This window comes from Desulfosarcina variabilis str. Montpellier (genome assembly GCF_048565275.1).
Lineage (GTDB): Bacteria > Desulfobacterota > Desulfobacteria > Desulfobacterales > Desulfosarcinaceae > Desulfosarcina > Desulfosarcina variabilis.
Window position 1 is genome coordinate 3,981,005 of the sequence record NZ_CP159846.1, and the last position, 57,671, is coordinate 4,038,675.

Below are 57,671 nucleotides of genomic sequence, written 5' to 3' on the forward strand. Positions count from 1 at the left end.
GCCAGGTTCGCGATGAATTCCAGTCCGAGCAAAAAATTCGTCAATACGCTCGGGAAATCGGTGCCGATGAAGATGATGCGGCTGAGGCGTTTTACGAGGTTCCGGCCATGTCGCGGGATCGGTTTGAACAGATCGCCAAGGCGCTTTTCACCATTGCCAATCAGTTGTCCACGATTGCCTATCAGAATGTGCAGCAGGCGCGTTTTATCAGTGATCGCCAGCGGGCCGAGGCGGAAAAGGAAGGCCTGGAAAAGCAAATGCATCAGGCTCAAAAACTTGAGTCCATCGGCCGTCTGGCCGGCGGTGTGGCCCATGACCTGAACAATATGCTCTCACCCATCATCGGATATGGCGAGTTGTTGATGGAAGACCTCAAGGACGACTTGCAAAAACACGAACGCCTGCAACAGATTGTGCAGGCCGGCTACCGCGCCCGCGACCTGGTCGGGCATTTGCTGGCATTCAGCCGCAGGCAGACGCTTGCCTATGCAAGGCTGAATCTCAACCAGGCCCTCGAGCGGTTTGAAAAGCTGTTGCGACGAACCATTCGCGAAGATATCGAACTGATCATCACTCCTGCAGATAATATTCAAACCATCAACGGCGATGTGGGACAGATCGAGCAGGTGATCATGAATCTGTGTGTCAATGCCCAGGACGCCATGCCCGATGGGGGCAAGCTGACCATCGAGACCGCCAACGTTGAGCTGGATGGAAGCTACCGGACCGAGCATCCCAGTGTCCAGGAAGGGCGCTATGTCATGCTGGCGGTCAGTGACACGGGGGTGGGGATGGACGCCGATACGCAGAGCCAGATTTTCGAGCCTTTTTTTTCAACCAAAGGAGAGCAGGGGACCGGCCTCGGCCTGGCCACGGTGTACGGGATTGTCAAGCAGCATGGTGGAAATATCTGGGTGTACAGCGAACCGGGAGAGGGGACGACATTCAAGGTTTATCTACCGGTGGCCCAGGGGCTTCCGGATGAGAAAATTGTCCGCCAAAAACCGATCCGTGATCTGAAAGGAACGGAAACGATTCTGCTGGCTGAGGACAATACGTTGGTGCGGGAGCTTGCAGGCGATATTCTCAGACGCCAGGGGTATCATCTGATGGTGGCCAAAAATGGATCGGAAGCCCTTGAGATGCTCAACGCTCATCACGGACCACTTGATCTTTTGCTTACCGATGTGGTCATGCCCGATATCAACGGTAAAGAACTGTTTACCCGCCTTTGCGACCAATTTCCGGATTTGCGGGTGCTTTACATGTCCGGGTACACGAACGATGTGATCGCTCACAAAGGCGTTTTGGATGAAGGCATCCATTTTATTCAAAAACCATTCACTGTTCACGGATTGGCTGACAAAGTGCGTGAAGTATTGACTTGGAACAAAATTGAAAATTGATGGTTTTAAAATGAGAAAGACGATTATATTACCCGGCATGGGCGCCGATTCCGGCATGTATCCCCAAACGCTTTACCACCACCTGTCCGGGGTGGATTTCGTGGATTGGCCCCCCTACCAGGGAGAGACAACCCTCACGGCAGTTGCCCGGCGGATGATCGACGAATACGGTATTACTTCCGGTTGGGGTGTCGGTGGCGCTTCGCTGGGCGGAATGGTCGCTGTTGAGATTGCCAGGCTGTTGAATATCGACCGGGTGATTCTGATTGGCAGCACAACCCATCGCAGCGCCATTCATCCGGCCCTGATGCGGCTGAGCGGCTTTGCCCATCTGGCGCATGTCGCCCAGCTGCAGTGGCTTGCCGGCAAGATCAACCGCAACGGCGACAACCTGTTTCTTTCCATGTTTGAAAAAGCGGACGGTGATTTTATGAAGGCCATGGGCCAGGCGATTTTCCATTGGCGCGGGATGGATGGACATCGCTGCCGTGTCCACCATATCCACGGCGCAAGGGACAGGGTCATTCTTCCCCCTTCCCGGGGGGCGACCATCATTCCCGATGCCGGTCACCTTTTGCCCATGACGCATGCCGGTGTTGTGGCCCGATTTATTGCGGCGCACACTGCGGCATTGTAATTAAGCACCATGCCGCAAGGCGATCTTTTTAAACATCATAACCAGGCCTTCATTCAGTGTATAGATGGATTCAATGTCAAGATTATCATCAGATGCGGAATCAAAATAGATGTGAAGACTGGACTCCAGACCATCTTCCGGTTCCCAGTAGCAAACCATGATCGGCAGAAGCGGCAACGGATATAAAACAATTGAAACATCTGAATCAATGTGACTGACAATTTGTTTGCCATCGAAAATTTCCAGCATGTCTTTAAAAAGATCCGTATAGGAATCGGCAACCCGTGTTAATGGCTTTTCACAACATTGTTGAAAATGCGCATATCGGGAAGGCCCACCATTCAACTCCCGGAATGTGATCCAATTCCCGCTGGGAGATTTTCCCGAGCCGTTCAAAATATAGTTCAATACCGGCACGGCCATGTATGCATTGATATGAATTTCAGATGATATATTGCCCTTGGTATCAACACTGAAATCCTTACCCAAAATTTTTATGGTCAGTTTATTGTTTGAAAACTGGGCTCCCAGTCGCTTCGCCGCTTCGGAAAGATCAATCAAGGATATCTTTTGTTTTAGTCGTTCAATGGCTTCTGCTTTATATTCGTCAATGGTATTGGGCTTTTCAATTTCCCCCCCATACCGGTCAACGACCGCTTTATCCAAATAAGGACACGCATGGATCGGTTTTTTCTCCTTAAACACGGCCACTGCAAATGCAAGGCAGGTTTTTTCATTACATTCTCTACAGTTAGAACCGTTCAACAGTTTATAGATTTCCATGGGATTATTGATATGTGACATTGAAAAAAAGTCCTTGGTTTAGATTTCAGCAAATTGAATCAATGCGGCACAGTAACAATTCTCAAACCCCATTTCAACAGTCACGTCTTTCGGGGCCAGGCAGACGCCGCAGCTTAAGAGCCTGTTTGGTAAATCCGTCTAAGGCCCGCTAACGGCGTTGGCAATCCGATCGTCCACATGGGCGTGCATACGGGCCTGCCCCCGATCGGTTTGTACATAGACTCACCTGGCCGTCGGTGATTTGGATATACCTCCTTAAACACAACGTCATTGTTGACAATCTTGCCTGAGATCGGATTGGTGGTATTGATCAAGCCCAGTTGAGCCAAAGGATAGCCCTTGCCTGATGGGTTTTGAAGTGGCATATATGACAATTGTCAAGGTGAATAACGTCAAACTGGCCGGCTTTGTGTGCCCGATGGTTGGAGGATGCGCATCCCTCATGAATGTGGTTTATTTTTGTGCCGCCGCATTGCTTGGCGGAATTCGCACGCCTTGATTTTGAATGTGTGTGAGAATTTTGTTGACGTCTATTTGCTTGTGTATCGTTGAGACAAGGCCCAGGTTGTTGATTGTACGGAGACTGAAGGATGACGCATTGGTTGCTGCCAGTATTGGGGCTGGTTTTGATGTTCATGGGAAGGCGGCTGTTTTGGTTGTTTGTCGGTGTGGCTGGTTTTGCCGCCGGGCTGCAGGCCGCCCCCATGCTTTTTGGTCCGCAGCCCTTTTGGGGGTTATGGGTTGTGGGCTCCATCTGCGGGGTCATCGGTGCGCTGCTGTCCCTTATTTTTCAGAAAATGTCCATTGTTGTGGGTGGATTTCTGGCCGGGGTCACGCTTGCCCTGCATGTATTGCCCGTGGCCACCGCCAATGCAGTGATGCTGATCAGCTTTGCCTTCGGGATTGGCGGGGCGGTGGCCTTGTATATGTTTTTTGACTGGGTTCTGATTTTTTTTTCGGCGATGATCGGTGCCAGCCTGATCGTCGACAGTATCAGTGGGTATTTACCCTGGACCGTCCTTTCCTATGTGCTGCTGGTGGCATTTGGTGTGGCCGTTCAGGTCCGGTGGATGCAGGCGCGCCGTGCAATGACGCGTTGACCAACCATTTCCAGTGCCACCTTCAAACAAATGCCCACCAGCAATGCAGCAAATTAGGATATCTATACCCGCTATCAGAGGGGTTCCTTTATCGTGACAACGCGACAATAGAAAATTCAATACCTTACGAATTTTACGGCGTCGGCGCAGGTACTTGACGGCCCGGGTTGTGACGTAATCGTGACGTCATAGCTTTGCCCTGCGGTGAATGCGAAGGTATCAATCACATTCCACATGCCGCCTCCCGTTTGCTGGTTAATACTTGTGGTGGTTACACCTTGGTCATGCTGGATGGTAACGGGAACACTATTACTCCTGGATGACCATTCGGTCCACCACATAGAAAGTTGGTAAGACCCGGATGTGGATGGTGTAAATGTCCATGTATAGGTGGTTCCGTCTCTGCTATACAATGAAACCGCGTTTGGATCGGCCGGGTCCCAGGGATTCGAGCCGCCGGAAGTGCTCCATGTCCCAGTGAATGTGGTTTCCGGATCACCGTTATCGATAATGATGGTCTCTTCGGTAACACTGATGGTGAAATGCTGGTCATCAGAACCGTGGATATTGCTTGCCCGGACGGTTACAGCAAAACTTTCCCCTGTCTGCTGCGAATCGGGTACCCAACTTATTTCACCGGAAACTTCATTGATTGTCATGCCGTCCGGTGCGGATATGAGACTGAAAACAGGGGCGGGCTTACCAAGCGCCGCCACAGAATAGGCATACTCAACGCCCGTTGCAAGGGTTTCAACCGGTGTGGTGAAAATAAAGGGTGTAAATTCAGAACATTCCGGCACCAGTGCAGGCAGTTCATCCATCCACGGCCCAGCCATTTTTACATATCCCTGATTGTTTGGATGCAACTGATCAGCCATTTCAGTGTCGTAGTTCAGTACACTTTCCTGATCTACGATGATAATCTTATCGCCTGCGGCAATTCTTGATTGGACCATGGCTTGTACATTGTTGTTAAAAATCGTGGTGTCCGCATGAAATGGCTGACGATTGATAATCCTTGCCAAAATAACGGCAACGGCATTCCCGGAATTGGTTTCGTATCGATCTATTTCATTCAGGATTTCCTCCACAGCAGAGGGGTCCGTTGTGAAGTTGTTGGTTCCGATATGCAAAAGAACGACCTCAGGTGGTGTGGCCATCAGCCAATTGTACACATTATCAGCCACAGAATTGGCGGATATGCCGCCGATACCTTGGTGGTCTATATCATAGGCTGGCACCACTAAAAGGCCGTCAGATCGGTTACCGACAAAATCAATATTGAATCCGTCCGCCACCAGTGCTTGATGCAGTGGAGACCGGTAACCGGTCATCAGATCTGGGTTCAGTGCTTCACCATAACCGAGGGTAATCGAATCTCCCAGCGGCATGATGGCCACAGGTCGATCACAATCCCTGACGGTAATCAGTGCCGTGTCACTATCCGACCAGACGCCTTGATCATCCTGAACGCTAAAAAAAATGGTATGAATACCCTCCTGCAGACCGGTGGTCCTGAATGACTCTTGGTCGCTGATTGTACCATCGAGATCCGATTCCCATTTGTACGCCGTTATACTGCCCTCATTATCGATTCCGGTCCCCATGAAGGTCATCGCTGTTCCCGGTACAGCCGCCGGTGGCGTAATCGCATCGATGGTCGCAACAGGCGGCAGGTTGATGGCATCACCAGTGTAGACAAATTTTACTGCATCGGCGCAGGTGCTCGAGGGGGCAGGTTGAGAGGTAATGGTTACGGCATACGTGTCACCAGCGGAAAAAGGATATTCACCCAGTTCATTCCACATGGCGGAGCCAACCTGCTGATTGACGAAAACGGTATCTGTGCCACCGGAATGGTCTATGGTCACTGGAATGTTCTCACTGCGCGAAGACCAGGTTGTCCACCACATGGAGACTTGAAACGTACCAGTAACAACGGGTGTGAATTGGTATGTGTATGTTGATCCGTCTCGGCTATAAAGGGAAACTGCATTTGAATCGGCTGGATCCCATGGGGCCGTGCCTCCTGAGACGCGCCAGGTCCCTGTGTAGGATGTTTCCGGATCACCATTGTCAATGACCCATTCGGTTGTGGATTCTTGTACAATTAATTGTTGGCTGGCAGCCGCCGATGTTAGGCCTTCATTGTCGTAAACGATGAGCGAAATGGTGTGGGTTCCCAAGGATAACGGCATCGTCGTCGTAAAGCTCGCGAGATCACTCAGGTGGCCATCGATGTCAGATTCCCAGCTGAATCCTGCAATGGATCCATCTGGATCGTCTCCATGACCGGTGAAGGTTACAAGGTCACTCGCCAGGGCGGGATTCGGCGCAACCGAGTCGATGACGGCAACGGGGGCCAGGTTTCCCTGACTGTCAGCATAGCTTATTTTTACCGCATCGGCACAGGTACTGGATGGTCTGGGTTGGGACGTGATGGTGATGGAATAGGGTGTGCCGGCAATGAAGGCGTAGGTGCCCAACAAGTTCCATGCGCCGCCATTGACCTGTTGGTTAATGGAAACGGTGTCAGTTCCGTCCGCATGGCGAATGGTGACCGGTATGGAATCGCTACGCGATGAATAATTGGTCCACCACATCGAGATGTCATGATCGCCTGAATCGGTTGGTGTAAATGTCCAGGTGTAGGTGGCGCCGTCCCGGCTGTAGAGGGAGACCGCGCTTGAATCGTCGGGGTCCCAAGCATCCACCCCCCCGGAGACACGCCAGGTTCCGGTATAAGACGTTTCAGCATCACCATTATCGATGATGATGTCGGCAAATGCGTATGAAATTTGAAAACAGAATACCAGGATTAAAAATGGAAAAGGGGTAGAAAGTCTTTTTATGTATTTTTGCATTGGATACTCTCCTGAAAATTGGAACGTCCAGATCGGTTGGTGCGGCAAATAATATACTATAGCAGGCCAAACATCAATCTATTGTCGTCGATTGATATTTGCTGCTACCGGATCATTTTGGGTGTTATCATCAATCTGTAACAATAACCTTTATTTTACTAATTGCTATGTAAATAAAGTCCGGAGTCGTTCATGAGCGCCTCTCAGCCTCAAGCCCGCTTTTTATTTATGTCAATCTATTGGAGTTGAACGATTTTGTTCCAACCATTTCTACGGTATGTCAACGTCACTCGGAACAAATTTGACAGCGACGCCAACTATGTGCTCAAAATGAATTATCCAGAAAAACAAAGCCACGAGGCCCCTAATGAACAAATTCCAGGCCATGGCACATATAATGGCGATCCTATGTGAAGACGGCAGTTTCCGAAAAGGAAGCCATAGATACAAGCTTGCCCGTAAGCTTATCACCGCAAAGATCAATACAATGGGGCCGGACGCTGCTTATGCTCAGGCCAAATGGGCTAAATATCAGCTTATAGTGGAGATTGAAGAATTGGAAAAGGCAGAAAAGGCTGGTAAAATCCTAATTAATTTCATTTAGTTGGGTTCTGAATTAGTAGCTTCCGGAAAGTAATTTGCGGGTTTGGTTCTAACTTCGCCCACCTCAAATTGAGGGACGATTAAAAAGGGCTGGTCCCATTTTGCCTCTCGTTCCCACGCAGAGCGCATCCCCGTCAACCTAAGCGGTAAGATCGTAGGTCGGGTCGAGCGCAGCGATACCCGACAACCGATAAATCTGTTGGGTTTCGTACCTCAACCCAATTTACAATGCTGACAAGGGACAACGCAATCCCAAGTCGCGGTCGTTGTCGTGGTCAGCGAAGCGGTTGTCGTAATCGTAATCGAGAAAAGGAAATGACGATTACGACGACGACAACGATAACGACCACGAAGATATTACGCCAAGGGTTTTCCATCTCACTCCCATGCTGAAGTGTGGGAGCACGTTCCGCTATTCACTTGAACTTGATATGGGTTCCCAAGCGGAGCTTGGGAACCCGTTAAGTTGATGGGTATGCGCAGAGCATGGGGATGAGGGGTAACGAATCGAAACTATAATCAATCTCTAACGTGGCAATCTTTTAAGATAGTTTCACCAACCGGCAGGCCACACCGCGCATGGTGATGTAACCGGAGACCGGGTCTAAGAGTTCCGCATCCAGAAGGACGTTGCAGTTGGCATCGGCCCAGCCATGGGGGACGGAAACCACGCCGGGCAGAATGTCCGGGGTAACCTTGGCGCGCATCTTGATGCTGCCGCGTGGGGTTTCGATACCGATCATTTCACCATTGAAAATATTGTACTTGTCGGCGGTGGCCGTGTTGATTTCCGCCTCGGGTTCGGGGCGGATCACCCGCAGGGTGGTATCGCGCATCTGGGCATCGATGTATTCGACGGTGCGGGCGCCGGTGTTGAGCACTTCCGGGTATTCCTTGACGATTTCCGGATTGCTGACCTTGCTCTGTTCGGGCTCGACATGCACAGGGATGGGATCGGCGCCCAGCTCGGCCATGCGGTCCGAGTAGAGCTCGACCTTTTTGCTGGCCGTGAAGAATCCTTTTTTCTCGTGGAGGCCGTAGGTCTTTTTGCCGAAGTAGAGGCCTTCGGGATTGTCTTTCAACTGCTGCATGGTGATGCCGGAGGTGGAGAAGAAATGCTCGGCCACTTCCTCGTCCGAGTTCCACGGGAAGTATTCGCCGTATCCCATCTTGCGGGCCAACTCGCTCCAGATCCACCAGATCGACTTGCTTTCATACAGCGGCTCGATCACGGCTTTGCGCAGCATGATCCAAGGCTCGCAATAGGAAATGCCGTAGGGGAATCCACCGATACCGGTCTCTTCAAAGCAGGTGCAGGCGGGCAGAACGTAGTCGGCCATATTGGCGGTTTCGGTCATCATGGGATCCATGACCACGATCAGGTCCTGGTTCTTCATGGCGGCGTTGAAGCGTTTGGTATCGGCAAAGGTCACGGCCGGGTTGCCGCCCGAGCAGATGAAGGCCTTGATCGGGTAGGGGTTGCCCGTGATCATGGTATCGCACATCAAAGATGAGGACCCGTAAGGGGGCGGATTTTTGCCGAACTGATGGAATACGGGAAATTCATCATAACCCAGGGCATTGCCTTCGATGTTATCGGGCAGGCGCATGTCGGCCAGGCGAACCATGGGGCAGGTGACCCAACCGCCAGGACGTTCGACATTGCCGGTGATGGCTTGCAGGATCGAGTAAAGCCGGTGGTTCTGCAGACCATTGGTTCCCTGGTTCATGCCGCCCACGCCTTCGACGATGCAGCCGGCTTTGGCATTGGCGAACATGCGGGAGATCATGCGGATTTCCGCAGCGCCCACACCGGTGACCTTGGCGGCCCATTCGGGTGTGCATGCGGTGACGGATTCGGCCAGTTTGTCAAACCCATGGCAGTATTTTTCGACAAACTCTTTGTCATACAGCCCTTCCTTGATGATCACGTGGATCATGGCCTGGCCGATGGCAGCGTCCGTGCCCGGGCGCGGCTGCAGGAAAATACCGTTATTGGAGATGGGAATACGACGCACATCGATGGTGATCAGGGATGCGCCGGCTTTGACGGCATCACGAATGATGCGGCCCATGGGAAAGTAACTTTCATCCGGGTTGCGGCCCCAGAGGATGATACAATCGGCGTTGGCCGGTTCTTCAACCGGATAGCGGCCAAAGGTGATCTGGCGGGCCAGGATGCGGGAGCGGAAGCAGTTGCCTTCAGCGTTGAAGAAGTTGGGGCTGCCGTAGGCACCGCGGAAGCGCTGGTTGAAAGCGGCCATTTCAAAGTGTTCCACACCGACGGAACCGGTATAGGTAGCCAGGGTTTTGGCGCCGTATTTGTCCTTGAGTTCCAGCAGCTTGTCGCCGATTTCCTGCAAGGCCTGATCCCAGGAGACAGCCTGGAATTTGCCGTCGACCTTTTTCAGCGGGGTCTTGACGCGGTTGGCGGAATAGACGTACTCGGGTACCCGGGCGCCCTTGGGACAAATGGCGCCTTTGTTGAGCCAATGATCTTCAATGCCCTCCACTTTGACCAGCTTGCCGTCTTCAACATATGCATTGATACCGCAACAGTTGATACATAGGCCACAATCGGTTTGAATGACTTCCATCGCTTTGTCCTCCAAAAAAATGTTAGATGTCGTTATCTGTGGTCGTGAGATTTATCCCAGGACCCGTAATAATTAGATGGTGCAGAAAAAGCCCCAATTGATGTGCCGATTACGTCAATCTTTCAGTTTCTTGGTCAGTTCTTTTTTACCCATCATTTACACGCTTTCTATCGCACACATCAGCGACTTCAGGTCCGGGTATCCCAGGATAGGCTCCCTGCATTTGGCGTCGGTTAACAGATTGGCATTGGCTTTTCCAGACCAACCATGGGGGACAAACACGATGCCGTCGGCGATGCAGTCCGCCACACGGGCTTTCATGAACACGGCTCCCCGATCCGTGGAAACGCGGACATCATCTCCCTGTCTGATCCCGAAGGCATTGGCGGTTTTGTGGCTCAGTTCCGCCAGGGGATGCGGGTCCTTTTCATTTAGCGCATCAATATTGCGGTGCTGGGAATGGGTGTAATAATAGCTACGGTTGCCGGTCCCCAGGATCAGGGGATATTTTTTGGCATCTTTGTATCGTCGTGACAGGGGGCTCTTGGCCGGCTCCAGGTATGTGGGCAGGGGATCAAATCCTGCCTGGGCCATGGCATCACTGTAAATTTCAATCTTGTTGGACGGCGTTTTAAACGTGCCGTCCGGGATCGTGTAGGACTTTTGCTGGTAATAATCCCCTTCGGGTTTCTCATTTAACAGGTAATCAAAGGAAAACCCGGTTCGGCCCAGTTCAAAGGAAACCAGTTCCGCTTCCGATGCCCAGGGAAAGTACTCTTCCAGTCCTAATCGTTTGGCCAGCTCCGTGAACAGTTTCCATTCAGACCAGCTTTCCTCGTAAGGTTCAATGCACTTTTTGCGCAGCATCAGATAGGGAATACAGTGGCACACATTATAATTATACGCCACACCATATTTTTCCAGGTGGGAGCAGGCCGGCAGAACATAATGGGCTTCTTTTGCCGTATCGGTCATGAACATATCATGGACCACCAGAAGATCCAGTTTTCTGAAAGCCTTTCTGAACGCATTGCTGTCCGGCATTGACACCAGGGGGTTGCCGCCCACCACGATAAAGCTTTTCAACAGATCCGGGATATTTTCAGGAACCATGGTCACAACGCCGTAAGGGCTTTTCCGGCCCCACAAGGTGATGAACAGCGGGTATTGATCCGTGCCCAACGGATCACCGTCTCCAGACAAGCCCACATTGCCTAAATAAGGTCTGGGACTGATCACCCAGCCGCCGGGCACATTGATATTCCCGGTAATGGCCTGGAGAATGGAAAATGCCCGGCTGTTCTGGGTGCCGTTGGCCGTCTGATCCTGGGTGCAGGTTCCCTGGTAGATGGCGGCACCCTTTGTGGCGGCAAACAGTCGTGCCAGTTTTCGAATCTCGTCTTCGGGCACCCAGGTGATCTTCTGGGCCCATTGTGGTGTGAAAGGCTCGATATGGGCAGCCAGCTTTTCAAAGCCTTGGGTGTATTTGTCGATAAAGGCCTGGTCATACAGTTTTTCTTTGATGATCACATGGATCAGCGCCAGGGCCAGGGCGCCGTCGGATCCGGGGCGAATGGGAAGATACATGTCTGCATTTTTGGACATGGGGATCTTTTTGGGATCGATGACCACCACTTTGGCGCCTTTTTTCAGATTTTTTTCAATGGCCATTTTTAGCGGCAGATCCGATGCATCCGGGTTGTGTCCCCAGAGGATATACAGATTGGAATCCAGCTCTTCAGTGGGGTATTTGCCGAATGTGATCTGGCGGGTTCGGATGCGCATCCGGTAACATACACTTTCCACGGAAAAGAAGTTGGGCGATCCGAAAGCAGTTTTGAAGCGCTGGGTCAAGCCGGCAATCTCCATGTTTTCCACGCCGATTGAGCCGGAAAACATGCCCAGCATCTGAGGGCCGAATTCTTCTTTCAAGTCTGAAAGTTTTTTGGAAATCTCATCCAGGGCGGTTTCCCATGAAATGCGCTCAAATTTTCCATTCACTTTTTTCATGGGATATTTGATGCGCTGGGGGTGATAAATGCTGTCCAGAAGGCGCTCGCCCTTTGGACACAGTTCCCCCTTATTGATCGGGTGTGATGCCAGCCCTTTTACGGCAACTGCTTTTCCATCTTCTACGGCGACCTTGATGCCGCAACTATGGTAACACAGCGTACAGTCCGTCAGGATTTCCTTTTTTGCTTTCATTTGGACTTCCTCCTTGCAAAGTGTTTTAACTTTAACCGGCAGGTCAGTGCCTTTTGTTAAACCCCTCATAGCAAATGGAATGCCAAACGGGTTGAAAAATAAATATATATAAATATTTCAAATAGATAATAATAATCACGATTGTGCTTTTAAAAATGCCCGAATAAATAATTATCGTTTTGATAGCTAAAAGTGCTATCGAAACGATAATTATTTATTTTTCCACTTGTATTTAACCCGCTAAACCGACGACTCAAATAGATATAAATATCTAAAAATATATAATAAATTCGAAAATCAGGAGCAAAATGACGCATCTTGGATTGATATCAATTTGATAACATTGACGTTCAGGTGATGCCAAGCTGCTTTAAAAGTCTTGAAAAGTTTGACCGGGGCATTCCCAGCATTGCGGCCGCATGGGATTTTTTGCCGGAACTCTCTGAGAGGGCCTGTCTGACAAGGCTCTTCTTAAAATTAAAAACTGCTTCTTTCAAAGGCCTGACAGGCACGTTGCGCGTCGTATCCGCAGACATCTCCCGCGGCAGGTCGGAAATGGTGATATTACCTGAACCCGATATAATCATCAGGCGTTCAATGATATTCTCAAGCTCTCTTATATTTCCGGGCCAAGCATATTTCAGAAAAATCCCGATGACATCCTTATCGATATGGGCTTTTCCTCTTTTTAGATGGCTGTATTTTTGGATAAAAAACTCAACCAATCTGGGAATGTCCTCCAACCTGTCCCGTAAGGGAGGCATCGTAATCGGAAATACATTAAGTCGATAGAACAGATCAGAACGGAATGTTCCCTGTTCTATCTTTTTTTTCAAATCCTTGTTCGTTGCGGCAATGACCCTGACATCGATTTTTGTGGATGTAGGCGATCCGAGAGGCTGAATTTCACTCTCCTGAAGCACTCTGAGAAGTTTGGCCTGTGTTTTGAGGGAAATATCTCCGATTTCGTCTAAAAAAATGGTGCCCCCCTGTGCAAGCTGGAACATACCGGTCCGCCTTTCATGGGCACCGGTAAACGCACCTTTTTCATGACCAAATAGCTCACTTTCCAGCAACTCTTCAGGAATGGCGGCACAATTAACCTTGATCAGAGGCTTTAGCTTGCGACTGCCCATCTCATGGATCGTATTGGCGATCAATTCTTTTCCGGTGCCGGTTTCACCATAGATAATGACACTTGTGTCTGTAAAAGAAACGCTTTGCACAAGCTCCATGACTGTATTCATGGCAGGGCTTTTGCCGATCACAAATTTATTTTCCTGCTCTGCCTTCATTTTTTCCCTAAGGGAGATATTCTCCTGTTCAAGCTTTCGGGACAAATTTTCCATTTGGTTCTTTTGATCAAGGATCTCCTGAAACGCCAGGGCATTCTTAAGGGCCATGGAGACCTGCAAGCCAAACGCGGAAAAAAAACTTTTCTGCTCTTTTCCGAAAGCATGGTCTTCTAAAAGGAAGACCACAAGAATGCCAAGGAGTTTTTCTTTTGACCGCAACGGTACAATTAATTTAGAAAGCTTGTCATTTAGTAGAAAAGCCTCCGTTTCTTCGAGTACCGTTTTTTGGAATTCCTTTTCCAGCAATGGGAATTCTGTTTGCATATATTCATCATCCAGCCCGATATGAAATGCCCGCCCAAACCTGTCGTCCTCCCACAGATGAACCGCACAGATCGGATAGCCCAACCCCTTAACCAGGGAAAGGGTAAGCTCGAGTACCTCATTCACACCCATATTTTTATTCAGACTGCCAGAGATCTCGAAAAGGGTGGTCAGCTCTTTCATCTTTAGCTGTAACTGCTCATTGGTTTGGGCCAGTTCCAGCGTTCTTTCAGATATTTTCTTTTCAAGCAAAAAGGTAAATCGTTCCTTTTCCTCAAAAAGAGCGGCATTTTCAATGGCAAGACTGATATGGCCGGCAAATAGTTCAAGGGTCTGGATTTCTTCAGGCATAATTGGTTTCTGGCTGTAAACTTTATCCGCGGTCAACACACCCAGGACGCCCGAACGGCCGATCAATGGAACCGCACAATACTCCTTTGAATCGGTGAACTTCAATCGTTTGCGGCTTACCCTTTTATCTGTCCATGCATCGCTCACATAAATCGATCGGCCGGACTGGACGGACAATACTTCAACTGCCGTTTCGTCCATATCAAAGCCCTTCAAGTTTTTAACAATAAAGCCTTTATCCTTTTTGATACGATCAAGGGAAGCAACGCAACGGAGAAAATTATCTTCCAGAAGATAGATCAGCCCCCTTTCGAAGTTGACGCCGATGACGGCAAGTTCCACCATAATCTGGAAAAGCCGTTCCATTTTCATGGTGGAATGGATTTTCTTATTCATTTCGGCAAGACTGCTTAGCACCCTAAACTGTCTTTCAACGACTTCGGTATGATCCTTTTTATCTTTGTTCAAATCTTTTGTCATTCCTTTCATTTTTACACTTGACTGAAGACCATACGAAATTAGTGTTTAAGTAATATCCTGTTCCGATAAAATATTACAACGTTAATTTTTAAACAGAGAGGTTACACATGAAGCGATTTTACTTGCTCTGTATGCTAATCGTTTTAGCATCTTTAACCGTTGGGTGTTCAAACCATAAAAAATACCACAGCACCGACATGCCGGATCCCCACTCGTTTAACGCTCATTTTGGCAATATCGATACAGATGGTGATGACCTTGTGAACTGGAACGAATTTGCAGCCCACTTTCAAAACGCAGAAAAAAAAGTATTCGACGCCATCGATTTAAATCAAGACGGAAACATTGACCATGATGAATGGCATGAGTTTAAAACCGCACATGGATTAAAACATCATGATTAAAGCTGGTTAGACCTGTATTTATTCTTCCTAAAACCCTGAGATGGATCGTCACTGGGGATCGTGCATAACGGTCTGAATCGAACTTTTTTGGCCCCAAAAACATAGATTTAAGGCCGAAAAACGGCCCTGTTTTTAACCTAAATCAGAACCAATTAAGCATCCGGCGACACTATGCTGATTTAGGCTGCTAAAATAGTGGGAAATGCGAAATTGCAGTGGGAGGGCTATTACACTCTGAATAAGATGAAGGCGGTTGCGAAATACAGAACCTATCGCAGTAATTAACCGATAATTTGATGAAAATACATAGAAAACTGAATTAGCAAAAGGCCCAATTGCCATTTGCTATAGGACTTTTTCAATGAAGGAAGATGATCTAAAATTAGTGGCATGCTATAAAAACTAAAGATGAAAGGGACACAGTCATTTTAGCTGTGCCCTTTCTTTATCTTGCCATCAACCACATTTTCCATACCACGTCCACTTTCCTTGCTCTATTTTATAATTATTTCAGTTTAAAATAGCGAGGAACCAAAAAAAGGGACTCCCTCAAACTTTTGAAGGAACCCCTTCATAAATTAAATAACGAGGCGTTAAACCTTTGTGACGTTGGCTGCTGCCGGCCCCTTGGGGCCCTGCTCAATGTCAAAGGTAACCCGGTCACCTTCGGAAAGAGATCTGAATCCGGTAGCATTGATTGCCGAATGATGAACGAAAACATCAGGCCCATCTTCTTGCTCGATAAAACCAAAACCCTTGCTGTCATTAAACCACTTCACGATACCACTTGCCATACTAAAGTTCTCCTTAAAAATAATAGAAAAATGTTTCAAACTCAAGGTTTTATATTAGCAATTAGACAAACCCTTGATCTGAAACAAGGCCACCAAAACCGGAAGCCCCTTTGCAATCATTCCATAATATAACAAGATAAAATGATAGCAAGTTATTTTTTTGAACTTTCTTCACTTCAGATCTAATTTTAGAACCCATCTCCCTTCAACGCTTTTCCATTTTGTTGGAATATTCTTCCTGAAGTGTTTTGAAAACGTTTTCAATATTAATCTCTGTTCTGTTGAGCCATTTTAATGCCGATCTTGCATCGCGGAAGACACTGATATTATACGTATTTTTATTAATTTTTGCCACAGTGTCATGCATTCGGCTAATGCCATAATGAATATCCGAAGGGGCAATAATGGCAATTTTATTATTCAGATTGCTGGTTTTTCTTTCTGGTTCGCTCATGATGCCAACTTCATTCTGAGTATAGGTAGTTTTCAATTGGGAATTATCAATGATTACATCGAGCCTTTTGGAATAAAGCGGATTGGCCCGCAGATTCCGGCTGAATTCTAAAACCTCTTGCACAGGCGTGTCACCCCAATTGCAAATTGCAATCAAATTATATTTTGGGAAAATGCAATAATTTATCATATTGAAGCCTTAGATGATTATTAAAAGCCTTGTCTTTTAAGTTCATTTAAGTAATCTTCAATCATTGTTATTCCTCTTAAATCCTTGATGCTATTGATTTTGCTTGGTTTACTTCCTTTGAGGACGGCAAGGGATGGGGTAGTAATTAATACCGGTAAATCTGAATAATACACGAAAGCTTTTCGATCTTCAGTTTCGCCAAATTCCAAAGTCATATCAATTTGGCTGGTCTTCAAGTACAACATGATCCGAGATAACGGGAGAACCATGATTTCTGCCGTGTGTCCCATTTCTTTGATCATGGCCCTGATATAGTCTACACCCGGCCCATCGGGCTCGTTTGTTATTGAATTATGGAAAACAATAGGGCTATGAATGTGAACTCCAACTTTAATTTCATCGGCGGTTGCAGGACCATAAAAAAAGGTGAGATCAGCAATCCCAACGGATTTCAAATTTATGAGGAAAAACTTCGAAATACAAAATCAATTCAACACAATCTGTAATTCGAAGAAATTTGAAACGCCCAGTTTAGGTAAAATATAAAAGAGAAAGAAATAAATTCTAATGAGTGCTAAATATGATGTAGTGATAGTCGGTGCCGGTCCAGCTGGGTCAACTGCAGCTTATGTATTATCAAATTTAGGTGCGAATGTAGCCATAATAGATAAATATAAATTCCCTAGGCCAAAATTGTGCGGTGGACTTATTACTGGGAGATGTAAAAAAGTATATGATTCAATATTTGATGAGAAATGGGATGAAGTTATTGAGGTAACGTCAAGAGGTGCATCTTTCTATTATAACGATAAATTTGTAAATTCAATTGAAGATTGTCCCCCTATTTATTTTACATCAAGGAACACATTTGACAACTTTCTTATACGGTCAGCTGAAAGAAAGGGGGCAAGGTTATTTGAAAATATGGAAGTTGTTTCTATTAATGAAAAAGAAGTCATTTTAAAAAATGGAAATATAATAAAGTCAAATTTTGTCATTGGCGCTGATGGGGTGATGAGTTCAATATCACGATCAATATTTAATAAAAAGATCTATAAAAAAGATCTTGCATTTGGTATAGAGGCTCAATTTTCAAAAAAATATTTTGACAGAAAAGTTGAATCTCCGGAAATTTATTTTGGAGTAATCAATTGGGGTTATGGTTGGGTGTTTCCAAAAAAAGAAAGCGTCACAATAGGTGTTGGTGGGTTGCTGAAAGCTAATAAAAATATTAAAAGTTTATTTAAAAATTTTTTATTTATGCTAACAAAGAAAAACAATATTGAAGCCAATATAAAAGGACACTATCTTCCTTTCGGAAAATATAAAAAAAGACCCGGTTTTGGAAGAACACTATTGGTTGGTGATGCTGCCGGTTTAGTTGATCCAATAACAGGGGAAGGAATTGCATTTGCAAGGCTCAGCGGAAAGCTTGCAGCTGATTCTATTATAGAATCAATTTCTTCAGAATGTTCTGATGATGTCTTGGAAATATATAAAAAGAAATATTATCAAATTGCCAAAGGATTGGATACTGCGAACTTTTTAAAGAATTTCATTTTTTCAAAATTAGCACAGAAATACTTCATTAATGTAATTAGTAAGAGCAAAAGTACTATAGAAAAGCATATGGATCTTATGGCTGATGAAATTGACTACAATAATTATTCTAAGTTCCTCATTAATAAAGCCTTTGGTCATACAATTGGACACCTAATCAAATTTAAATAAAGACATCATTATAATTTGAAACTTGGTTTTAAACCATAAGTTCCATGATACTTTTTCCAGATGATTCTTTAAACCGCTCTTTTCGGCCCCAAAAACATCAAAAATCATCTCCAAAATAGTGGGATGTCCATTGACCTGCAAAACCAGTCGCAGAAAAACTGGCCCCCGTGATGGATACCGGCCACATTTACATGGTCATGGAGGTGTGTACCGGGATGGCCCTTTCTCTCACCTCGCGATTCAGTAACGCAGAATTGGATCGCAGGGAAGTGCGGCACAAGAAAATGAAAAGGATAGAGAGAAACGTGTAATCTGATTGAATGGCTTCATCCATCGGTGCCGCCCTTCAATTGTCCTCTTGATCTTTTGCGCCAAATTTTATTGGATAGAGCTATCCTCTTTTTTGGATCCTTCAGTTGTAAAATGAGCGCTCAGGCTCCAGGCTTTAAATTAATTGTCAGTCTAATATTTTTGGAAGGAATCAGCTGTGAATCAGGAAAATAATAACCAGACCGATAACCCGCTGCTGGTCGAAACCGGATTTCCGCAGTTTGACCGGGTTAAGCCGGAACACGTGATCCCGGCCATTCAAGAAATCTTAAAGCGTGTCAACGAACAGGTCGACCAGCTGGAAGCGCACCTGGTGCCCACCTGGACCGGATTGCTGGGGCCTTTGGAACAGCTGGATATACCTTTCGAATACAGCTGGGGGGTGGTTTCGCACTTGATGGGTGTGAAAAATTCGGACGAATTTCGCAAAGCCCACGAGGCTGTGCTGGCCGATGTGGTTCAGTTCGGCCTGCGGGTCCGCCAGAGTCCTGCGATCTACAAGGGGCTTTTAGCCATCCGTGATGGAGATGGCTGGCAGGACCTTGATGAAGCCCAGCAGCGGATTATCGAACAAAAAATCCGGGCCGCCAACCATGCCGGTGTTGGATTGAGAGGAGAGGCCAAGGAACAATTCAATGCCATCGTCAAAGAACTATCCCAACTGAAAACGGACTTTTCCAACCATGTTCTCGATGCCACCAAGGCTTTTGACTTCATCATCAGCGATCCTGAAGCCACCGAGGGCTGGCCCAAAACCCTGAGACAGATTGCAGCGCAATCCTGGAATACAGTGAACAAAGAATCGCCGACCGCCACCCCCAACAGTGGCCCCTGGCGCATTACGCTCGATTATCCCAGTTTCGTCCCTTTTATGGAACATCACCGGAACCGAACGCACCGGGAGCAGGTATACCGCGCCCACATTCTGCGCGCCTCGAGCGGTGAGCTGGACAATTCCGGTTTGATTCGCCGAATCCTATTGTTGCGTAGAAAACAGGCGCAATTGCTCGGTTATGAAAATTACGCGGGACTCAGTCTGGATTCAAAAATGGCGCCGGACGTGGCGGCCGTTGACAAAATGTTCTCGGAGCTGGTGCAGGCCGCCCGGCAGCCGTCCAGGAAAGAACTGGATGAACTGCGGCAACTGGCCCGGACCTCAGGCCAGGCCGAGCCATTGGCCCACTGGGATGTTCCGTTCTGGGCTGAACGGCTTCGGGAAAAGCGGTTCGGATTCACCGATGAGCAATTGCGCCCCTATTTTCCGTTGCCCCGCGTGATTGAAGGGCTGTTTGCATTGTGCACCCGATTGTTCGGTGTCACATTCGAAAAGGCTGACGCAGTGGCACCGGTTTGGCACAAGGACGTGCAATTTCATCGTGTCAAAAACGAAAGCGATGAAACCGTTGCCTGGTTTTACCTCGATCCATACTCTCGGCCGGAGGAAAAGCGCGGTGGCGCATGGATGGATGACTGTCTTGCCCGCTGCATCATCAATGGCAAGTTGCGGCATCCGGTGGTGCATTTGTGCTGCAACGGCACGCCACCGGCAAATGGCCGTCCGTCGCTGATGAGTTTCAATGAGGTAACAACGCTTTTTCACGAGTTCGGACACGGGCTGCAGGGCATGCTGACAACGGTCGACTACAGGGATGCCGCCGGCATCAACGGTATTGAATGGGACGCGGTGGAAATTGCCAGCCAATTCATGGAAAATTGGTGCTACCACAAACCGACCCTCATCGGCATGACAAAGCACTTCGAGACCGGTGAATCTTTGCCGGACGATCTGTTTGAAAAGCTCTGCGCCGCCCGCACATTCCGCGCCGGCTCAATGTTCATCCGGCAACTAGAATTCGGCATGACCGACATGATGCTCCATACTGATTACGATCCAGACGCAAAGACAACCGCGTTTGATGTGCACCAACAGATCGCCCGGGATTTGAATCCGCTGCCGCCACTGCCCGAATCGCGATTTCTCTGCTCATTCAACCACATTTTCGCCGGTAGCTATGCCGCGGGATACTACAGCTACAAATGGGCAGAAGTGCTCAGCGCTGACGCCTTTGCCGCCTTTGAAGAAGCCGGGTTGGAAGACGAGGCCGCCATCGCCTCACTGGGGCGCCGTTACCGGGATACGATTCTGGCCTGTGGCGGCGGTTGTGACCCGATGAAGGTCTTTCATGATTTTCGTGGCCGCGAACCACGCACAGATGCGTTGCTGCGGCACAACGGGCTGAAAAGCGCTTTCGCTGTAACCAGGGATTAAAGGAAATCAATCATGCTCAAAACCAAAGACGCAACCCTATTGATTGTCGATATTCAGGGCAAGCTGGCAAACCTGATGCACGAGAAAGAGTTTCTGTTCGAGAACGTCCAAAAACTTGTCAAAGGGTTTCAGGCATTAGGCCTTCCGATCCTATGGGCAGAGCAGAATCCCCAGGGCCTCGGACCGACAGTACCTGTTATAGCTGGGCTGTTGTCCAACATTCAACCGATCAGCAAAATGAGCTTCAGTTGCTGCGAGAATGCCCGTTTTATGCAAGCATTGAAATCATCGAACCGAAAGCAGGTGTTGATCACCGGTATTGAGACACACATCTGCGTCTATCAAACCGCCGTGAATCTGGTGGACCTGGGGTATACGGTTGAGGTCGCAGTGGACGCCGTGTCCTCCAGAACCATTATCAACAAGGAAATCGGCTTGCAGAAAATGAAAGACCATGGGGTCGGATTGACCAGTGTCGAAACCGCTTTGTTTGAACTGCTCAAGGTGGCGGAAGGTGAAACATTCAAGCAGATTCTTGGGATTGTAAAGTAGAAAGGTTATGAAAAGTCGCAAATGAATCCGCGACGCCGTGGTATTGACGAGCACCCCCTATCGCCGATTGATTACCATGTATTTTTGCGTTATATTTAGGAATATTAATCGGGCTCGGAATGTGACCAGGATGCCGATGCCCTACATCGAGGAAAAATCAAAGCTTGGTAAGACCCAAAAAAAGCTTTAAAAAGGTGAAACAATGAATACAGCCGCGTTTACTAAACATGAAATTTACAACAAGCTTGCTGGATTGTCAGAAAAAGAGCTGGCCTCAATTGCCGATTTCGTCGATTTTATGCGGCATCAAAAAAAGCTTAAGCCCCAAAAGGTGCTCAAACTGCAGGGCATCTTAAAGGGTTGTGATATCGATTTTTCCGATCTGAAGCGGTTTAAGACACAAACATGGCAACATGTCGACCAAGAGTTCGCCGATGAGTAGCTACGTGACCGATACCCAAGCGCTTGTAAAATTTATGATGGGTAAAAAAGTGATCAACGATGCCGCCCATCAAGCGTATTTGTCGGCCGATAAAGGAGATACAACTATCATCATACCAGCCATTGTTCTAATGGAAGTTCTCTATTTATTTGAGAAAAACCGTATTCAAGTCGGCCTTTTACAGACTGAAGACTTGATGGAGAGCAAAAATTATCAATTCGAACCGCTCAACTTCGAGATCCTCAAAACGGCATCGGAAATAGACGATATCCCCGAGTTACACGACCGATTGATTGCCGCCACCGCAAAGTATTTAGGCCTGCCCATAATCACTAACGATCCGGTAATCAGCAGATCAAGGTTCGTTCAAGTCTTAGAATGAAAAGAATACCGCCCAAAAGAGCTGTCCGAGCAAGGACGCATAAGGGGAATTTGTCCCTCGGTTTGAAAGGAGCCTATAAACACACTGGATTAAAAATGATGACCTGCCCAGAAGAGCTCATCCATGATCCATCCGTCACATCGTATTCTTGAAAATGCTTTCCCGGTTTGGAGGGATGTCAAAGCGGAAAAGTGAAATCCGCCTGCCGGCTACCGACCGGGGTTGGGTTTTATGCCAAATCAGGGCCCCGGCTGGCACTAAAAAGGGCAAGGTAAAAAAAGCTGACTTCGACTGCCTCAAAGGATCAAATCCAGGGGGGGGCATAAGGGGCTTTTGCTCCTGTCGCCCTGAAAAAGGAAAGGGCAGTTAATGAAAATAAATCCGCCACCGCCGTCCGTATTCTCAAGTTCAGATTTTTTGAGACAATAATGACCGATCGTCTTACCATGCTTACCCATTTTCATGTGTACCAAAAATTGAATCGCCCAGTTTACTTAAAGAAAATTACCATCAGCCCTAAGAGGAATGCCATGAATGAATTATCCAAATCTGTTCCTAACCCTGCCGAAACTCAGGAACTTACAATCCAAGTTCCATGCCGATTAGCCGAACGGGTTGAGAGATATGCGAATGAAAATGGAAATACGGTAACCGGTGTGGTTATTGAGGCATTGGATACATTTCTTAGAGGAAAAAAACTGGATTTATCTGGATGGTGATGTATCCCACCTTCAGAGCGTTTTCAGTCGACTAAACAGCAAATTCTTCGAAATCCATTCCGTCAATTATTCGGCAACAGCTGTGGAAGTTTTCTGGGTAGAACTACTGAATGCCAAGGTCATTTGTGATTTCAAAGGCATTTCGTCGTATATGTTGTATTTCAGGATAGTGCTGGCAACACTCAGGCAATGGACTCTGGTTTTTTATATCCGGCGGTACTGATAAGGTCATCGATGAGGCACTACAATTGAGCAATATAACGATTGAGGCGTGGAAAGCAGAACTGCCAGAAAGTGAGAAAATTTTTGTCTCGGCGGGCGTTAAAAAGATTCATCCGGTAATGGATCGAACAGTTAATCACCTATTGGAAATAGACCTGATTCAGTATGTCCGTGTAACACCATCCGACATTCAAGCCTCCAGTGCCATTGCCATCAAGGGAAAAGCGAAAATCCCCATTTCAACACCGTACCATCCAACCGCAATCGGTGTGCATCTGATACTAAAACCTACTGAAAAGTCAGTTTTATTCTACGAGATAACTTCTTCAACGAATGGATATGGAGAAAAAATGGTTAAAGCAGTAATTGATTCCATTCCTGAAGATTGGGATGCATTGGTAATAATGGATTACAGCGACGGGTTCTGGGGCAAGATGATTGAAAGACATGATAGAATTTCGATTATCTGATTCTTATGATCATGGCCGCCACAGAAGTACAAAGGCACCGCAATATTGGGGATTGTCGTGCTCATGGTCAATAGATGTTTGGATCAGTGTGGTGGATGTCAAATCGTGCCGCGCTATCGACCGGGATCGAATGTTGCGTATAGTGTGTACCCGAGACCGGCGCCGAAAGGGCAGGGCAAAAAGCATGGCATGACTGCGTAAGGGGACAAAGCCGTTGGCGCTTGCCTAAATATTTATTCGCGCCTGCCGCCCTGGAAAAGGAAACGGCGGTTAATGAAAAAAAAAGTCCTCAACCGCCATCCATATTCTCAAATTCAGATCTTTTATCTGATGATGATTTCTTAAATCGCTATTTTCGACCCCAAAACATCGATTTAATCTTACATTCCGCACCCATTACGCATAGGTTTTAAACAATTTATTACTCAGCAAAAACAACACCATATCAAATATAACGTATTGTATTTACATGAAATAAAAATATCTAGACATTTCAAATAGTTGCTGCTACACTACCCGAACCTTTACCATCGCGCTCAAAAAGGAGGGGCAGATGCCACCGTTCGATACCGAAAATATGACCATCACCGATGCCAGGCATTTGCCCATCGTCAAAGCACGCGAGATGGCCGAGATCGGCCGAGATCGGGTCGGACCAAGCAGGATGCCTAATTGGTGCGGGTTTAGGTTAAAAATAGGGTCGTTTTTTTGTCTTAAATTGATGTTTTTGGAGCCAAAAAGAGCGTTTTAAGGAATCATCTATTAAAAAAGTGAGATGGGGACGCCTTTTCCATTTAAATATAAAGAATAGCGCGCCAAAATTCAGGGTGTTATACACTAACAATCACTACAGAATTTCTTCAGTAGTAAAAAAAGGAAAGTTTTTACGCGCAGAAAAAAGGACCATAGAACGGTCTTAAATTCCTCCCATTTGTTTGATCTGAATTACATCTACTTCGTTTTCAAAAAATCGCTCGGATCAATGCCGGCTTGTCGTAATATCGCCCGCAGTGTACCTTCGGGCATATCACCGGGGTGGTTGGGGATGGTTGTATACCGGTCGGTTTGCTCGCAATACCAAACCTCATGGCTTCCGGCCGCCTGACGATCGAAGGCAAAGCCTAATGCCTTGGACGTTTGGTGATTTGTCGGTAAGAAAAACCAGAAAGGCGCCCCATATCATGCGTTCACAATTAATGGATAATCAAATGAATCGGAAATCGTGGTAAGTTTGATTTTGGCGGCACGCTCTGCTCGTGCCTCGATCAGCTTGCGAGCCACATCGCGGGCGATCTCCAAGGCTTCGGTTGCCGTTCGTCCCTGGGCCACAAGCCCCTGCAAATCATCTGATGTTGCCAGATACAAACCCTCAGGGAGTTTCTCGATATGAATATTGATAATTTTTTCCATGTCCCCTTGCCCATAATAATTGAATAAGTATTCCTTTTGCAGAAGATGTGGCTAATCTAACGCAAAATCAATCGGTAATCAATCAGTGGAGATAAAGTTGCCATGGATGCTTTAAAAACAAAAAAGGGTTACAAGCCAAGCTTTGTAACCCTTTTAAATTATTGGCGCGCCCGGCAGGATTCGAACCTGCGGCCTACGGATTCGAAGTCCGGCGCTCTATCCAGCTGAGCTACGGGCGCGTAGGCAAAAAAGGAATAAAGGCCATTGCAAAGTAGCGTGGTGCAATGGCCTTTTTAGTTTTATGGGGTGAGTGATGGGACTTGAACCCACGGCCCTCAGGGCCACAACCTGATGCTCTACCAACTGAGCTACACCCACCATAAGAAGCAACAATACCTAACAAATTGGCTCGTGCTTTTCAACCATTAATTTTGAAGTCCTGGAAAAAATCGAAGATTTTAATCTGGTATCCTTCCAAGATAATCAGAAAACAATTGTTTTCAATCTGTTCTGCATGCCGGATCAGGTCCGGCATGACGAGCCATGTCCGGTCTTCCCTTCATTGGTACTTGACCATCAAACTCAATCCATATTATTTCATTATAAGAAGTTAGAACCGTTCTTACCTTATTCTACATTGAATCGCTCATTGCGACCCGCTCAATCTGAGCCTGGTTTTTTCAGAAAAATGATTTTCATTCCAGGTCGTGCCCCCTCCGCTGATATCTGAACCTAATTTTATTATTCTCGTACCCTTGCAACGAAATGGCAAAAAGGACTTCAACTATTCAGGAAAGGAGCAAAGGCTATGGCAAATGAAACGCCAGTGGCAAATCCGGGTGTTGTCGGTTTGGCGGGATTCGGCATCACGACGCTGTTATTGCAGTTTCATAACGTGGGGTGGTGCGGCGTCGGACCGATCGTTTCAATGGCTTTTATCTTTGGCGGCCTGGCGCAGATGATTGCCGGGTATCAGGAATTTAAGTGCGGGAACAACTTCGGATACAGTGCGTTTGTATCCTACGGTGCATTCTGGATTGCACTAGGTGTGATCTTCATGCTCAATCATTTTAACATCTACCACGCCAGCACATCGGACGTGGGGTGGTTTCTGGTTTCCTGGACCGTCTACACGGCGATCCTGTGGGTTCCCGCCATGCGAATCCATGCTGCCATGGCAACCACGTTTACCTTATTGTTGATCGGGTTTATCCTCTTGGACCTGGCGCACTTTGGGTTTCCCTCGCTGACCAAGGTGGCCGGCTATGAACTGATGCTGTGTGCTGCATCGGCCCTTTATATGATGGCCCATGTCATTTACGCCCAGATTTTTGGCAGAGACGTATTACCTGTCGGTGAACCATGGATCAAACCCAAAGCATGATGGATACATCAAACCTCGGCTTTTTTGCTAACATCCTATCAACTCGAATCCATTACCGGAGGATGGTATGAAAAAATATCGAATCATCGCAATTTGCCTGATTGCAGGCTTCTTGGCCGTCAATGGGTGGGCAGAGCAATCGGCGACAAAGGACGAGTGTGTGATCAAATGCCACGAAGCGGCAGCCATGATCACTTCAAAAGGCCTGGACGCGGCGATCAAGGAAGTTTCCAATCCCAAAGGCATGTTTGTATGGAAGGATTCTTATGTTTTTTTGATGAATCTGGATGGCAAGATGCTGGCCCATCCGTTCAAGCCGGAACTTACCAAACAGGAACATGTATTGCTGATGACCGACCCGACCGACAAGGCCCTGTTTGTGCACTTTGTCAACCTGGCGCGAAAGGTGGGTCACGGGTGGGTGGAATACATGTGGCCCAAACCCGGCAAAAACACACCTTCTAAAAAATTGACCTATATCTATCGGGTGCCGAATCAGGATTTGTTTGTGGGGGCAGGGGTGTATGTGGGGGGCATGATTTATTAGAACCTAAACTGGGCGATTCAAATTTTGGTATACATGAAAATGGGTAAGCATGGTTATACGATAGGTTATCATTACCTCCCAAAATTTGAACCCCTGACGGGGTTGCCGATCTCACCACATCTCCGGCGTTAGATGTCTCCCCGCATAGGCGACTATAGCGAAAAGACATCTGCCTTGTATATGCGGTAAGCTCGACAATCGCCCAGTTTAGGTAGAAATAGGTTCTATTGTCTATTTTAAAGATGTCTTGTTAGTTAAATTGTGCTGTGTTTACAATCTGTTGAACCTCATTGAATTTTACACGGCATAATGATATCTAATCGCGGCGATTGGCTGTCTTGAATTGAAAAGTAACCAGAATCGAAACGTTGAACGGAGCTCTTTAGGAAAACAGTATGAATGATTTTATGAAGTGTATTGTCAAAGCCGCCGCAGGTCCGGGATGTCTGGAATTACAGGAAAAGCAAATACCATCTCCAAATGCCGGTGAAGTACTGATCAAAGTGCACCTTGCAGCCATCTGCGGAACCGATGTGCATATCAAAGCGTGGGCTGATTTTGCCGCAGCACGAATGAAGCCCCCAGTGATCATTGGGCATGAATTTTGTGGTGAAATTGTAGATGTCGGGGAGGGGATCAGCAACACGCGGATTGGTGAACTCGTCTCCGCTGAAAGTCATGTTGCCTGCTATGCATGCCCATTATGCCTGGATGGAAAAGCCAATCTTTGTCTGAATACAAAGGCCATTGGCCTGCATTTTGATGGCTGCTTTGCTGAGTATGTTACTATCCCGGCAGAAAATGCTGTGGTTTGCAATCCTTCGATATCCATTGAAAACAATGCGATGCTTGAACCACATTTTGTGCCATTACCTATAGTCGATCCGTCCCTTGGTGCCCCTTACCGGTGGATCAGGGCGGTGGCCCCAGGACAGCCTCAAGCTCTCCGGTAATGGGTCACGTAGATGCCGGCACTGACAAAGACCAGCCCTAAGACCAACCCCAGGGTGAGCTGCTCGCCCAACAAGAAAACACCGGCAGCAACCCCGAAAACAGGACTTAAAAAGGTGAAGACGGCCAGTTCGGATACCGGATAGACATGGATCAATTTGAACCAGGTCAGGTAAGAGGCAAAGGCGACGATCACCGAGGAAAAAAGAAGCGCCAGTACGGCAGGGGTGTTGATCTCGATAATCCAGGTGGATTCCAGGGTGCACGCACAGGCCAAAATGATGGGCACGGAAAATACCAGTTGATACAGGAAGGTATGGATCGGCTGAACCGTTGGGGCAAGGTATTTTTTGATATAGATCGTCGTCGATCCCCACAACACCGCCGCGATGATCTCAAGGAGATCACCGGTAAGCATGGATGGGTTCCATGTTTTCGGCTTCCCCCAGAACACCAGATAAACACCTGTAAAAGCCAGTGCAAGCCCTGCCATTTTCAAAGGGCTTAATTTTTCCCCGAGAAAAAAGGATGCGCCAATGGCAACCACAAATGGAGAACAATTGACCAGAATCACCGCCCGTGCTGCATCCGTATAGCGCATCCCCCAGTAAATACAGACAAATTCAAGCCCGAAAAGAAGTCCCACCACAAACCCGTGAAAAAGACGGATGTCCCTGTGGAACATGGGCTGCCTGATGGACAGACAGTAGATAATACCGAAAATGGAGGCGATCGATGATCGTAAAAAGGCGTTGAACACCGGAGCGAATCCGGTGTTGGCGATCTTGACGGCCGGGTAGTTGATTCCCCAAAGCAGCGTGAGAAGAACCATTACGAGAAAACCGGTCAGATCCATGTGAGGTTTCATTGATTACTCTCTTTGTTCGGCGCGCATCTCGACCTGGATATGGCCCCAGCCACCGCAAAGCGGGCCGACATCAAAACAGCCGGTCCGATTGAACATGACTTCGTTGGGATCCCTGCCGTTCATCAGATTTTCAAAAAAGGCGTTGATCAGGACGGTCAGATTCGGCATCAAAAAGGCGCAGATGCGTTTGGGGGATTGACGGGTCATCAGATTGCCGGCACTATCAAAAATGATCTTTTGTCCAACCACATGCCCCGAATGACACCCCTTGGATTCCACGACTTCCGCCACCAGGCGGTAGCGTGATGCGTTGGCCGCGTTTTCAAACAAACGTTGGAACTTGGGGGTGTTCATGACCGCCGACAGTTCCTCTCCCTCCAGGGCCAGCCGTTGTTTGACGATTTCAACGAGTTTTTCTTTTTCCATATTCGAATCCTTAAGTGTGATAAAGAAGCCGACCCAACGGCACGTCCGTTGTGCTCTTTTGGCCTGCTCATCGTATGGTTGTATGAAATAAAATAGGTATGATACATGGTGACGGACCAAGAGGCAAGCTGTTGAGATATTCAACGCTAGGTAGTGCCCATCCAGAAACGGCGCCTTTCACCCGATTCCGGCGTTGGGCAAAAAATTCAAATCCTCAAAATATTACTAATGCGGTTACCCTGTCGGTCGATGGCTATCGGCGCCGGAAAAACGCACTATAGAGAGAAAAAGGAGAGAAAATGGATCGGTACCTTGAATATCGCAAGGATATTATCACCTGTTGTCAATGGTTGTGCCAGAACGGCTTTTTTGGAACCCTGCTCAGTGCCGGTGGCAATGTCTCCATCCGTGTTCCCGACGAGCCGGCGCTGGTCATCACGCCATCCGGAAGGCCGTACATGGATCTGGTGCCGTCAGACATCTGTGTAATGGGGTTTGATCTCAACCGGATCGACGGCCACCTGGCACCTTCCATCGAGACCGCCATGCATGCCGGTATCTACCAGACCCGCAGCGATGTGGGGGCCGTGGTGCATACGCATCAGACCTATGCAAGCATTTTTGCACTGATCAACCAGCCCATACCAGCGCTTTTTGACGAGGTCTGCCTTGCCATTGGCGAGACCGTGGACATTGTGCCCTATGCTTTTTCGGGAACGCCTGAACTGGTGGAGAATGTCAAGCAGACGGTGGATAACGGCTGCAACTGCTTTATCCTGAAAAATCACGGCGCGCTCAATCTGGGCCAATCCCTAAAGGACGCCTGGAAAAACGCCGAGCTTCTGGAAAAGACCGCGCAAGCCTACTACCACGCATTATCGATTGGAAACCCCGTGAGTACCTTGCCTGATTCCACCATTGAAAAGGTGCGCCAATTGCGTGCCGGCATAGGCCATCTGTAAGCGCAGCGCTACATTGTAAGGGCGAAAAATTTTTCGCCCCTACGATGAAATTCGGAGCTGTTATCGACCAACCAACCAACCAACCAACCAACTAACCAACCAACCAACCAACCAACCAACCAACTAACCAACCAACTAACTAACTAACTAACTAACTAACTAACTAACCAACTAACCAACCAACTAACCAACCAACAGCGAAAATCCGGTCCTTTGCTTGACAACAGCTTCTATATCTGTATATTTGAACAGATATTCATATATCTGGGTCAGGAGGTTGGTGGTGAAAAAAAAAGCGGTTATGCCTTGTTCAAGTGAAACCTGCGGGGCGCGGGTGGTGCATTTGGAACGGGTGGCCCGGGCCAGGGCTGAAGCCATTGGTGCAAAAGAAATGGATCGGTTGGCCCTGACCTTTAAAATCATGGGTGATCCCACCCGGCTGAACATTATTATGGCTTTAAGGGGCGGGGAAATGTGTGTCTGCGATATTGCCGCTTACATTGGTATCAGCGAATCTGCTGTTTCCCATCAGCTTCGCAGATTGCGTGAATTGAGCCTGGTCCGTTCCCGTCGTGATGGTCAGGTGCTTTACTATGCACTGGATGACGACCACGTGCTTGATCTGGTCTCGGTTGGTCTGGAACATGTTCGTGAACAATAGTGCGAGACAAGGGGTGGTGATATCCGTTGTCAAAAGGGGATTGAATGAACACGCTAGTCAACATTTTACTTCAATCATGGCACATCCTTTTGGAATCTTCGATTTTCATTCTTTTCGGACTGCTTGCCAGCGGCCTGTTGCGGGTCTTTCTTAGCCCTGGCGTGGTCTCGACGCATCTGGGCAAGGGCCGATTTCGATCTGTGCTCAAAGCCTCTTTACTGGGCATTCCCATCCCTTTATGCTCCTGCGGTGTACTGCCGGCCGCCGCGGCCCTCAAGAAGCAGGGGGCCAACAATGGCGCCGTGACATCTTTTCTTATTTCTACCCCGGAATCGGGGGTGGATTCCATGGCCATCACCTATGCCCTGATGGACCCGATCATGACCATCGTCCGACCCGTGGCGGCCTTTTTTACCGCTTTTGCTGCCGGTATTACCGAAAATCTGATTGGCAAACCCGATACGTCGCATCCCGTCATTCCTGATCTGTCGTGTCCGGTGGATGGCTGCTGTGATGGGCAGGATTGTGACCCCGAGGTGCATCGTCATCACCACGGCATGGGGGAAAAGATCGTTGCCGGGCTGCGGTTTGCTTTTACGGATGTATGGGGGGACCTGGCCATCTGGTTTTTGTTCGGTCTGTTGCTGTCGGGCATGATCACCGTGCTGGTTCCGGAAACCTTTTTCAGCCGTTATATGGGCGGCGGGTTCAGCGCCATGTTGATCATGCTGGTCGTGGGCATCCCCATTTATATCTGTGCCACGGCTTCCACGCCCATTGCCGCCGCATTGATACTGCAAGGGGTGAGCCCTGGCGCGGCACTGGTCTTTCTGATGAGCGGACCGGCCACCAATATAACTTCGCTGACGGTGCTGTTTCGCATCTTAGGTGGCCGGGCCATGGCCATTTACCTGTCTGGTATTGCGATTTGCGCGGTGGTGTTCGGCCTTTTGGTCGATCAGCTCTACGCCGCCCTGGGGATTTCAGCCAGGGCCATGGTGGGCCAGGCCGGCGAAGCCATTCCTTTTGGTGTGGAACTGGCCGGTGCCATCTTTATTTTGATTCTGTCGATCAAACCAGTAGGCCGGTTTCTGCGCAGCCGGTTTTCTGGTTCTGCCGCCAGTCACACCCACGATTCACACCCCCATGCAGGCGAGTCCATATCACCCCCGGAGCATTGCTCCGGCAGCACCTGAGGGTGCAGCCACTAAACACCAACCCGGTGGGTTGGTTGAGTTTGTTGGGTTTGTTGGGGTCTTGGAAGGGTTGAATTCTTGCACCCTTCAGCCTAAACAGCTACGAAAGCTTTACCGACAACCGACCACCGATCACCGACCACCGATCACCGATCACCGATTACCCATCACCCCTTAAAACCATCCTTTACTTTTTCTCCAACGGACATATTTTTTTATTGACAGCATTGAAAGTTTGGAATACCTAACTTTTTACGATGATCACAATTTCTAAAGGGATCCAAGAACCGATGAGCAAGATCAATATTCGTAACATGCACGTCAATCAGGAAGGCACCATCTCCAGTGTTAAAGTGGGCGGCGAATTGGGGCGCCGGATTCGGGACATGGGATTGGTACCGGGAACGGAAATAAAAATTCAGGGCAGGGCCCCCCTTTATGACCCCGTCGCCCTGCGCGTAAAAGGTTTTACCCTGACCTTGCGCAACAGCGAGGCGGATCACATTGAGGTAGAGGTAGGCGGTTAAACCATGACTTTTTGTGTTGCTTTGGGTGGTAATCCCAATGCTGGGAAGACCACCCTTTTTAATGCCCTTACCGGCTCACGGCAGCATGTGGGCAACTACCCCGGCGTCACGGTCGACCGTAAAGAGGGCCGCTATGTTCGTAACGGCCACGAGATGCACATCGTGGACCTTCCCGGCACCTATTCATTGACCGCCTACAGTGTCGAAGAGGTGGTTGCTCGTGACTTTCTGGTCAACGAGCGTCCCCAGGTGACCATTAATATTGTCGATTCATCCAACCTGGAACGTAATCTTTATCTGACCATCCAATTTCTGGAGCTTGGGATTCCCACCTGCGTGGCGCTGAATATGATCGATGTCGCCAGAAGCCGGGGGGTCGAGATCGATGATAAAAAATTATCCCATCTTTTAGGCGTGCCGGTGGTGCCCATTATCGCCCGCAACGGTTTCGGTACCAAGGACCTGATGGATGCTGTGGATAAAGTGGGCCAGTTGCCTGCCAAGGCACCACTGCGGGTTTCCTACGGCCGGGATCTGGAAACAGCCATCCAGGAAATGCAAAAACTGATCGAGCAACGGCAATTTTTAACGGATCTTTATCCTTCTCGATGGCTTGCCATCAAATATCTGGAAAGCGATACCCAGATTCTGGACAAAGGGCGGGAAGCTGACACCGAGCTTGCCGATCGATTGGAAGACATTACCCACGCCGTTGGTGCGCATATCGAAGAGACCCTGGAAACCTATCCGGAAGCCATGATCGCTGATCACCGGTATGGATTCATCAGTTCCTTGCTAAAGCAAGGGGTGGTCAAAGAGCGTCACGATAAAAATCGGCTGTTTTTATCCGATCGTATCGACAAGGTCCTGGTCAACCGGTTTGCCGGCCCGATTATCATGTTACTGGTACTCATGGTGCTGTACCAGTTTGTGTTTACCTACAGTGAAGTGCCGGTCGGGTGGTGTGAGCGGGCATTTGAATGGCTGGCCGACCTGGTTTCCACAACGATGCCGGATGGACTACTCAAGTCATTGATCGTCTCCGGCGTCATTGACGGTGTTGGCGGGGTGCTGGGGTTTGTACCGTTGATTCTGTTTATGTTTTTCGGGATCGCCATTTTGGAGGATTCGGGGTATCTGGCGCGGGTGGCTTTTATGCTTGACCGTATCTTCCAGATGTTTGGTCTGCATGGATCTTCGGTGATGGCCTACATCGTTTCGGGAGGGATCGCCGGGGGGTGTGCCGTGCCGGGCGTCATGGCGACCCGCACGCTGCGCTCCCCCAAAGAGCGTATTGCCACGCTGCTTACAGCGCCCTTTATGAATTGCGGGGCCAAGTTACCTGTTTTTGCCTTGCTGATCGCCGCCTTTTTTCCTTCTCAACAGGCGCGGATGATGTTTATCCTGACGCTGATTTCGTGGGGCGGAGCCTTGTTGGCCGCCAAATTTCTGCGCATGACGGTGTTGCGCGGGGCATCGACGCCGTTTGTAATGGAACTGCCGCCTTACCGATTACCGACGCTGCGAGGGCTGTTGATCCATACCTGGGAGCGAACCTGGCAGTACGTTAAAAAAGCGGGAACCGTCATCCTTGGAATCTCCGTATTGTTGTGGGCGGCCATGACATTTCCCCAGCTGCCCGATGAAACGGTGCAGTCCTATGATGCAAAAAAGCAGAGCATTTTAGCAGCTGCCGATCCGGCTGTGATCAATTCTATAGACAACGCTGATTCAGGCGATAAAAGGGAACCATTATCGGCACCGGCGGCGCAATTAAAAGCTGATCTTGTTGCCGTGGATGCGCAGCAGGCAAGAGATGCCTTGCGTTATTCGCTGGCCGGGCGTATCGGCACCGGGATCGAATCGCTTACCCATCTGGCCGGCTTTGACTGGCGTACCAACATTGCCCTGTTGGGCGGGTTCGCCGCCAAAGAGGTGATTGTTTCCACACTTGGAACCGCTTATTCATTGGGTGCGGTCGATGCAGAGGCCACCGGATCCCTATCCGATCGACTGACAGGGGAACCCGGCTGGAGTGCCCTGAAAGCCTGGAGTATGATCATCTTTGTGATGTTTTACGCGCCCTGTTTTGTCACGATTGTGTGCATTTCCCGCGAATCCTCATGGAGATGGGGCCTGTTTTCAATGCTGTTTAACACCTTCCTGGCTTTTTTTCTGGCCTTGATCATTTATCAGACGGGGCTCGCAATCGGATATTGACCCGTTTTTCCAGGAGGCGGAAAAGTACAAAAGGGCGGCCGACCCGAATTGATGAATTCGGAAAAAGTCGCCCTTCAGACGAATCCGTCAATATTGTACAACGCCATATGCACGTTAAAGGAGAAATTGGATGCAAACTGCATTGGCTATTTTGATCGTCGTTGTTGCCGCCGCCTATGTGCTGCGGGTGTTTTACAAAAGTTTCTATCAAAAAAAGGGATGTAACTGTGCCTGTACAGGCTGCGACATGGCTGATTCATGCAGTGAGCCTCGCAGCGATAATTCCGGTAACCGCTCCGCTGGCCAGAACGATTCATCAGTGCCTTGATCAAACCGGCGCCAGCACTGATTTTCCTTCCACCATTATCACTTCTTTGACCGGTTTTATATTGACTCTTGAGGGTGACTTTTCTATCATCAATTATTCTAATACTCTAAATAAGCATGCGCTGGTGGTGCGGGTCATTTCCCTGAAGCGAAAAAAGAATCTTGGCTTCTGTCAGGTGTTTCACAATCTTCTCTAAAATCGCAAGTGTGAATATAACGATTGATTGGTCTGTTAACGGACAGGCATGACGCAACCACGATTGCCGGTAAACGCTAACGTCGTGTGGTCGAACCATGATTAGGATCACCTTAGATGAAGTCATTTACAATAAAGGTGGTATGGCTGGCGCTAATATTTCTACTTCCTTCTCTGACGTTGGGCCAAGCAGCGCACCATGATCCTTCTCTCTGTATTATCACGGGTGACGCAAACAGCACCGCTTACCGGATCGGTCAGGACATTCGTGCCCTGGCCAACCGCTATGATATTCATTTGACGGTTTTTCCTTCGCGCGGGGACATTGAAAACGTCATGGCTGTTTATCAACGACCCGGCCATCACCTGGGATTGGTCGGATCCGATGTTCTGGCTTTTGTGGATAAGGTTGAGAATGCTCCTCAGCTCGCATTGATATCAAAAAAAATTAAATGGATATTTCCACTGTACGACAAAGATGTACATCTTCTCGCAAGCGAGAAGATCAAGACCTTCAGTGACCTTAAGGGGTGTCGCGTCGCCATTGGCAATGAGCAGGGGGGCACGTATTTAACCAGTCGGCTGTTATTCGAGATTGCTGACGTCAAGCCGCTGGAACTGATCGCTATCGGCGGTGGGCGGGCACTGGCGGCGCTCCGGGATGGTCGCATCGATGCCATGATAACCGTTGACGGGGCACCGGTGGATTGGCTGACGGGTTGGGTTGCAGCGGGTGATGGACTGCATTTGGTGCCCATTACCGAGGCGCGTATCCGCGAATTTTATCCTTCATCCCGGATCCCTTCCGAGACCTACCCCTGGCAGGCCGCAGCGGTGCACACGGTATCGGTTAAAACCGTTCTCGTTGCATACGATTTCCGAAACCAATACTGCCATTGGATTGGCAGATTAGCCTGGTTGATCAGGGAAAACCTAGCGTGGTTCAAGCAGCATGGCCATCTAAAATGGAAGACCGTCAATATCAATCAATCGATGAAGGGCTGGAAGCCGTACGAATGCGTTTTGGATTACACGCCGTCTGCCGATGATGAACGCGATCATCAGGAGCCGCAAAGGGTGTCCAATCCGATCGTCAATGCCATCCAGGCCGTTTTCCAGCCTTGATATTTCGCAGTGGAAGAAAACAGCATGTATGAATCGCATTATGGTTTGAATAAAAAACCATTCCAGATCACCACAGACCCCACTTTTTTGTGGATGGGCGAAAAGCACCGTGAGGCCCTGACCACATTGAAATACGGTGTGATGGACAACAAAGGATTTCTTTTGTTAACCGGTGATGTGGGAACGGGTAAAACCACGCTGATCAACCGGCTGATCGAAGATTTCAAGGACAAGGTCTACACTGCAAAAATTCCGGATCCACGGCTGACCAAATACGATTTCTATCGAATGGTTTCCAGATACTTCAAACTGCCCATTGAAGTACGCACAAAAAGTGATTTTATCGATCCGTTTACTCGGTTTCTTAGCGATGCACAGCAGGAGAAAAAATCAGTCCTGTTGTTGATCGACGAAGCCCAGCGGCTCAAGCAGGACCTGATGGAAGAAATCCGTCTATTGTCCAAGCTGGAATACCAAGACACCAAACTGTTAAATATTTTTTTCGTGGGGCAAAACGAGTTCAGCAATATCCTATTGCAGCCGGAAAACCGGGCGCTGATGCGACGTATTACCATCACTTACAATATCGAACCATTGGATCAAACCGAAACCGGGGATTACATTCGCCATCGCCTGAAAGTTGCCGGTGCCGGCTACGACATTTTTTCTGCGGGCGCCGTGGAAGAAATCTATGACTTTTCCAATGGCTTTCCCCGGCAGATCAATATCATTTGTGATCTGGCCATGTTTTTTGCCTCTCAGTTTGAACAGCGTACCATCAGCCGCAAGGTTGTTCAGCAATGCCGCGAACGTATCTCCTTTGACACGATAAAAAGGCCGGAAAAACCCCAACAACCGATTTATCCCGCCGCCAAGGGGCCCTTGCCAGCCCCTTCGAAATCAGCCGGCAAGCGATCGCCTCTTACCAAACTATGGGTGGGCATTGGGGTAGCGTTGCTGGTGGCATGCACCGCCGGGATGTATTTTACCGCGCCTGAATGGAAGGCACGGGCGCGCAAGTGGATTGAGCAGATCAGCCACTCCGATGAAACACCATCCCGCGCATTAACACAACCGTCGCAAGGCGGTAGTGATACGACCGGGCTTTCCGCTGGCACCGCCGCCAGCTCGGCCGTTGATGACTGGACCGTACCATCGACAGATGAGCTCGATCGGCCACTGCGGATGCCCCACCGTCCCCCTGCCATTGATGCCGCCCCCCTGCGGCCGGATCCGGCCGATGCTGTCGAATGGGTGCTGAAAAAGCGGCAGCAGGAAAAAAACTCATAGTTGACAAACTACCATCAACCTTTTATGATCCGCGCTTATCATTAACATCTTAAATGAATTTGGATGGTTGCATATGCCTAAAATAGCTGTTCTGCCTGGAGACGGAATCGGTCCTGAAGTGATGCAACAGGCCCTCAAGGTTCTCGATGTCGCCCAAAAAATGTTTGGTTTTGAGTTGACTTGGTCCCAAGCGGATGTTGGTGGCATTGCCATTGATCGTCATGGTCAGGCCCTGCCCGATGAGACACTGCACTTGTGTGAAAACAGCGATGCCATTCTTTTTGGTTCCGTGGGCGGACCCAAATGGGAGCATTTGCCACCGGCAGAGCAGCCTGAGCGCGGCGCATTGTTACCGCTGCGCAAACATTTTAACCTGTTTTGTAATCTGCGGCCGGCCAAGGTGTTTCCCGCGCTGGCCAGCGCCAGCCCGCTGCACCCGAGAATCGTTGGCAGCGGGTTTGACATCCTGTGTGTGCGCGAGCTGACCGGGGACATTTATTTCGGTCAACCCAAGGGCCGGGAGGGCAGCGGTCCGGACGAGCGCGCCTTTGATACCATGGTCTACACCCGGCGTGAAATTGAACGGATCACCCGGGCGGCTTTTGATGCGGCCAGGCTAAGAAACAAACGGGTTGCATCGGTGGACAAGGCCAATGTGCTGACCACCATGGTCCTGTGGCGGGAAGTGGTCACCGAAACGGCCAAGGACTACCCGGATGTTGAACTCAGCCATATATATGTGGACAATGCCACCATGCAACTGGTCAAGGATCCGCATCAGTTCGATGTGCTGCTGTGCGGCAATATGTTCGGCGATATCATTTCCGACGAGTGTGCCATGATTACCGGCTCCATGGGCTTGCTCGCTTCGGCCAGCATCAGTGAAAGCGGGTTCGGTCTTTACGAACCGGCCGGCGGCAGCGCCCCGGATATTGCCGGCCAGGGGATTGCCAACCCCATTGCCCAGATTCTTTCTGCGGCATTGATGCTGCGCTACAGCCTGAACCAGGCCGATGCAGCCGACGCCATCGAACATGCCGTGGCCCAGGTGCTTGAAGCCGGCCTGCGTACACCCGATATTGCCGCCGGCGGCGAATCGGTGAGTACGCAAACGATGGGCGATGCCGTGGCCGATTCCATCAAGAGCGGTCAATAAAGCTTGCCTGGTTTGCTGGATGTGAACGGATCGGCGTCTATACCCCTGATCACCATTGACCGGATCGCTGTCAGGCAGCGAGACCGCTGGTTGTTGCAGGGATTGTCATGGCAGATCAATAAAGGCGAGCAATGGGCGGTGGTTGGTCCCAATGGGGCTGGCAAGACCACCTTGGCCAAGGCCATTGCCGGCCTGTTGCCTGTGGTACAGGGTAAGATCCACTATCATTTGCTCGGCCCCCTGGTGCCGACGGAAGGGATTGCCTTTGTTGCCAGTGACGCCCGCCGCGAGCTGTGGCGTCAGGAACGGCGCCTGGATTTTTCAAGGGATTTTGCCGGTAAATTCAATGACGCCACCTCGGTTCGGCAATTGATCCACCGCTTTGCGGACAACTGCCTGAAACCTGGTCAGCGGGTTGATCGTGTGGCTCGCCTTGCCCGTCGCCTTGGTCTGGGGCGCCTTTTGGACAAACCGATTTTGGCTGTTTCGACCGGTGAAATGAGCCGGGTCCTCATCGCTCGCCAGCTGATCCGCCAGCCACGCATGCTTATTTTGGACGAGCCATTCGAAGGACTCGACGGCACGGGGCGGCAGGAGATGGTGGATATGCTCGATCATCTGGCCGGTGATGGATTGCCCATCTTGCTTGTCACCCACCGTCCTGAAGAGCTGCTTGGCGCCATTACGCATGTGCTGACCATCGAAGATGGGCGGATGGTTGCAGCCGGTCCTGTCCACAAAAACGGAAATAATGGGGATTGCCAGAATAACCAGAATAATCGGCAGCTATTTGAGCGAGCCGCAAAGGCCCGGCTTTTTCCCGATAAGGCAAGGGGGGCTGAGTGTCCCGCCTGGCGGCCTAACCGCTGCTTTTCATCCGCGGCCATTGTCGAGATGCAATCCGTGTCTGTGCGCTACAACGGCACCAGGGTGCTGGACGACTTCAGTTGGACAATGAAGGAAGGGGAAAACTGGGCCATCACCGGTGCCAATGGAGCGGGAAAATCCACCATTCTCAGACTGATTACCGGTGACTGTCTGCAAGTTTACGCCAATCGAATCCGGCTGTTCGGTAAGCATCGGGGCGCGGATCAGACCCTTGGCGAGGTCCGTGAGCAGCTGGGCCTGGTGAGTCACGATCTGGCCACCGTCTACCAGAAACAAATGACGGCCCTGGACGTGGTTTGCTCTGGCTTTTTTGATTCCGTCGGGCTTTACCGATACTGCGATGCCGAGCAGATTGCCATTTCCCGGCGCTCTCTTGAATCCATGGATGCTGCCGATCTTGCCCAAACCCCTTTCAACCAACTGTCCCAGGGACAGCGTCAACTGATTCTGATTGCCCGGGCCATGGTGAAAAAACCGCGCTTACTGATTTTGGACGAACCTTGCAGTGGGCTGGATTTTGAAAATCGCAGCCGAGTACTGGGTTTGGTGGAGCAAATCGGCTGCGGGGCCACCCATTTGATTTTTGTATCCCATCATGAACATGAGATTCCCCGTTGCACGACCCACCGATTGGTGCTTGAAAAGGGGCGGGTGGTTTTCTGTGGGCTGGTTGGTGAGGAATCAGTGATCGGTAATCGGTGAAACAGAAATCAGAGACCGGCGACCGAGACCGAGGGACGATAGATGACCGCTTCGCTGTGATGAAGGAGGATCGTCAGGCAGAAGGCGTTATTCGCTCGCTCGGTAGAAGGTCTTTTTTCCTCATCCGTCGTCCCAGCGAAGCGGTCGTCCTGCTTCCTTCATTCTTTCAACTATCCGTTTATTAATTTAGATAGTCGACTATTGTTCACCCATCACCGATTCCCCCCATCCCGCAACCCTTGAGCATAACGGCGCTCACCGTAGCGTTTGATCTGGCGGCAAATGCCACGGATGATACTCGCCTCACCGGCGCGTAGGGAAACGCGTGTGAAAAACCGGCGGATGCGGATCATCCAATAATCGGGATTTTCCGGGTTCAGGTACCCGATATCAATCAGCGCCGCAGCCAGTTCATCATACATTTGATCCAGCTCAATGCGTTTGGCCAGCCGTGGAGATTGGCGGGGGCGCTCTGACTGGCCGGCAACGGAAAGACAATAGCAAAGCACCATCACGGCCTGGGCCAAGTTGAGGGACGTGAAATCCGCGGTGGGAATGTTGACCAGTTGGTGGCACAGCTTCACATCCGCATTGGTGAGCCCCCGATCTTCAGGACCGAAGACAATGGCTACGGCATTGTTTTGGGACAGGGGAATGAGGCTTTGTGCCAGAACGTCGGGGAACTTGATCACCGGCCGCTGACCGCCCAGACGGGCCGTGGTGCCTACCACATGACCAAATGGGGCCAGGGCATCGTGCAGCGAATCAAACCGTTCGATGGTGTCCACCACGGATCCGGCTGCATGGGTGGCCAGGCGCCGAATCCGTTCTTCATCCCAGATGCCGGGGTTGACCACGATCAGGCGGCCAAACCCCATATTGCACATGGCCCTGGCAGCGGACCCGATATTTTCAGGATAGCGGGGCCGCTGCAGGACAATGGCGATGTTGTCGCGGTGGATGCCGACGGTCATCGCGGGTTGATTTCAAACGCATTGAAAAAATAGCTGATCTCGAATGCGGCGGTTTCCGGTGCGTCGGAACCATGAACGACGTTTTTTTCAATGTCAGTGGCAAAATCGCGGCGGATGGTGCCTTCGGCGGCTTCCTTGTAATTGGTTGCGCCCATCAGCTCCCGATAGCGGGCAATGGCATTTTCGCCTTCCAGAACCATGACCACTGCCGGGCCCGAGGACATGAAATCGGTCAGACTGTCGAAAAAGGGGCGTTCGCGATGCACCGCATAAAATCCTTGTGCCTGAGTCTTGGTCATGTGGATCATTTTCATGGCCAGGATGGTCAAGCCGCTTGCTTCCAATCGCTTGACCACGTCTCCAATCAGGCCCCGGCCCACGCCATCCGGTTTGATGATTGACAATGTTCGTTCCATGTTACGTTTCCTTTCACCCATTATAAGTTTTTAAAAATAAACAGTCGCTTTGCAATGATGATGAACTCGTAAAAAGCCGCCGTTCGGACGGATTCGTAAAAAGCCCGAGATCAAGGCTTGCGAATCCTGAGGAATACCGCTATCGCGGGTGCCGTAGGCAGTGTACGAATCGTACTCCGCAGTGACGAAGGATGAAGCGTAACGCCGATATCGGACTTTTTACGAATCCGTCAAAGTTCGAAGCTGCCATAGCAGAAGGCCATTTCCAAGTCAACGAAACAGAAACGCCGAATGCAGGTGACGCGGCCAGATTTATGGTGTGGTTGACAGACAACCGCCGCGGTCCTATTATTTGGACGCTTATTATCCTTTCTTCTGCTACACAAACAACCATTTAGCTTAACACACAATGAAATCCATAGTGGAGAAACCATGCCGATCTATGAATTTTACTGCCCGGACTGCAATACCTTGTTTAATTTTTTTTCGCGGACCATCAACACCACCAAAACGCCCACCTGTCCCAAGTGCAAAAAAACAACATTAGAGCGCCAAATGTCGGCCTTTGCCTTCACCGGCAAAGCCAAAGAGGGGGGAGAAGATGAGGACTTGCCCTTTGACGAATCCAAAATGGAAAAGGCCATGCAGATGCTGAGCACAGAGGCGGATCGGATCAATGAAGACGATCCCCGGCAGGCCGCCGATTTGATGCGCAAACTGACCGACATGACGGGGATGGAACTGGGCTCGGGCATGGAGGAAGCACTGCTGCGTATGGAGCGGGGGGAAGACCCCGAGCAAATCGAGGCGGAGATGGGCGACCTGCTGGAAAATGAAGATCCATTCGTATTCAGTGGCAAAAAAGGTCGTGGCGCCCGGGGGGGCAAACCGGCACCGATTCGGGACGAGACGCTGTATGATCTTTAAATGTGATGATCGTATACGATACCGACGGACGATGGACGACCGCTTCGCTCGGACGACGGAAGAATCAACGCGTCCCTCGTCCTTCTTTTTTCGTCCGTCGTTCAACCCATGGAGACTAACAGATGAACCTGAAAGATCGCCTGGAAGCCCGTCAGGGAGACATCACCCAACTGAACGTAGATGCCATTGTTAACGCGGCCAACACTTCCTTACGGGGCGGCGGCGGCGTCGATGGCGCCATCCACAGGGGGGCCGGCCCGGAGCTTTTGGCGGAGTGCCGGACCATCGGTGGTTGCCCCACCGGAGAGGCTCGCCTGACCAAGGGGTACCGCCTGCCCGCCAAGTTTGTCATCCACACGGTGGGACCGGTTTACCGGGGACGCAGTCAGGACAGCCGCCTGTTATCTGACTGCTACATCAACAGCCTGACCCTTGCGATGCAAAAAGGGCTGAAAACGGTTGCGTTTCCAGCCATCAGCTGTGGCGTCTACGGGTATCCCATCGATGATGCATGCAAAATCGCTGTGGACAACTGTATCGATTTTATGACGCGCCATGATCACCCCGAGCGTGTTATTTTCATGCTCTTTTCAGCTGGGGATTTGGCGGTCTATACCCGTTATCTGGTCTCTATCTTAAGATAGATTCCGGTCTTACCGATAGAAGGGCATGGGGGGATAAAAATGGCGGGGGCGCATTTTGCACCCTTATCCATTGCAAGTATTTTACTTGTCAATGCTTTTTTGAATAAGGATTGACAAATACAATTGGTGTCGTTACTTTCATTTTTTTGAAACCATCCAGCGGTTACGGGCTCTGAATGTGCAGCAGCCTAATTTCAATTTCTTAAGGAGGTCATTATGTTTGAGGTTACGAAACCGGCGGTCGAACAAATTGCCGAGTATTTTAAAGGAAAAGATGTAAAGCCCATTCGTATTTTCCTTAACGAGGGCGGGTGAGGGGGGCCTGGCTTGGCCATGGCTCTGGATGAGCCAGTTGATACGGATACCTCATTTGACATTGATGGGTTTCAGTTTATCGTCAATACCGAATTTTTAGAAAAAGCCAAACCGATCAAAGTTGATTTTCATATGTACGGCTTCAAGCTCGACTGTGGTATCGATTTTGGTGCCGGTTGCAGCAGTTGCGGAACCAAAGGGTCCTGCTGCGCTTAAAAAGCTGGCCCAGTTCAACTATAAAGGCGATCTGATTTACAGATCGCCTTTTTTTATTTAACCGGAAGTATCAAGGCAGTGTCAGCAATTATCCAGATCGATTCGCTTTAAACTATAGTTCTATAGCATTCTTTATTTCTTAACCATTTAAGTTTTTTATCTTTTTCTTGCGGGCGGCGCCCTGCCTTGCTATAAACCGATGACGCCCTATACAAATCATGCTTATAATCGCACACGCATGGTTGGGTTGCCGGCATTATCAAACGCCTTCCCCTGATATTGGAAAATGGATCAAGCCTTCCCAAGGAGAAAAACATGACACTGGTGGACTATAGCATCAACGAGCATGTGGCAACGATAACGTTGAATGATGGTGAAAACCGCTTCAACCCTGATTTTTGCAATGCATTTTTAAATAACCTGGACATGGTTGAAAAGGAAACCCATGCGACCACCTTGCTGATTACCTCCACCCATGAAAAGATTTTTAGCAATGGTATCGATCTGGATTGGCTGGTCCCCGTTCTTCAGCAAAACGACATAGCCCGTGCCAAGGATTTCTTTTACCTGCTCAACCGGCTGTTCCGGCGGCTGGTGACCTATCCATTATTGACCGTTGCGGCGATTTCCGGGCATGCATTTGCCGGTGGGGCGATTTTATGCTGTGCCTTTGATTTTCGGTTTATGCGGTCGGATCGCGGCTATTTTTGCTTTCCTGAAGTTGACCTGGGGATTCCTTTGCTGCCGGGAATGAACGCACTACTAAAAAAAGCGATGCCCATGTATATGGTTGAATACATGGAATACACCGGTGTTCGCTTGACCGCCGATCAATGTATGATGCACCATATCATTCATAAAGCCTGCCCCATGCAGACCCTGATGGAGGACAGCATGGCATTTGCCCTGGCGATCAACAAACAACGACCGATTGTGGCAGAGATGAAAAAACGGCTCAACCATACAATTCTGCATGCCCTTGACATCGAGGATATTCCCTATATCGAATCGGGGAAATATACAATTGCACTGCAGTAACCGATACAAACGATTTTGATTATTCCAACCAAAGAATTTGAAGCGGTTGTTGAAAGGAGCTTGACAGGTGACAGATCTACTGGAAATGATGAAAGAAAGACGGAGTGTGCGGCATTTTGAGTCTCGTGAGGTGCCCGTGGAAATGGTCGATCAGATTTTGGAAGCCGTTCGTTGGGCACCGTCATGGACCAACTGCCAGTGCTGGGAAGTGGTGGTGATCCGTGATACGGCCGTCAAGGAAAAGCTCCAAGCCAGTTTCCCTGCCAAGGGCAACCCGGCGACTAAAGCCATTGTCGAGGCACCGGTGTTGTTGGCGCTGTGCGCCAAGACCGGGGCCTCCGGCTATTATAAAGGAAAATCCGCCACCAAGTTTGGTGACTGGATGATGTATGATTTGGGATTGGCCACTCAAAACCTGTGCTTAATGGCCCACCATTTGGGGCTTGGCACGGTGATCGCCGGGCTTTTTGACCATGATCAAGCAAGGGAGGCAATCCGCGTTCCCGATGGCTATGAACTGGTCACGCTGATTCCGTTGGGGTACCCGGCAAAGACCGGCAATGCTCCCAAACGTCGAGAAATTCATGCGTTTACCCACGACACGTATTTCTAAAACCGATTTGCAATCGATCAATGAATTGCCCAAGCGCCGTCGTCTTGCCAGGGATACGCTGTTGGATGGCGATGCAATGTTTGGTGCACTTTTTAACCATGCCAGCATCGGTTTTGCAGTTACCGATGCGGATGGTTATTTCAAGCGGGTCAATCCGGCGCTTTGCAAAATGCTCGGCTACGGTCAAAACGATCTGTTGGGCCGGCGGCTGCTGCGGATCATTGCGCCGACCCAGTGGCGGCGGCTTTTGCATATGGTGGCAATGATCCAGTCGGGGAAAAAGATTCATGATCAGCATCCCTTTGACTGCGTTGATCAACAGGGCAATCGTATTGGCAGCCTGATTGACCTGTCACTGGTCGCTGACTCAGACAGCGTTGCGCGCTACATTATCGTTCAGGTGAATAAGGTCAGCCGCCTGGAACCGGCTAAACGGGGATTGGAAGAACGTCATCTGCGATCATTGATGGAAAGTGCGTCCAATTTTGTTCTTTTTCGCTTGCGGAACAATCCGCTCAATCAATGTCAACCCCAGCCGGTTTTTATCAGCCCATCGATTGAGGAAATTGTCGACTTAGGCAACGTGTTTGAGTTTCAATCCTGGGTCAAGATGATTCATCCGGATGACGTTGATCAGTTGCTGGATATGGCCCGCAAGATGCTCGAGACGCGCCGGATGGATCAAAAGGCGCGAATTATGGGGCCGGGGAACAAAGGCTGGCGATGGCTGCGGATCATCTGTGTGGCGGTTACCGATGAAATCGATGGCAGCCTGTTTTTTAACGGTATTATTTTGGATATTACAACCGAGATGAACGCTACGGCGGCCCTGAAAGCCAGTGAAAAAGAACTCAAGGATCGAACCGAGAGCCTGTCTGAAGTCAATACGGCCCTTGAGGTCCTGCTGCGCAAACGGGAAGCGGATCGAATGGATGTAGAAGACAAGATGCTGGGCAATGCCAAAAACCTGATTCTGCCTTATCTGGAAAAGCTCAAGGCCAGCCGGTTGGATGATCGCCAGCGGGTTTATCTGAACCTTGTTGAATCCAATCTCAATGAATTGATTTCTCCGCTTTCCCAGCGTATGGCTCGCCACTATCTCAATTTTACACCGCTGGAAATTCAGGTGGCCAATCTGGTCAAAGAAGGCAAAACCACAAAGGACATCGCCCAGATTCTTAGGCTTTCCGTTCGCACCATCGAAGCGGTGCGTTACACCATTCGCCGTAAACTGGGCCTTAAGAAAAAACGCGCCAACTTAAGGTCACACCTGCTTTCCATTGATGGATCCGATACCATTGCCCGCGGACCCAACTGGTCAGGGTAGGGGGCGCGGATAAGAACGGCCTTTTTGACCCATCGCCCCTGCCAACCGCACCCACCACCACATCATCATCACCCTCATGCAGCGATCGGCCACCTTGCCCTTGCCCCCTACGCGGCCGCCAGTTCACAGGTTTTATGAAATTGGATGGCCGGCCACTCTTCCATGGCATTTTCAAGACGCCACAAGCTGGATGCCAGAAATGTCAGTTTGCCTTGGGAATCGTGCGCCAGGCTGGCGTATTTTTCTTTCTCAAAGGCGGCCAGCTGTTTTTTATCATCACTGGTCACCCAGCGCGCCGCAGCAAAGCTGACCGGCTCATAAACGGCGTCGACGCCATATTCGGCCTTGAGCCGGGCCATGGTCACATCGAACTGAAGGACGCCGACGGCGCCAAGGATATAGGCGTTGCCCGACAAGGGGCGGAAAAACTGAACGGCGCCCTCTTCGGCCAACTGGATCAACCCTTTTAGCAATTGTTTGGCCTTGAGCGGGCTTTTCAGTTGGACCCTGCGGAAATGATCCGGGGCGAAACTGGGAATGCCGGTAAAGCTCAGGCGCTCTTTCTCGCAGAAGGTGTCTCCGATGCTGATGGTCCCGTGGTTGTGGATGCCGATGATATCGCCCGGGTACGCTTCGTCAACATGGGTGCGATCCTGAGCCATAAAAATGGTGGCATTGGACAGGGCGACCTGCTTATCCAGCCGGGTTTGAAAAACCTTCATGCCGCGGGTGAATTTACCTGAACAAATGCGTACAAAGGCGATCCGGTCGCGATGGGCCGGATCCATATTGGCTTGAATTTTAAAGGCAAAACCGGAAAACGTATCCTCTTCGGGAGCCACCATGCGCGTCATGGCCGGACGCGGCTGGGGGGCCGGGGCCATTTCCACAAAGGCCTCCAAAAGCTCCTGTACGCCAAAATTGTTGATGGCGCTGCCGAAAAACACCGGTGTCTGGCTGCCTTTAAGATAGGCTTCCAGTTCGAAGGGGTTGGCCGCGCCTTCGAGAAGCGCCACATCCTCACGCAGGTCGTCGGCCTGGCTGCCGATCAGCTCGTCCAGCTGGGGATCATCAAGATCGGAAATCAGAATCCCTTCCTGTTGACGGGTTTGGCCACCGGCGGAAAAAAGATGCAGCTGTCGCCGGTGCAGATTGTAGATGCCCCGAAAGCGTTTGCCCATACCGATGGGCCAGGACAGGGGGGCGCACTCAATCTGTAGTTTGTCCTCAATCTCATCCATGATATCCAGGGGCGGCATCCCGTCCCGATCCAGCTTGTTGATGAAGGTCATAATGGGGGTGTTGCGCATGCGGCACACCTCCATCAGCTTTTCGGTTTGGGGTTCCACACCCTTGGCGCTGTCGATGACCATCAATGCGCTGTCAACGGCGGTCAGCACCCGGTAGGTGTCCTCGGAGAAATCCTGATGCCCGGGCGTATCGAGCAAATTCACTTCATAACCGGTGTAGTTGAATTTCATGACCGAGGTAGTCACTGAAATGCCACGCTCTTTTTCAATGGCCATCCAATCACTGGTGGCATAGCGACCGGCGCGTTTGGCTTTCACGGCACCAGCCATCTGGATCGCACCGCCGAACAGGAGCAGTTTCTCCGTCAGCGTGGTTTTACCTGCATCGGGATGGCTGATAATGCCGAAGGTGCGCCTTTTTTTCAATTCTTCCAAGAAATGTCGATCCATCGGAATATTTTCTTTGTCCAAAAAAACAGGCCGAATTCGGCCTTTGTTATCGATCGCAATGTTTTAATTTTCGTTGATGGGCGCTTCGATGGGATATCTGGATGGTTGCTAGATCGGGGCGCAGTCTGCGGCCACCGATAGAACCAATTCCCGTGCCATCGTATAATTTGGCCCATTGTCGGGAATAATCCCGTTTTCCTCGATTTCCTCGATAAACGTTTCAACGTACATCTCGCAAAAATAGCTGCGGCATCCTTGACGCAATATAGTGAAGGCCGATTCTATGGATTGCCCTTTTTGGTAAGGCCTGTCTGTGGTCACCGCATCAAAGCAGTCGGCGATACTGACGATTTTGGCGCCTTCCGGTATTTCTGCATCCTTCAATCCAAACGGATACCCCGTGCCATCCTCACGTTCATGATGAAAAAGCACAAAATCCACCACCGGCTCCAAAAAGTCGATGTCTTTTAGCAGGGCGGCACCAATCAGTGGGTGGCAGTTTACCTCCTGGCGTAGATCCTTGGACAGGTGGGCCTCGCAGTTGTTGAAAATTTGATCACTCAGGGCCAGCTTGCCAACATCATGAAACAATCCACCAATGCCCACATAGCGGATGTCGTCCTCCGCAAAACCCAAACGCCTGGCAAGACGCATGGCGTAAACCGCTACCCGGTGTCCGTGGGCTTGCGTATACTCGTCTTTTTGGCCAAGCGCAGCGGAAATATCGCTTAACATTTTAAGCTGCTTTGCACAAAGTCGTTTACGGCTTGCCCAATAAATTTGCATGAATGCCCTCTGTGACCGCAAACGCCACGCCTGATCCATATTATTTCAAGTAAAATAACCGATAAAAATGCAAATCAATATACGGCAGGCAGGAAATCGTGTCAAACGGAAAAGGAGCCGTCTTTTTGTTTCGATTGACGAAGCAGATGGGTAAAAACATCCAGGGATTGTTGGCGGGTGTTGGCCAGAGAACCACTGTTGTCAATGACGATGGTGGCCAGACTGCGCTTTTCTTCAATGGGCATCTGGGATCGGATGCGGGCCAGGGCGGCGTCGGCATCGATCTGGTCCCGGGCCATCAGGCGCTGCAACTGAAGATCTTCCGGTACATAGACAACGATCACCTCGGCCAGATTTTTGCGCATACCGGTTTCAAGGAGCAGGGGAATATCCAGAATGATCACCGCATCGGGGGATTTTGCGGCGATTTCGGCGATCCGGGCTTCGGTGCGCTGGTAGACCCGCGGGTGAACAATGGCGTTGAGACGTTTTTTTTTCTCCGGGTCGTTAAAAATAATATCTCCGAGTCCTTTACGGTCAAGGGTGCCATCGGCAAGAAGAATGGCGCGGCCAAAAAAAGCCACAATGTCACGGTAGGCAGGGGTGCCCGGTTCAACCACGTCCCGGGCGATCTTGTCTGCATCGATGATTTTCGCTCCGGCTTCGGCAAGCATACCGGATACGGTAGATTTACCGGTCGCAATACCGCCGGTGAGACCCGCCATAATCACTGTAAAGGACCTTTCGGGGTGGTGTTATTTGACGGTGACGACCGGGCAGTGGGCCTTGATAATGATGTACTGGGCATTGGATCCAAAAAGCAGTTTGCCGACCTTGGAACGGCGCTTGATACCGATGAAAATTTCATCCACGGCCTGTTCTTTGGCATAATTGACAAGGTCTTCACCCGGTGTCATGCCACGCACAAGCAGTTTGGTTTCACAGGCAATGTTGTCTTCTTCAAGGAAATCTTTTGCGTATTGCAGGTCTTCCTTGGCATGCTCCACTTCAACAGCGTGGGTGACACTGCCACCGCTTAAAGATGCAATCACGAACACTTGCGCCCCAAAGGCGAGGGCATGTTTTTTCGCCAGCGCCAGCGCGTCCTTGGCACAGTTGGATCCATCGTAGCCGACTAGAATTTTCATTGATCTCTCCTTACTTTCCTTTCAGCAGCGGGATGGTGTTGTAAATAAAAGAAAATACCGCTGCATGGATGCTTCAGTTAAAAAAAACACGATCATGCCAGCGGTCTCTAAAATCATACTTGTGACAGTTTTGTCAACGAATGCTTTTTAATCGTTCGCGGCGGCTGACCACTTCGCTGATGCGAATGCCGTATTTTTCTTTTTCAACAACCACATGCCCCTTGGCGATCAACGTTTGATTAATCAATATATCTACCGGTTCCCCCTCCATCTGGTCCAATTCGACCACCGATCCCGGCCCCAGGCGCAGTACATCATTGATCCGTTTTTTTGATCGCCCCAGTTCCACAGTCACCTGCAAAGGAATATTCAGCACCAGACCTATGTTTTTGAATTGATCCAGTTCCTCGCCTTCGCCTGATGCGGGGGCAGGTTGTCTTCTTCCAGACGCGCCAGCGCCAGTGGCTATTGCTTCTGTTTCCGCTTGATCTTCCTCTTTTTCCTTGGCGGTTTCATCGCGTTTGACACCCGCTTCAACAATGATAATGTGGCCCTCGTGGGAGAACAGGAAACGGGCCGGCTTGATGACATTCGTGGGGCTGACCTTGAAATCACGGCCATTGGTGATCGCGGGGGTGGACAACACGCAGGAAAGCCCGGCATCGACAAAATTGGACTTAAGATTACCGCCGATGATGTTGCTCACCTCGCGGATGACGTCATACACCTCTTCATCGCTTTCAACTTCATCAACCTCCATGCCAAGCATGGATGCCGTCATCAGCTTGCCAAAGTTGTCATTGACCTGGATGTTGAACATCCCGTCAACCTCACCGGCAAAGGTGACCGACCCGACCGTGCGCATCTCTTCCACAAAATTGTCCGGAACTTCCTGAATGGCCTCCACCTCCATGTCGAGCATGGTATAGAAGACATCGATGACGGAATTGACAATGGCGTTTTTTATGTCGACACCGGCAATCCGCTCCATAATGACTTCGCTGGAGAGCTTGCTCATGATGTCTTCTTTGGCGCCGATGTCTTCCTTGACGCACAGTTCGATCAAAACATAACTTTTATCGCGACGGAAACGCATTTTAAGCGGCTGCGCGATATTCACCGGGTCAATCTTGAAATCACTTCCCTGGGTGATGGAGGGGGTGGAAATAACACAGGTCAGTCCTGAATCGAGAAACTCAGTCTTCAGGTTACCGGCAACAATATTGGCCAGCTCACCAATGACGTCTTTGATTTCCTCTACGGATTCGATTTCCTTGGTTTCAATCCCCAACATGGCGGCCGTGACTTCTTGGGCGAAGTCATAGCCGAGACTGAAACTCATTACACCGACAACTTCACCACCAAAATGGATGGCTCCCACGATATGATTGTCAGGCAGGGTGATCGCTTCATCCGGATCGAAGCGTTCGATTTGAATGGACATCATGGCATCGAACGTTTCGATGATGGTCGATGAAATCGATTGGTAAATGGCTTCGTCGGTTATTTTTTCCATCAGGCGCCTGTGGTTGAAGGAATTGTCAAGTATTTCATCTTAGGGGTGGTTTCCGATATTTGTCAATGGGTTACGACAAAAAAAAGGCCCGGGCAAAGTGCCCGGGCCAATGTTGCAATGTTGTTTTGATATGGATTTAGAACAGGCCGCTGACCTTTCCGGTGGCCGGATCCACATCAATGCGACGGAATGCGGGGTTGGAGCCCGTACCCGGCATCAGGCTGATGGTACCTGCGCAGGGGCACAGGAACTTGGCGCCGGAGTAGATGAGTACGTCGCGGATGGGCAGACGCCATCCCTTGGGCACGCCCTTTTTGACCGGGTCGTGGGACAGGGACAGGTGGGTCTTGACCATCATGGTGGCGAAATCGGCGTACTTGGGATCGTTTTCCAGCATCTCGGCCTTGGACGCTGCTTCCGGAGCCCAGTCCACGCCGTCGGCGCCATAGACTTCGCGGGCGATCTTGTCGACGCGGTCGCGCAGTTTCATTTCCAGCGGATAGAGGAAGTCGAAGTCGTTGCCTGCTTCGCATGCATCGATAACGGCATCGGCGAATTCCAGAGAGCCTTCGCCGCCTTTTTCCCAGTGCTTGGACTCGGCGCAGCGGGCACCGGCCGCTTCGGCAGCCTTGCGCACGATGGCGCATTCGGCGTCGGTATCAGTGTAGAAACGGTTGATGCAGACCACGGGGTTGATGCCGGCTTTGCGGATAACGCCGATCATGTGAACCATGTTCTCGCAGCCCTTTTCGACCAGTTCCAGGTTCTCCTTGGTGTAGGCCTCGTCCAGGGCCTTGCCGGCCACGACCTTGGGGCCGCCGCCGTGCATCTTCAGGGCGCGGATGGTGGAGGTCAGAACGGAGACGTGGGGTTTCAGGCCGGAGAAGCGGCACTTCACGTTCCAGAATTTCTCGAAGCCGATGTCAGCGGCGAAGCCGGACTCGGTGACGTGGTAGTCGAACAGCTTCAAACCGACGCGGTCGGCAATGATCGAACTCTGACCCACGGCGATGTTGGCGAACGGACCGGCGTGCACGAAGCAGGGCTGATATTCGGCGGTGCACATGAGGGTCGGATTGATGGTGTTGCGCATGAAGGCGGCCATGGCGTTACCGACTTCCAGGTCGCGGCAGGTTACCGGTTTGCCGCTCTTGTCGAAGGCCACGGTGATGTTGTTGATGCGCTCTTTCAGGTCGGCCAGGTCGGTGGCCACGGCCAGGATGGCCATGAGCTCGGAACCGACGGCGATGCCGAACTTGCTCTGCATGGTGTAGCCGTCAAACCGGCCGCCGAGGCCGATGACGATGTTGCGCAGGGCCTGGGCGCAGAAGTCGATGATCCAGCCCATTTCCACGCGGGTGGGATCGATGTCCAGGCGGCGCATGCCGGTCAGGCGAGCCAACTGCTCATCGTTGTAGTTACGCTCATGCTGCATACGGGCGGTCATGGCGACCATGCCCAGGTTGTGAGCGTTCATGATGTCATTGATGTCGCCGGTGAGTCCCAGGGAGAATTCGGTCATGGGAATGAGCAGGGAGTTTCCGCCGCCTGCTGCTGTCCCCTTGACGTTCATGGTGGGACCGCCGGAGGGCTGACGCAGGGCGCCGCCGACGTTCTTGCCGCGCATGCCCAAACCTTCCATCAAACCGACGGAGGTCGTGCTTTTACCCTCGCCCAGGGGGGTCGGGGTAATGGCGGTGACTTCAATGTACTTGCCATCGGGTTTGTCTTTCATTCTGTCGATGATTTTCAGGAAATCGACTTTTGCCAGACGCCCCATGGGAAGCATTTCATCTTTCTGGAGCCCCAGCTTCTCCTGCCATTGTTCTGGTGTCGGCATGTTTTCTTCGGCTGCTTCAGAAATCTGCCAATCCGCCATATTAACCGCATCGTAAGCCATCTATCCAATCCTCCTTATGTTAATGATTAACGATGGGGGGCCCTGATTGCCCATCATCAGGTACCGCTATACTGTTGGGTAAAAATACTTAAAATGGATTGATTAAAGATTAGAACAAACGAAATTTCCCCGGGATCCGGCAAAACTCGGCTAACCTACCACGCTCATTTGAATTTGGCAAGAATTATATAATGAATGCCAGTCGTGCTGAAAAAGATCCTAACTTGTTGAAATAAAATCTGAACGACCGTTTCCTTGAAGCTGGTAAAGACGGTAATAATATCCCTTTTTCGCCAAAAGCGCGGCGTGATTACCGATTTCCACAATGCAGCCGTTGTTCAGCACCACGATCTGATCGGCGCTGCGGGCCGTGGTCAGGCGATGGGCCACCACCACGCAGGTGCGATTCTGCATCAGGTTGGCGATGGCCTCCTGAAGCTGCATTTCGGTTTGAGAATCCACGTACGAAGTCGCTTCGTCGAGAATGATCACCTCCGGGTCGGCGGCAAAAGCCCGGGCCACGGAAATCAGCTGGCGTTCACCACTGGAAAGCGAGGCACCCCCCTCGCTGATACGGGTGTCGATGCCGTCAGGAAAGCGATCGATCATTGTCTGGCAGCGGGAGGCGTCGATGATGACGTCCCGTTGCTCAGGCGTCAAGTCGGAGCTCGCAAAAAAGATATTGTCGCCAAGGGTTCCGGTAAACAGAAACGGATCCTGCATGACCAGCGCGATGCGCCCTCTGAGAAGATCCGGCGGGATGTCGGCGCTGTCAATACCGTTGAACGTAAGAGCGCCCGAGGTGGGATCATAAAAGCGGACCAGCAGGTTGACCAGTGAGGTCTTTCCCGATCCGGTGGCACCCACGATGGCCACGGTCTGACCGGCGGTGATGGTCAGGTTGATGGCTTTCAATACCGGTTCACCCGGATTGTAGGCCAGGGTTACATCGTTGAAACGGATGACCGCCAGCGGGCCGGGAATGCGCGGTGTGTCGGTTTGCGTCACCGGGGCCGTGGGTGTGTCCTGGAGAAGAAATATCCGTTCGGCAGACGACATGGCGTTTTGTAAAATGTTGTATTTTTCGGCCAGGTCCCGAATGGGGCGGAAAAACATGCGCATGTAGGCGATAAATGCCGCCAGCACACCGATACTGACCGATTGATTCAATACATGACCGCCGCCCACGTATATCACAATGGCAATGCTGGTGACGCCGAGCATTTCGATGATGGGCATGAACACGGCGAAAATGTTGATCTGGCGCATACCGGCCAGGTAATTGTCATGATTGAGATGCGCGAAGGCCGAGAAATTTACGCGCTCGTGGCCAAAGGATTGAATGACTTTGATGCCGCTGATGGTTTCCGAGAAGCGGGTATTGATTTCCGCCACCTTGATGCGCAATTCGCGAAACACATCGCGCACTTTTTTGGAAAATCCAAAAGCGGCCACGGCCACCAGGGGCAGCACCAGAAAGGAGAGCAGGGCCAGTTGCCAGTCCATGGCCAGAAGCACCCCGGCAATGCCCACCAGCAAAAACAAATCCTTGAATACCATGGAAATAAAGTTGGTAAACAGCTCATGCATGTTCTGGATATCGTTGGTTACCCGGGTCACCAGGCGGGCCACGGGATTGCGGGTGAAAAAATGAAGCGGCATGGCCTGAATATGGCGGTAAAGCTCGACACGCAGGTCATGCATGATGCGGTTGCCGGCCAGTTCCATGATCATATTCTGGATGAAGGTGAGTACAAAAATGAAAATGACCACGGCCATGAACATAAGGGTGATGACCAAAAGGCCGGACAGATCCTTGTGGCGCAGCTGCATCAGGTGGCCAGGGTCGATACGGTGCAAACGGTCCAGAGGGATCTGGGCCTGATTGTTCTCAATCCGAAAAAGATGCTTATAGCGACGGACGGTCCTGGCCGCCTGCGGATCATTCAAATCAATCGTCAGCCATTGCCGCTGGTTTTTATCGGCCTGGTCCGTGTGACTGACGATGCGCTCGCGGGGCACGATGTGGCGATCGATGATTTCCTTGGTGATATAGGGGACGCAAAGTTCTAAAAACGTGATGGCCAGCACCAGTACCGCAGAACAGACCAGGGTCCACCGGTGGGGCGATGCATAGGGCAGGATGCGTCCGAGCAGTTTAAGATCATAGGCTTTGCCCAGACGCTTTTCTTCTTCGTAGCCGTAATCAAAACGCATCTTCAAGCTCCTGCAGACGATACGCTTTGGCATAGTAACCACTGGCGGCCATCAGCTGATCGTGGTTTCCGGCAGTAACGATACGGCCATTTTCAAGCACCAGGATCTGATCGGCGTGGCGCAGCGCAGAAATGCGATGGGATGCGATCAACAGGGTTTTGGTGCCGGCCAGTGAGCGAAAGCTGTCGGTGATCCGGGCGGCGGTCTGGGTGTCCACCTGGCTGACCGGATCATCCAGAACCATGATCGGCCCGTCTTTTAAAAATGCACGGGCCAGGGCCACGCGCTGCTTTTGGCCACCGGAGAGAATAACGCCTTTTTCTCCCACCACGGTGTTGAATCCGTCGGGCAACTCAGCAATGGTACTGCCTAACGCTGCGCGGCGGCTGGCCTGCTCTAGCGCTTCATCGCCAATATCCATGCGGCCGACGGTGATATTCTCACGGACCGTGCCGGCAAACAAAAACGGCTCCTGGGGCGCATAGGAGATCAATGCACGCCAATCGGCGATCTTCAGCCGGTAAAGATCAATGCCATCGACACGGATGGTGCCGTCACTTACATCATAAAGCCTTAACAACAGCTGCAACAGTGTGGATTTGCCTGATCCGGGCGGGCCGACGATGCCCAGTGTCTGGCCCTTTGTTATGCAAAGGTTGATTCCCCGCAGTACTTCTCCGCGTTTGCCATCGTAAGAAAAACGGACGTCGTCGACGGTCAGTGCTTCGGAAAAATCAGATATGGTCAGGGCATCCGCATCTTCGGTCAACTCCGGCTGGGTGCTTAAAATACCGTCCAGGCGATCCAGGGAGGCCCGGCCGCGTTGAATCAGATTGGTGACCCAGCCAAGGGCCATCATGGGCCAGGTGAGCAGTCCCAGATAGCTGATAAAGGCCACGAAGTCTCCAGGCGTGATCCGGGCGAAAAGGGTCTGACGGCCGCCTTGAAAAAGAACGATGGCCAGGCTCAGGTTGGTCAAAAAAATCATCAGCGGGAAAAATGCCCCGGTGATTTTTACCAGATCGATATTCTCTTTGACATAGGCCTTGGAACTGCGCTCGATGGCCCGGCTTTCAGCAGCCTGCGCATTGTACGCCATGATCACACGGATCCCGGCAAAGCGTTCGCGCACGGCTTCGGTCAACTCGCTGAAGGCGGCCTGCACCCGTTTGTAGCGCTGATGCATGCGCCGTCCGAAATAGCGGCTGCCGACAACGATCAGCGGCATGGGGATGAGCACGTAAAGGGTCAGTTCCAAATGGATATACATCATGAACCCGATGGCCGCCGAGCCGAGAAAAATCGCATCGTTGAGCGCCACCAGCCCCATTCCCGAGGCCATGCGCACCTGCTGAATATCGTTGGTGGCATGGGCCATGAGATCGCCGATGCGCATGCGGTCGAAATAGGCCGGAGAAAGGGTCTGAAGGTGGGTGAACAGCCGGTTGCGCAGGGCTTCTTCGGTTTTGCGGGC

The 57,671-nt window shown here is 50.3% G+C and carries 54 protein-coding genes, 2 tRNA genes and 2 pseudogenes (2 of these 58 running past the window's edge); 34 read left to right on the forward strand and 24 right to left on the reverse strand.

The genetic code is table 11. The features are described 5' to 3' along the window. Together Dvar_RS17855 and Dvar_RS17860 are read left to right on the forward strand one after the other, a co-directional pair. A protein-coding gene (locus Dvar_RS17855; RefSeq protein WP_419663056.1) for a PocR ligand-binding domain-containing protein crosses the window boundary here: on the forward strand, positions 1-1,406 show its 3' portion. Its footprint begins 1,534 nt before the window's first position; the window shows 1,406 of its 2,940 coding nt (coding positions 1,535-2,940); its start codon lies off the left edge, out of view; the stop codon is at positions 1,404-1,406. Positions 1,407-1,416: 10 nt separating this feature from the next. Then, the gene (locus Dvar_RS17860) at positions 1,417-2,043 is read left to right on the forward strand and encodes an alpha/beta fold hydrolase (protein ID WP_419663058.1); all 627 of its coding nucleotides are present in this window, start codon (positions 1,417-1,419) and stop codon (positions 2,041-2,043) included. Here the strand turns inward: Dvar_RS17860 and Dvar_RS17865 are convergent, their stop codons facing one another. After that, entirely contained in the window at positions 2,044-2,847 is an 804-nt protein-coding gene (locus Dvar_RS17865) for a DUF3786 domain-containing protein (protein ID WP_419663060.1), read from the reverse strand. A 346-nt stretch (positions 2,848-3,193) separates the two neighbouring features. On the opposite strand from Dvar_RS17865, the gene Dvar_RS17870 reads away from it, so the two are divergent. Both Dvar_RS17870 and Dvar_RS17875 read left to right on the forward strand, forming a co-directional pair. Continuing rightward, entirely contained in the window at positions 3,194-3,346 is a 153-nt protein-coding gene (locus tag Dvar_RS17870; RefSeq protein ID WP_419663061.1) for a hypothetical protein, read from the forward strand. Between the two features lie 91 nt (positions 3,347-3,437). Further along, positions 3,438-3,947, forward strand: a complete 510-nt coding sequence (locus Dvar_RS17875; protein WP_419663062.1) for a DUF4203 domain-containing protein — start codon at positions 3,438-3,440, stop codon at positions 3,945-3,947. Positions 3,948-4,063: 116 nt separating this feature from the next. Here the strand turns inward: Dvar_RS17875 and Dvar_RS17880 are convergent, their stop codons facing one another. After that, complete coding sequence (locus Dvar_RS17880) at positions 4,064-6,811, reverse strand: SGNH/GDSL hydrolase family protein (protein ID WP_419663064.1); 2,748 nt, start codon at positions 6,809-6,811, stop codon at positions 4,064-4,066. A gap of 367 nt (positions 6,812-7,178) precedes the next feature. Here Dvar_RS17880 and Dvar_RS17885 point away from each other — a divergent pair, with 367 nt between their 5' ends. Next, the gene (locus Dvar_RS17885; protein WP_419663065.1) at positions 7,179-7,415 is read left to right on the forward strand and encodes a hypothetical protein; all 237 of its coding nucleotides are present in this window, start codon (positions 7,179-7,181) and stop codon (positions 7,413-7,415) included. A gap of 541 nt (positions 7,416-7,956) precedes the next feature. Here the strand turns inward: Dvar_RS17885 and Dvar_RS17890 are convergent. The 3 genes from Dvar_RS17890 to Dvar_RS17900 all read right to left on the reverse strand — a co-directional run bounded on the left by Dvar_RS17890 (position 7,957) and on the right by Dvar_RS17900 (position 14,654). After that, complete coding sequence (locus Dvar_RS17890) at positions 7,957-10,011, reverse strand: molybdopterin-containing oxidoreductase family protein (protein WP_419662949.1); 2,055 nt, start codon at positions 10,009-10,011, stop codon at positions 7,957-7,959. A gap of 156 nt (positions 10,012-10,167) precedes the next feature. Beyond that, positions 10,168-12,216 carry a molybdopterin-containing oxidoreductase family protein gene (locus Dvar_RS17895; protein WP_419663067.1) on the reverse strand — a complete coding sequence of 683 codons (2,049 nt, stop codon included), beginning with the start codon at positions 12,214-12,216 and terminating at the stop codon, positions 10,168-10,170. Between the two features lie 350 nt (positions 12,217-12,566). Continuing rightward, positions 12,567-14,654, reverse strand: coding sequence for a sigma-54-dependent Fis family transcriptional regulator (locus Dvar_RS17900; RefSeq protein WP_419663069.1), 2,088 nt, complete (start codon positions 14,652-14,654; stop codon positions 12,567-12,569). Between the two features lie 119 nt (positions 14,655-14,773). On the opposite strand from Dvar_RS17900, the gene Dvar_RS17905 reads away from it, so the two are divergent. Next, positions 14,774-15,070, forward strand: coding sequence for a hypothetical protein (locus Dvar_RS17905; RefSeq protein ID WP_419663071.1), 297 nt, complete (start codon positions 14,774-14,776; stop codon positions 15,068-15,070). Positions 15,071-15,663: 593 nt separating this feature from the next. Here the strand turns inward: Dvar_RS17905 and Dvar_RS17910 are convergent. From Dvar_RS17910 to Dvar_RS17920, 3 genes are all read right to left on the reverse strand, one after another. Then, the gene (locus tag Dvar_RS17910; protein ID WP_419663072.1) at positions 15,664-15,864 is read right to left on the reverse strand and encodes a cold-shock protein; all 201 of its coding nucleotides are present in this window, start codon (positions 15,862-15,864) and stop codon (positions 15,664-15,666) included. Positions 15,865-16,069: 205 nt separating this feature from the next. Beyond that, positions 16,070-16,441 (reverse strand): hypothetical protein, encoded by a 372-nt coding sequence (locus Dvar_RS17915; RefSeq protein ID WP_419663074.1) that lies wholly within the window; start codon positions 16,439-16,441, stop codon positions 16,070-16,072. Between the two features lie 86 nt (positions 16,442-16,527). After that, complete coding sequence (locus Dvar_RS17920) at positions 16,528-16,962, reverse strand: substrate-binding periplasmic protein (RefSeq protein WP_419663075.1); 435 nt, start codon at positions 16,960-16,962, stop codon at positions 16,528-16,530. 112 nt (positions 16,963-17,074) lie between these two features. Between Dvar_RS17920 and Dvar_RS17925 the strand changes: the two genes are divergently transcribed. From Dvar_RS17925 to Dvar_RS17955, 7 genes are all read left to right on the forward strand, one after another. Continuing rightward, a complete protein-coding gene (locus tag Dvar_RS17925; protein ID WP_419663077.1) occupies positions 17,075-18,238 on the forward strand; it encodes a geranylgeranyl reductase family protein in 1,164 nt (387 codons plus the stop codon). Positions 18,239-18,725: 487 nt separating this feature from the next. Next, positions 18,726-20,837: a M3 family metallopeptidase gene (locus Dvar_RS17930; RefSeq protein WP_419663079.1), complete on the forward strand. Its 2,112-nt coding sequence runs from the start codon at positions 18,726-18,728 to the stop codon at positions 20,835-20,837. A gap of 12 nt (positions 20,838-20,849) precedes the next feature. After that, positions 20,850-21,389 (forward strand): hydrolase, encoded by a 540-nt coding sequence (locus tag Dvar_RS17935; RefSeq protein WP_419663081.1) that lies wholly within the window; start codon positions 20,850-20,852, stop codon positions 21,387-21,389. Between the two features lie 202 nt (positions 21,390-21,591). Continuing rightward, positions 21,592-21,831, forward strand: coding sequence for a hypothetical protein (locus Dvar_RS17940; protein ID WP_419663083.1), 240 nt, complete (start codon positions 21,592-21,594; stop codon positions 21,829-21,831). After that, the gene (locus Dvar_RS17945; RefSeq protein WP_419663084.1) at positions 21,824-22,213 is read left to right on the forward strand and encodes a type II toxin-antitoxin system VapC family toxin; all 390 of its coding nucleotides are present in this window, start codon (positions 21,824-21,826) and stop codon (positions 22,211-22,213) included. Before Dvar_RS17940 ends, Dvar_RS17945 begins: the two co-directional genes overlap by 8 nt. Before the next feature lie 428 nt (positions 22,214-22,641). Next, positions 22,642-22,932 carry a hypothetical protein gene (locus tag Dvar_RS17950; protein ID WP_419663086.1) on the forward strand — a complete coding sequence of 97 codons (291 nt, stop codon included), beginning with the start codon at positions 22,642-22,644 and terminating at the stop codon, positions 22,930-22,932. 248 nt (positions 22,933-23,180) lie between these two features. Beyond that, positions 23,181-23,624 (forward strand): hypothetical protein, encoded by a 444-nt coding sequence (locus tag Dvar_RS17955; protein WP_419663088.1) that lies wholly within the window; start codon positions 23,181-23,183, stop codon positions 23,622-23,624. A gap of 951 nt (positions 23,625-24,575) precedes the next feature. Here the strand turns inward: Dvar_RS17955 and Dvar_RS17960 are convergent. From Dvar_RS17960 to Dvar_RS17975, 4 genes and pseudogenes are all read right to left on the reverse strand, one after another. After that, positions 24,576-24,695, reverse strand: a pseudogene (locus Dvar_RS17960) (type II toxin-antitoxin system HicA family toxin); the annotation flags it as partial. 108 nt (positions 24,696-24,803) lie between these two features. Next, positions 24,804-25,034, reverse strand: a complete 231-nt coding sequence (locus tag Dvar_RS17965) for a type II toxin-antitoxin system HicB family antitoxin (protein ID WP_419663090.1) — start codon at positions 25,032-25,034, stop codon at positions 24,804-24,806. A 162-nt stretch (positions 25,035-25,196) separates the two neighbouring features. Then, a tRNA-Arg gene (locus Dvar_RS17970) sits at positions 25,197-25,273 on the reverse strand. A gap of 63 nt (positions 25,274-25,336) precedes the next feature. Then, positions 25,337-25,412: transfer RNA gene (locus Dvar_RS17975), tRNA-His, on the reverse strand. Positions 25,413-25,842: 430 nt separating this feature from the next. Between Dvar_RS17975 and Dvar_RS17980 the strand changes: the two genes are divergently transcribed. From Dvar_RS17980 to Dvar_RS17990, 3 genes are all read left to right on the forward strand, one after another. Then, positions 25,843-26,418, forward strand: a complete 576-nt coding sequence (locus tag Dvar_RS17980) for an acetate uptake transporter (RefSeq protein WP_419663092.1) — start codon at positions 25,843-25,845, stop codon at positions 26,416-26,418. Positions 26,419-26,485: 67 nt separating this feature from the next. Next, positions 26,486-26,965, forward strand: coding sequence for a cache domain-containing protein (locus Dvar_RS17985; RefSeq protein WP_419663093.1), 480 nt, complete (start codon positions 26,486-26,488; stop codon positions 26,963-26,965). A 395-nt stretch (positions 26,966-27,360) separates the two neighbouring features. Continuing rightward, on the forward strand, positions 27,361-27,918 hold the full coding sequence (locus Dvar_RS17990; protein ID WP_419663095.1) for an alcohol dehydrogenase catalytic domain-containing protein: 558 nt from the start codon (positions 27,361-27,363) through the stop codon (positions 27,916-27,918). On the opposite strand, the gene Dvar_RS17995 is transcribed toward Dvar_RS17990, so the two are convergent. Together Dvar_RS17995 and Dvar_RS18000 are read right to left on the reverse strand one after the other, a co-directional pair. After that, a complete protein-coding gene (locus Dvar_RS17995) occupies positions 27,903-28,784 on the reverse strand; it encodes a DMT family transporter (RefSeq protein ID WP_419663097.1) in 882 nt (293 codons plus the stop codon). The genes Dvar_RS17990 and Dvar_RS17995 overlap by 16 nt on opposite strands. Before the next feature lie 3 nt (positions 28,785-28,787). After that, positions 28,788-29,210, reverse strand: a complete 423-nt coding sequence (locus Dvar_RS18000) for a hypothetical protein (RefSeq protein WP_419663099.1) — start codon at positions 29,208-29,210, stop codon at positions 28,788-28,790. 299 nt (positions 29,211-29,509) lie between these two features. Between Dvar_RS18000 and Dvar_RS18005 the strand changes: the two genes are divergently transcribed. From Dvar_RS18005 to Dvar_RS18055, 11 genes and pseudogenes are all read left to right on the forward strand, one after another. Further along, positions 29,510-30,172, forward strand: coding sequence for a class II aldolase/adducin family protein (locus Dvar_RS18005; protein ID WP_419663100.1), 663 nt, complete (start codon positions 29,510-29,512; stop codon positions 30,170-30,172). A 283-nt stretch (positions 30,173-30,455) separates the two neighbouring features. Next, positions 30,456-30,833 (forward strand): ArsR/SmtB family transcription factor, encoded by a 378-nt coding sequence (locus tag Dvar_RS18010; protein ID WP_419663101.1) that lies wholly within the window; start codon positions 30,456-30,458, stop codon positions 30,831-30,833. Between the two features lie 44 nt (positions 30,834-30,877). After that, on the forward strand, positions 30,878-32,029 hold the full coding sequence (locus tag Dvar_RS18015) for an SO_0444 family Cu/Zn efflux transporter (RefSeq protein ID WP_419663103.1): 1,152 nt from the start codon (positions 30,878-30,880) through the stop codon (positions 32,027-32,029). Between the two features lie 290 nt (positions 32,030-32,319). Further along, positions 32,320-32,556, forward strand: coding sequence for a FeoA family protein (locus tag Dvar_RS18020; RefSeq protein ID WP_419663105.1), 237 nt, complete (start codon positions 32,320-32,322; stop codon positions 32,554-32,556). A gap of 3 nt (positions 32,557-32,559) precedes the next feature. Beyond that, positions 32,560-34,776, forward strand: a complete 2,217-nt coding sequence (feoB, locus tag Dvar_RS18025; RefSeq protein WP_419663106.1) for a ferrous iron transport protein B — start codon at positions 32,560-32,562, stop codon at positions 34,774-34,776. Between the two features lie 130 nt (positions 34,777-34,906). Then, positions 34,907-34,978: pseudogene (locus Dvar_RS18030) on the forward strand (hypothetical protein); the annotation flags it as partial. A gap of 25 nt (positions 34,979-35,003) precedes the next feature. Then, the gene (locus tag Dvar_RS18035) at positions 35,004-35,300 is read left to right on the forward strand and encodes a hypothetical protein (protein WP_419664262.1); all 297 of its coding nucleotides are present in this window, start codon (positions 35,004-35,006) and stop codon (positions 35,298-35,300) included. 116 nt (positions 35,301-35,416) lie between these two features. After that, positions 35,417-36,424, forward strand: a complete 1,008-nt coding sequence (locus tag Dvar_RS18040) for a TAXI family TRAP transporter solute-binding subunit (protein WP_419663108.1) — start codon at positions 35,417-35,419, stop codon at positions 36,422-36,424. Positions 36,425-36,448: 24 nt separating this feature from the next. Beyond that, on the forward strand, positions 36,449-37,714 hold the full coding sequence (locus tag Dvar_RS18045; protein ID WP_419663110.1) for an ExeA family protein: 1,266 nt from the start codon (positions 36,449-36,451) through the stop codon (positions 37,712-37,714). Between the two features lie 73 nt (positions 37,715-37,787). Beyond that, complete coding sequence (gene leuB, locus Dvar_RS18050) at positions 37,788-38,870, forward strand: 3-isopropylmalate dehydrogenase (RefSeq protein ID WP_419663112.1); 1,083 nt, start codon at positions 37,788-37,790, stop codon at positions 38,868-38,870. A 3-nt stretch (positions 38,871-38,873) separates the two neighbouring features. Then, positions 38,874-40,460, forward strand: coding sequence for an ATP-binding cassette domain-containing protein (locus Dvar_RS18055; RefSeq protein ID WP_419663113.1), 1,587 nt, complete (start codon positions 38,874-38,876; stop codon positions 40,458-40,460). Positions 40,461-40,672: 212 nt separating this feature from the next. Here Dvar_RS18055 and Dvar_RS18060 read toward each other — a convergent pair whose 3' ends face one another. Both Dvar_RS18060 and ndk read right to left on the reverse strand, forming a co-directional pair. Beyond that, a complete protein-coding gene (locus Dvar_RS18060) occupies positions 40,673-41,434 on the reverse strand; it encodes an RNA methyltransferase (protein ID WP_419663115.1) in 762 nt (253 codons plus the stop codon). Beyond that, entirely contained in the window at positions 41,431-41,850 is a 420-nt protein-coding gene (gene ndk, locus Dvar_RS18065; protein ID WP_419663116.1) for a nucleoside-diphosphate kinase, read from the reverse strand. Before ndk ends, Dvar_RS18060 begins: the two co-directional genes overlap by 4 nt. 191 nt (positions 41,851-42,041) lie before the next feature. On the opposite strand from ndk, the gene Dvar_RS18070 reads away from it, so the two are divergent. The 7 genes from Dvar_RS18070 to Dvar_RS18100 all read left to right on the forward strand — a co-directional run bounded on the left by Dvar_RS18070 (position 42,042) and on the right by Dvar_RS18100 (position 46,930). After that, positions 42,042-42,248, forward strand: coding sequence for a hypothetical protein (locus tag Dvar_RS18070; protein WP_419663118.1), 207 nt, complete (start codon positions 42,042-42,044; stop codon positions 42,246-42,248). 34 nt (positions 42,249-42,282) lie between these two features. Further along, on the forward strand, positions 42,283-42,777 hold the full coding sequence (locus Dvar_RS18075) for an FmdB family zinc ribbon protein (RefSeq protein WP_419663120.1): 495 nt from the start codon (positions 42,283-42,285) through the stop codon (positions 42,775-42,777). Positions 42,778-42,899: 122 nt separating this feature from the next. After that, on the forward strand, positions 42,900-43,421 hold the full coding sequence (locus tag Dvar_RS18080; RefSeq protein WP_419663122.1) for an O-acetyl-ADP-ribose deacetylase: 522 nt from the start codon (positions 42,900-42,902) through the stop codon (positions 43,419-43,421). Between the two features lie 333 nt (positions 43,422-43,754). After that, positions 43,755-43,952 carry a hypothetical protein gene (locus Dvar_RS18085; protein WP_419663123.1) on the forward strand — a complete coding sequence of 66 codons (198 nt, stop codon included), beginning with the start codon at positions 43,755-43,757 and terminating at the stop codon, positions 43,950-43,952. Between the two features lie 315 nt (positions 43,953-44,267). After that, a complete protein-coding gene (locus Dvar_RS18090; RefSeq protein WP_419663125.1) occupies positions 44,268-44,990 on the forward strand; it encodes an enoyl-CoA hydratase/isomerase family protein in 723 nt (240 codons plus the stop codon). Positions 44,991-45,057: 67 nt separating this feature from the next. Beyond that, positions 45,058-45,603: a nitroreductase family protein gene (locus Dvar_RS18095; RefSeq protein WP_419663127.1), complete on the forward strand. Its 546-nt coding sequence runs from the start codon at positions 45,058-45,060 to the stop codon at positions 45,601-45,603. Next, the gene (locus tag Dvar_RS18100) at positions 45,575-46,930 is read left to right on the forward strand and encodes a PAS domain S-box protein (RefSeq protein WP_419663129.1); all 1,356 of its coding nucleotides are present in this window, start codon (positions 45,575-45,577) and stop codon (positions 46,928-46,930) included. Before Dvar_RS18095 ends, Dvar_RS18100 begins: the two co-directional genes overlap by 29 nt. A 107-nt stretch (positions 46,931-47,037) precedes the next feature. Here the strand turns inward: Dvar_RS18100 and Dvar_RS18105 are convergent, their stop codons facing one another. From Dvar_RS18105 to Dvar_RS18140, 8 genes are all read right to left on the reverse strand, one after another. Further along, entirely contained in the window at positions 47,038-48,630 is a 1,593-nt protein-coding gene (locus Dvar_RS18105; protein ID WP_419663131.1) for a peptide chain release factor 3, read from the reverse strand. A gap of 108 nt (positions 48,631-48,738) precedes the next feature. Next, positions 48,739-49,416, reverse strand: a complete 678-nt coding sequence (locus Dvar_RS18110; RefSeq protein ID WP_419663132.1) for an HD-GYP domain-containing protein — start codon at positions 49,414-49,416, stop codon at positions 48,739-48,741. 101 nt (positions 49,417-49,517) lie between these two features. After that, positions 49,518-50,141, reverse strand: a complete 624-nt coding sequence (coaE, locus tag Dvar_RS18115; RefSeq protein ID WP_419664130.1) for a dephospho-CoA kinase — start codon at positions 50,139-50,141, stop codon at positions 49,518-49,520. Between the two features lie 30 nt (positions 50,142-50,171). Continuing rightward, positions 50,172-50,564 (reverse strand): universal stress protein, encoded by a 393-nt coding sequence (locus Dvar_RS18120; protein WP_419663134.1) that lies wholly within the window; start codon positions 50,562-50,564, stop codon positions 50,172-50,174. 133 nt (positions 50,565-50,697) lie between these two features. Next, on the reverse strand, positions 50,698-52,080 hold the full coding sequence (fliN, locus tag Dvar_RS18125) for a flagellar motor switch protein FliN (protein ID WP_419663135.1): 1,383 nt from the start codon (positions 52,078-52,080) through the stop codon (positions 50,698-50,700). Positions 52,081-52,216: 136 nt separating this feature from the next. Further along, positions 52,217-53,980, reverse strand: coding sequence for a formate--tetrahydrofolate ligase (locus tag Dvar_RS18130; RefSeq protein ID WP_419663137.1), 1,764 nt, complete (start codon positions 53,978-53,980; stop codon positions 52,217-52,219). Positions 53,981-54,199: 219 nt separating this feature from the next. After that, positions 54,200-56,197, reverse strand: coding sequence for an ABC transporter ATP-binding protein (locus tag Dvar_RS18135; RefSeq protein ID WP_419663139.1), 1,998 nt, complete (start codon positions 56,195-56,197; stop codon positions 54,200-54,202). Then, on the reverse strand, positions 56,187-57,671 hold the 3' portion of the coding sequence (locus Dvar_RS18140; RefSeq protein ID WP_419663141.1) for an ABC transporter ATP-binding protein. It continues 252 nt past the right edge of the window; 1,485 of the gene's 1,737 nt are visible here — the last part of the coding sequence; the start codon falls outside the window, past its right edge; the stop codon is at positions 56,187-56,189. The genes Dvar_RS18135 and Dvar_RS18140 overlap by 11 nt, the downstream gene beginning before the upstream one ends.

Coding starts and splice junctions, on each gene's coding strand:
- Dvar_RS18015 (WP_419663103.1), top strand. CDS start 30,878: ATGAACACGCTAGTCAACATTTTACTTCAATCATGGCACATCCTTTTG.
- ndk (WP_419663116.1), bottom strand. CDS start 41,850: ATGGAACGAACATTGTCAATCATCAAACCGGATGGCGTGGGCCGGGGC.
- Dvar_RS18105 (WP_419663131.1), bottom strand. CDS start 48,630: ATGGATCGACATTTCTTGGAAGAATTGAAAAAAAGGCGCACCTTCGGC.
- Dvar_RS18075 (WP_419663120.1), top strand. CDS start 42,283: ATGCCGATCTATGAATTTTACTGCCCGGACTGCAATACCTTGTTTAAT.
- Dvar_RS18120 (WP_419663134.1), bottom strand. CDS start 50,564: ATGAAAATTCTAGTCGGCTACGATGGATCCAACTGTGCCAAGGACGCG.
- Dvar_RS17905 (WP_419663071.1), top strand. CDS start 14,774: ATGAAGCGATTTTACTTGCTCTGTATGCTAATCGTTTTAGCATCTTTA.
- Dvar_RS17895 (WP_419663067.1), bottom strand. CDS start 12,216: ATGAAAGCAAAAAAGGAAATCCTGACGGACTGTACGCTGTGTTACCAT.
- Dvar_RS17980 (WP_419663092.1), top strand. CDS start 25,843: ATGGCAAATGAAACGCCAGTGGCAAATCCGGGTGTTGTCGGTTTGGCG.
- Dvar_RS17870 (WP_419663061.1), top strand. CDS start 3,194: ATGGGTTTTGAAGTGGCATATATGACAATTGTCAAGGTGAATAACGTC.
- Dvar_RS18040 (WP_419663108.1), top strand. CDS start 35,417: ATGAAGTCATTTACAATAAAGGTGGTATGGCTGGCGCTAATATTTCTA.
- Dvar_RS18000 (WP_419663099.1), bottom strand. CDS start 29,210: ATGGAAAAAGAAAAACTCGTTGAAATCGTCAAACAACGGCTGGCCCTG.
- Dvar_RS17875 (WP_419663062.1), top strand. CDS start 3,438: ATGACGCATTGGTTGCTGCCAGTATTGGGGCTGGTTTTGATGTTCATG.
- Dvar_RS18080 (WP_419663122.1), top strand. CDS start 42,900: ATGAACCTGAAAGATCGCCTGGAAGCCCGTCAGGGAGACATCACCCAA.
- Dvar_RS18045 (WP_419663110.1), top strand. CDS start 36,449: ATGTATGAATCGCATTATGGTTTGAATAAAAAACCATTCCAGATCACC.
- Dvar_RS17940 (WP_419663083.1), top strand. CDS start 21,592: ATGAATACAGCCGCGTTTACTAAACATGAAATTTACAACAAGCTTGCT.
- Dvar_RS18130 (WP_419663137.1), bottom strand. CDS start 53,980: ATGGCTTACGATGCGGTTAATATGGCGGATTGGCAGATTTCTGAAGCA.
- coaE (WP_419664130.1), bottom strand. CDS start 50,141: ATGGCGGGTCTCACCGGCGGTATTGCGACCGGTAAATCTACCGTATCC.
- Dvar_RS17910 (WP_419663072.1), bottom strand. CDS start 15,864: ATGGCAAGTGGTATCGTGAAGTGGTTTAATGACAGCAAGGGTTTTGGT.
- Dvar_RS17985 (WP_419663093.1), top strand. CDS start 26,486: ATGAAAAAATATCGAATCATCGCAATTTGCCTGATTGCAGGCTTCTTG.
- Dvar_RS17865 (WP_419663060.1), bottom strand. CDS start 2,847: ATGTCACATATCAATAATCCCATGGAAATCTATAAACTGTTGAACGGT.
- Dvar_RS18090 (WP_419663125.1), top strand. CDS start 44,268: ATGACACTGGTGGACTATAGCATCAACGAGCATGTGGCAACGATAACG.
- Dvar_RS17860 (WP_419663058.1), top strand. CDS start 1,417: ATGAGAAAGACGATTATATTACCCGGCATGGGCGCCGATTCCGGCATG.
- Dvar_RS17885 (WP_419663065.1), top strand. CDS start 7,179: ATGAACAAATTCCAGGCCATGGCACATATAATGGCGATCCTATGTGAA.
- fliN (WP_419663135.1), bottom strand. CDS start 52,080: ATGGAAAAAATAACCGACGAAGCCATTTACCAATCGATTTCATCGACC.
- Dvar_RS18100 (WP_419663129.1), top strand. CDS start 45,575: ATGCGTTTACCCACGACACGTATTTCTAAAACCGATTTGCAATCGATC.
- Dvar_RS17995 (WP_419663097.1), bottom strand. CDS start 28,784: ATGAAACCTCACATGGATCTGACCGGTTTTCTCGTAATGGTTCTTCTC.
- Dvar_RS18135 (WP_419663139.1), bottom strand. CDS start 56,197: ATGCGTTTTGATTACGGCTACGAAGAAGAAAAGCGTCTGGGCAAAGCC.
- Dvar_RS18110 (WP_419663132.1), bottom strand. CDS start 49,416: ATGCAAATTTATTGGGCAAGCCGTAAACGACTTTGTGCAAAGCAGCTT.
- Dvar_RS17990 (WP_419663095.1), top strand. CDS start 27,361: ATGAATGATTTTATGAAGTGTATTGTCAAAGCCGCCGCAGGTCCGGGA.
- Dvar_RS17935 (WP_419663081.1), top strand. CDS start 20,850: ATGCTCAAAACCAAAGACGCAACCCTATTGATTGTCGATATTCAGGGC.
- Dvar_RS18070 (WP_419663118.1), top strand. CDS start 42,042: ATGAAGCGTAACGCCGATATCGGACTTTTTACGAATCCGTCAAAGTTC.
- Dvar_RS18060 (WP_419663115.1), bottom strand. CDS start 41,434: ATGACCGTCGGCATCCACCGCGACAACATCGCCATTGTCCTGCAGCGG.
- Dvar_RS17950 (WP_419663086.1), top strand. CDS start 22,642: ATGACCGATCGTCTTACCATGCTTACCCATTTTCATGTGTACCAAAAA.
- Dvar_RS17945 (WP_419663084.1), top strand. CDS start 21,824: ATGAGTAGCTACGTGACCGATACCCAAGCGCTTGTAAAATTTATGATG.
- feoB (WP_419663106.1), top strand. CDS start 32,560: ATGACTTTTTGTGTTGCTTTGGGTGGTAATCCCAATGCTGGGAAGACC.
- Dvar_RS18020 (WP_419663105.1), top strand. CDS start 32,320: ATGAGCAAGATCAATATTCGTAACATGCACGTCAATCAGGAAGGCACC.
- Dvar_RS17880 (WP_419663064.1), bottom strand. CDS start 6,811: ATGCAAAAATACATAAAAAGACTTTCTACCCCTTTTCCATTTTTAATC.
- Dvar_RS18085 (WP_419663123.1), top strand. CDS start 43,755: ATGGCTCTGGATGAGCCAGTTGATACGGATACCTCATTTGACATTGAT.
- Dvar_RS17965 (WP_419663090.1), bottom strand. CDS start 25,034: ATGGAAAAAATTATCAATATTCATATCGAGAAACTCCCTGAGGGTTTG.
- Dvar_RS18005 (WP_419663100.1), top strand. CDS start 29,510: ATGGATCGGTACCTTGAATATCGCAAGGATATTATCACCTGTTGTCAA.
- Dvar_RS17890 (WP_419662949.1), bottom strand. CDS start 10,011: ATGGAAGTCATTCAAACCGATTGTGGCCTATGTATCAACTGTTGCGGT.
- leuB (WP_419663112.1), top strand. CDS start 37,788: ATGCCTAAAATAGCTGTTCTGCCTGGAGACGGAATCGGTCCTGAAGTG.
- Dvar_RS17925 (WP_419663077.1), top strand. CDS start 17,075: ATGAGTGCTAAATATGATGTAGTGATAGTCGGTGCCGGTCCAGCTGGG.